At 71.4% G+C, this 55748-nt stretch carries 54 protein-coding genes and 1 tRNA gene (2 of these 55 cut by a window edge); 33 read left to right on the plus strand and 22 right to left on the minus strand.

Annotation, left to right across the window (positions count from 1 at the left end; translation table 11 throughout):
- Positions 1 to 336 carry the 5' portion of an Hsp20 family protein gene (locus tag HYN04_RS00550; RefSeq protein ID WP_110451227.1) on the minus strand. It extends 81 nt beyond the left edge of the window, so 336 of the gene's 417 nt are visible here — the first part of the coding sequence; its start codon is at positions 334 to 336; its stop codon lies beyond the left edge, outside the window.
- A gap of 157 nt (positions 337 to 493) precedes the next feature.
- Between HYN04_RS00550 and HYN04_RS00555 the strand changes: the two genes are divergently transcribed.
- Positions 494 to 2128: a glycosyltransferase family 4 protein gene (locus HYN04_RS00555; RefSeq protein WP_162599495.1), complete on the plus strand. Its 1635-nt coding sequence runs from the start codon at positions 494 to 496 to the stop codon at positions 2126 to 2128.
- Positions 2129 to 2199: 71 nt separating this feature from the next.
- Here HYN04_RS00555 and HYN04_RS00560 read toward each other — a convergent pair.
- Both HYN04_RS00560 and HYN04_RS00565 read right to left on the minus strand, forming a co-directional pair.
- Positions 2200 to 2275: transfer RNA gene (locus HYN04_RS00560), tRNA-Ala, on the minus strand.
- A 124-nt stretch (positions 2276 to 2399) separates the two neighbouring features.
- The gene (locus HYN04_RS00565; RefSeq protein WP_110448950.1) at positions 2400 to 2864 is read right to left on the minus strand and encodes a TIGR02300 family protein; all 465 of its coding nucleotides are present in this window, start codon (positions 2862 to 2864) and stop codon (positions 2400 to 2402) included.
- A 128-nt stretch (positions 2865 to 2992) separates the two neighbouring features.
- On the opposite strand from HYN04_RS00565, the gene aroA reads away from it, so the two are divergent.
- The 10 genes from aroA (at position 2993) to HYN04_RS00615 (ending at position 12809) form a co-directional block, all read left to right on the plus strand.
- Positions 2993 to 4330 (plus strand): 3-phosphoshikimate 1-carboxyvinyltransferase, encoded by a 1338-nt coding sequence (gene aroA / locus HYN04_RS00570; RefSeq protein WP_110448951.1) that lies wholly within the window; start codon positions 2993 to 2995, stop codon positions 4328 to 4330.
- Positions 4327 to 4971: a (d)CMP kinase gene (cmk, locus tag HYN04_RS00575; RefSeq protein ID WP_110448952.1), complete on the plus strand. Its 645-nt coding sequence runs from the start codon at positions 4327 to 4329 to the stop codon at positions 4969 to 4971. Before aroA ends, cmk begins: the two co-directional genes overlap by 4 nt.
- Before the next feature lie 159 nt (positions 4972 to 5130).
- Positions 5131 to 6840, plus strand: a complete 1710-nt coding sequence (gene rpsA / locus HYN04_RS00580) for a 30S ribosomal protein S1 (RefSeq protein ID WP_110448953.1) — start codon at positions 5131 to 5133, stop codon at positions 6838 to 6840.
- A gap of 190 nt (positions 6841 to 7030) precedes the next feature.
- The gene (locus tag HYN04_RS00585) at positions 7031 to 7315 is read left to right on the plus strand and encodes an integration host factor subunit beta (RefSeq protein WP_110451228.1); all 285 of its coding nucleotides are present in this window, start codon (positions 7031 to 7033) and stop codon (positions 7313 to 7315) included.
- 38 nt (positions 7316 to 7353) lie between these two features.
- Positions 7354 to 7776, plus strand: a complete 423-nt coding sequence (gene mscL / locus HYN04_RS00590; RefSeq protein WP_110448954.1) for a large-conductance mechanosensitive channel protein MscL — start codon at positions 7354 to 7356, stop codon at positions 7774 to 7776.
- A 45-nt stretch (positions 7777 to 7821) separates the two neighbouring features.
- Complete coding sequence (locus HYN04_RS00595; protein ID WP_110451229.1) at positions 7822 to 8478, plus strand: phosphoribosylanthranilate isomerase; 657 nt, start codon at positions 7822 to 7824, stop codon at positions 8476 to 8478.
- 1 nt (position 8479) lies between these two features.
- Positions 8480 to 9700, plus strand: a complete 1221-nt coding sequence (gene trpB / locus HYN04_RS00600) for a tryptophan synthase subunit beta (RefSeq protein WP_110448955.1) — start codon at positions 8480 to 8482, stop codon at positions 9698 to 9700.
- Positions 9697 to 10530 carry a tryptophan synthase subunit alpha gene (gene trpA, locus HYN04_RS00605; RefSeq protein ID WP_110448956.1) on the plus strand — a complete coding sequence of 278 codons (834 nt, stop codon included), beginning with the start codon at positions 9697 to 9699 and terminating at the stop codon, positions 10528 to 10530. The genes trpB and trpA overlap by 4 nt, the downstream gene beginning before the upstream one ends.
- A 7-nt stretch (positions 10531 to 10537) precedes the next feature.
- Positions 10538 to 11470: an acetyl-CoA carboxylase, carboxyltransferase subunit beta gene (accD, locus tag HYN04_RS00610; protein ID WP_110448957.1), complete on the plus strand. Its 933-nt coding sequence runs from the start codon at positions 10538 to 10540 to the stop codon at positions 11468 to 11470.
- 19 nt (positions 11471 to 11489) lie between these two features.
- Complete coding sequence (locus tag HYN04_RS00615) at positions 11490 to 12809, plus strand: bifunctional folylpolyglutamate synthase/dihydrofolate synthase (protein WP_110448958.1); 1320 nt, start codon at positions 11490 to 11492, stop codon at positions 12807 to 12809.
- 32 nt (positions 12810 to 12841) lie between these two features.
- Here the strand turns inward: HYN04_RS00615 and HYN04_RS00620 are convergent, their stop codons facing one another.
- The 8 genes from HYN04_RS00620 to HYN04_RS00655 form a co-directional block, all read right to left on the minus strand.
- Complete coding sequence (locus HYN04_RS00620) at positions 12842 to 14884, minus strand: TonB-dependent receptor domain-containing protein (protein ID WP_110448959.1); 2043 nt, start codon at positions 14882 to 14884, stop codon at positions 12842 to 12844.
- A 169-nt stretch (positions 14885 to 15053) separates the two neighbouring features.
- Positions 15054 to 15380 carry a thioredoxin gene (trxA, locus tag HYN04_RS00625; RefSeq protein WP_110448960.1) on the minus strand — a complete coding sequence of 109 codons (327 nt, stop codon included), beginning with the start codon at positions 15378 to 15380 and terminating at the stop codon, positions 15054 to 15056.
- 101 nt (positions 15381 to 15481) lie between these two features.
- Positions 15482 to 18982, minus strand: coding sequence for a double-strand break repair helicase AddA (gene addA, locus HYN04_RS00630; RefSeq protein WP_110448961.1), 3501 nt, complete (start codon positions 18980 to 18982; stop codon positions 15482 to 15484).
- The gene (gene addB / locus HYN04_RS00635) at positions 18979 to 21987 is read right to left on the minus strand and encodes a double-strand break repair protein AddB (RefSeq protein WP_110448962.1); all 3009 of its coding nucleotides are present in this window, start codon (positions 21985 to 21987) and stop codon (positions 18979 to 18981) included. The genes addA and addB overlap by 4 nt, the downstream gene beginning before the upstream one ends.
- Complete coding sequence (locus tag HYN04_RS00640) at positions 21984 to 22697, minus strand: nucleotidyltransferase family protein (protein WP_110448963.1); 714 nt, start codon at positions 22695 to 22697, stop codon at positions 21984 to 21986. Before HYN04_RS00640 ends, addB begins: the two co-directional genes overlap by 4 nt.
- The gene (gene amgK / locus HYN04_RS00645; RefSeq protein ID WP_110448964.1) at positions 22694 to 23785 is read right to left on the minus strand and encodes an N-acetylmuramate/N-acetylglucosamine kinase AmgK; all 1092 of its coding nucleotides are present in this window, start codon (positions 23783 to 23785) and stop codon (positions 22694 to 22696) included. Before amgK ends, HYN04_RS00640 begins: the two co-directional genes overlap by 4 nt.
- Positions 23782 to 24234, minus strand: coding sequence for a tRNA (adenosine(37)-N6)-threonylcarbamoyltransferase complex ATPase subunit type 1 TsaE (gene tsaE / locus HYN04_RS00650; protein WP_199285973.1), 453 nt, complete (start codon positions 24232 to 24234; stop codon positions 23782 to 23784). Before tsaE ends, amgK begins: the two co-directional genes overlap by 4 nt.
- A complete protein-coding gene (locus tag HYN04_RS00655; protein WP_110451231.1) occupies positions 24231 to 25082 on the minus strand; it encodes a GNAT family N-acetyltransferase in 852 nt (283 codons plus the stop codon). The genes tsaE and HYN04_RS00655 overlap by 4 nt, the downstream gene beginning before the upstream one ends.
- A gap of 99 nt (positions 25083 to 25181) precedes the next feature.
- Between HYN04_RS00655 and HYN04_RS00660 the strand changes: the two genes are divergently transcribed.
- From HYN04_RS00660 to HYN04_RS00695, 8 genes are all read left to right on the plus strand, one after another.
- Entirely contained in the window at positions 25182 to 26693 is a 1512-nt protein-coding gene (locus HYN04_RS00660; protein WP_110448965.1) for a CoA-acylating methylmalonate-semialdehyde dehydrogenase, read from the plus strand.
- 19 nt (positions 26694 to 26712) lie between these two features.
- Positions 26713 to 27831 carry a cell division protein ZapE gene (zapE, locus tag HYN04_RS00665; protein WP_110448966.1) on the plus strand — a complete coding sequence of 373 codons (1119 nt, stop codon included), beginning with the start codon at positions 26713 to 26715 and terminating at the stop codon, positions 27829 to 27831.
- Positions 27832 to 27953: 122 nt separating this feature from the next.
- Complete coding sequence (gene sdhC / locus HYN04_RS00670) at positions 27954 to 28352, plus strand: succinate dehydrogenase, cytochrome b556 subunit (protein ID WP_241962645.1); 399 nt, start codon at positions 27954 to 27956, stop codon at positions 28350 to 28352.
- Positions 28352 to 28741: a succinate dehydrogenase, hydrophobic membrane anchor protein gene (sdhD, locus tag HYN04_RS00675; protein ID WP_110448968.1), complete on the plus strand. Its 390-nt coding sequence runs from the start codon at positions 28352 to 28354 to the stop codon at positions 28739 to 28741. Before sdhC ends, sdhD begins: the two co-directional genes overlap by 1 nt.
- 4 nt (positions 28742 to 28745) lie before the next feature.
- Complete coding sequence (gene sdhA / locus HYN04_RS00680) at positions 28746 to 30533, plus strand: succinate dehydrogenase flavoprotein subunit (protein ID WP_110448969.1); 1788 nt, start codon at positions 28746 to 28748, stop codon at positions 30531 to 30533.
- Between the two features lie 39 nt (positions 30534 to 30572).
- Positions 30573 to 31355, plus strand: coding sequence for a succinate dehydrogenase iron-sulfur subunit (locus HYN04_RS00685; RefSeq protein ID WP_110448970.1), 783 nt, complete (start codon positions 30573 to 30575; stop codon positions 31353 to 31355).
- Between the two features lie 70 nt (positions 31356 to 31425).
- Positions 31426 to 32658: an NAD(P)/FAD-dependent oxidoreductase gene (locus HYN04_RS00690; protein ID WP_110448971.1), complete on the plus strand. Its 1233-nt coding sequence runs from the start codon at positions 31426 to 31428 to the stop codon at positions 32656 to 32658.
- 24 nt (positions 32659 to 32682) lie between these two features.
- Entirely contained in the window at positions 32683 to 33003 is a 321-nt protein-coding gene (locus HYN04_RS00695) for a 2Fe-2S iron-sulfur cluster-binding protein (RefSeq protein WP_110448972.1), read from the plus strand.
- A gap of 27 nt (positions 33004 to 33030) precedes the next feature.
- Here the strand turns inward: HYN04_RS00695 and HYN04_RS00700 are convergent, their stop codons facing one another.
- On the minus strand, positions 33031 to 35343 hold the full coding sequence (locus tag HYN04_RS00700) for a sensor histidine kinase (RefSeq protein WP_110448973.1): 2313 nt from the start codon (positions 35341 to 35343) through the stop codon (positions 33031 to 33033).
- Between the two features lie 84 nt (positions 35344 to 35427).
- Here HYN04_RS00700 and HYN04_RS00705 point away from each other — a divergent pair, with 84 nt between their 5' ends.
- Genes HYN04_RS00705 through mmcB form a run of 4 tightly spaced genes read left to right on the plus strand, consistent with a single transcriptional unit; the run spans position 35428 to position 37428 of the window.
- The gene (locus HYN04_RS00705; protein WP_110448974.1) at positions 35428 to 35982 is read left to right on the plus strand and encodes a hypothetical protein; all 555 of its coding nucleotides are present in this window, start codon (positions 35428 to 35430) and stop codon (positions 35980 to 35982) included.
- Entirely contained in the window at positions 35975 to 36382 is a 408-nt protein-coding gene (locus HYN04_RS00710) for a metallopeptidase family protein (protein ID WP_110448975.1), read from the plus strand. Before HYN04_RS00705 ends, HYN04_RS00710 begins: the two co-directional genes overlap by 8 nt.
- 58 nt (positions 36383 to 36440) lie before the next feature.
- Positions 36441 to 36986 carry a lipocalin family protein gene (locus HYN04_RS00715; RefSeq protein ID WP_162599496.1) on the plus strand — a complete coding sequence of 182 codons (546 nt, stop codon included), beginning with the start codon at positions 36441 to 36443 and terminating at the stop codon, positions 36984 to 36986.
- The gene (gene mmcB, locus HYN04_RS00720) at positions 36943 to 37428 is read left to right on the plus strand and encodes a DNA repair putative endonuclease MmcB (protein WP_110448977.1); all 486 of its coding nucleotides are present in this window, start codon (positions 36943 to 36945) and stop codon (positions 37426 to 37428) included. Before HYN04_RS00715 ends, mmcB begins: the two co-directional genes overlap by 44 nt.
- Before the next feature lie 8 nt (positions 37429 to 37436).
- On the opposite strand, the gene HYN04_RS00725 is transcribed toward mmcB, so the two are convergent.
- Positions 37437 to 38024, minus strand: coding sequence for a response regulator (locus HYN04_RS00725; RefSeq protein ID WP_110448978.1), 588 nt, complete (start codon positions 38022 to 38024; stop codon positions 37437 to 37439).
- A gap of 132 nt (positions 38025 to 38156) precedes the next feature.
- Here HYN04_RS00725 and HYN04_RS00730 point away from each other — a divergent pair, with 132 nt between their 5' ends.
- The 3 genes from HYN04_RS00730 (at position 38157) to HYN04_RS00740 (ending at position 40858) form a co-directional block, all read left to right on the plus strand.
- A complete protein-coding gene (locus HYN04_RS00730; protein ID WP_110448979.1) occupies positions 38157 to 38771 on the plus strand; it encodes an SCO family protein in 615 nt (204 codons plus the stop codon).
- A gap of 68 nt (positions 38772 to 38839) precedes the next feature.
- Positions 38840 to 40105 (plus strand): polyhydroxyalkanoate depolymerase, encoded by a 1266-nt coding sequence (locus HYN04_RS00735; RefSeq protein WP_110448980.1) that lies wholly within the window; start codon positions 38840 to 38842, stop codon positions 40103 to 40105.
- A gap of 9 nt (positions 40106 to 40114) precedes the next feature.
- Entirely contained in the window at positions 40115 to 40858 is a 744-nt protein-coding gene (locus HYN04_RS00740) for a M48 family metallopeptidase (protein WP_110448981.1), read from the plus strand.
- On the opposite strand, the gene HYN04_RS00745 is transcribed toward HYN04_RS00740, so the two are convergent.
- Positions 40831 to 42837 (minus strand): transglycosylase domain-containing protein, encoded by a 2007-nt coding sequence (locus HYN04_RS00745; protein WP_110448982.1) that lies wholly within the window; start codon positions 42835 to 42837, stop codon positions 40831 to 40833. The two genes, HYN04_RS00740 and HYN04_RS00745, sit on opposite strands and share 28 nt — an antisense overlap.
- A gap of 144 nt (positions 42838 to 42981) precedes the next feature.
- Between HYN04_RS00745 and HYN04_RS00750 the strand changes: the two genes are divergently transcribed.
- From HYN04_RS00750 to HYN04_RS00780, 7 genes are all read left to right on the plus strand, one after another.
- On the plus strand, positions 42982 to 43269 hold the full coding sequence (locus HYN04_RS00750) for a hotdog family protein (protein ID WP_110448983.1): 288 nt from the start codon (positions 42982 to 42984) through the stop codon (positions 43267 to 43269).
- A gap of 214 nt (positions 43270 to 43483) precedes the next feature.
- Positions 43484 to 44038, plus strand: coding sequence for a F0F1 ATP synthase subunit delta (locus tag HYN04_RS00755; RefSeq protein ID WP_110448984.1), 555 nt, complete (start codon positions 43484 to 43486; stop codon positions 44036 to 44038).
- A gap of 3 nt (positions 44039 to 44041) precedes the next feature.
- Complete coding sequence (gene atpA / locus HYN04_RS00760; protein ID WP_110448985.1) at positions 44042 to 45577, plus strand: F0F1 ATP synthase subunit alpha; 1536 nt, start codon at positions 44042 to 44044, stop codon at positions 45575 to 45577.
- 22 nt (positions 45578 to 45599) lie between these two features.
- A complete protein-coding gene (locus HYN04_RS00765) occupies positions 45600 to 46469 on the plus strand; it encodes a F0F1 ATP synthase subunit gamma (RefSeq protein ID WP_110448986.1) in 870 nt (289 codons plus the stop codon).
- Positions 46470 to 46487: 18 nt separating this feature from the next.
- Positions 46488 to 48086 carry a F0F1 ATP synthase subunit beta gene (gene atpD, locus HYN04_RS00770; RefSeq protein ID WP_110448987.1) on the plus strand — a complete coding sequence of 533 codons (1599 nt, stop codon included), beginning with the start codon at positions 46488 to 46490 and terminating at the stop codon, positions 48084 to 48086.
- 5 nt (positions 48087 to 48091) lie between these two features.
- The gene (locus HYN04_RS00775; protein ID WP_110448988.1) at positions 48092 to 48352 is read left to right on the plus strand and encodes an ATP synthase F1 subunit epsilon; all 261 of its coding nucleotides are present in this window, start codon (positions 48092 to 48094) and stop codon (positions 48350 to 48352) included.
- 84 nt (positions 48353 to 48436) lie between these two features.
- Complete coding sequence (locus HYN04_RS00780; protein ID WP_110448989.1) at positions 48437 to 49039, plus strand: hypothetical protein; 603 nt, start codon at positions 48437 to 48439, stop codon at positions 49037 to 49039.
- On the opposite strand, the gene HYN04_RS00785 is transcribed toward HYN04_RS00780, so the two are convergent.
- From HYN04_RS00785 to rsfS, 8 genes are all read right to left on the minus strand, one after another.
- Positions 49036 to 49818 (minus strand): alpha/beta hydrolase, encoded by a 783-nt coding sequence (locus HYN04_RS00785; protein ID WP_277870395.1) that lies wholly within the window; start codon positions 49816 to 49818, stop codon positions 49036 to 49038. The genes HYN04_RS00780 and HYN04_RS00785 overlap by 4 nt on opposite strands.
- Entirely contained in the window at positions 49815 to 50300 is a 486-nt protein-coding gene (locus HYN04_RS00790) for an RNA pyrophosphohydrolase (protein WP_110448991.1), read from the minus strand. The genes HYN04_RS00785 and HYN04_RS00790 overlap by 4 nt, the downstream gene beginning before the upstream one ends.
- Positions 50300 to 51433, minus strand: coding sequence for a divergent polysaccharide deacetylase family protein (locus tag HYN04_RS00795; protein ID WP_110448992.1), 1134 nt, complete (start codon positions 51431 to 51433; stop codon positions 50300 to 50302). Before HYN04_RS00795 ends, HYN04_RS00790 begins: the two co-directional genes overlap by 1 nt.
- Positions 51434 to 51531: 98 nt before the next feature.
- Positions 51532 to 52947, minus strand: coding sequence for a S41 family peptidase (locus tag HYN04_RS00800; RefSeq protein WP_110448993.1), 1416 nt, complete (start codon positions 52945 to 52947; stop codon positions 51532 to 51534).
- A gap of 83 nt (positions 52948 to 53030) precedes the next feature.
- Positions 53031 to 53708, minus strand: coding sequence for a murein hydrolase activator EnvC family protein (locus HYN04_RS00805; RefSeq protein WP_162599497.1), 678 nt, complete (start codon positions 53706 to 53708; stop codon positions 53031 to 53033).
- Positions 53701 to 54165 (minus strand): 23S rRNA (pseudouridine(1915)-N(3))-methyltransferase RlmH, encoded by a 465-nt coding sequence (gene rlmH / locus HYN04_RS00810; protein ID WP_110448995.1) that lies wholly within the window; start codon positions 54163 to 54165, stop codon positions 53701 to 53703. The genes HYN04_RS00805 and rlmH overlap by 8 nt, the downstream gene beginning before the upstream one ends.
- A complete protein-coding gene (locus tag HYN04_RS00815) occupies positions 54162 to 55556 on the minus strand; it encodes an amidase family protein (protein WP_110448996.1) in 1395 nt (464 codons plus the stop codon). The genes rlmH and HYN04_RS00815 overlap by 4 nt, the downstream gene beginning before the upstream one ends.
- A 70-nt stretch (positions 55557 to 55626) precedes the next feature.
- Positions 55627 to 55748, minus strand: the end of a protein-coding gene (gene rsfS, locus HYN04_RS00820; protein WP_110448997.1) for a ribosome silencing factor. The gene runs 289 nt beyond the window's last position; 122 of the gene's 411 nt are visible here — the last part of the coding sequence; its start codon lies beyond the right edge, outside the window; the stop codon is at positions 55627 to 55629.

Below are 55748 nucleotides of genomic sequence, written 5' to 3' on the forward strand. Positions count from 1 at the left end.
TTCCAGCAGGGCCCGGTCGACCTCGACCCCGTCCGCCAGCACGAAGCTGCGGATGAAGCTGCGCGAGGCGATGCCCCGGTGCAGGTAGGCGTCGCCCTTGCCCCCGTCGTCGCGACGGCCGGCGATGGTCAGCTGGCGGTCCTCGAGGGTGATCTGGAGGGTTTCCGGGGTGAAGCCCGCCACGGCGAGGGTAATCCGGAGGGCGCCTCCCCCGAGGTCCTCGACATTGTAGGGCGGATAGCCCTCCGCCGCCGCCTTGGCGGCGCGCTCGATCTGGCTGCGGGTGTGCTCGAAGCCGAGGAGAAAGGGGCTGTCGAAAAGCAGGGTCCGGGTCATGGGAGTCCTATCGTAAAGCGACTCTGAGGCGGTCCGTCCGGGTTCGGCCCGTCCCGCCTCCGTCCACATGTGGCGCGCCGGGGCCGGGCTTTCAATATCCAGCCGCCGCAGACCGGGCGGACTTGCGCGATGGCGCCTTAAGTCGCACCAAGGCGGCATGACCGGACCCATGAACTTCGCCGTCCACTATGTGGGGGACGGATATTCCACGGACGCCAAGCTGATGGGCCGGCAGGCCGTCGGCAAATCCCTGTTCCAGGCCCTATCCCGGCGCTGGGCGGAGGGCGAGGCCTTCGGGTTCGGCCGGGGCGCCGCCCGGGCCATGATGGACCACCTGTCCCGCGAGGACTTCCGCGGCCGCCTGATCTGGCGCGAGCAGGGATCCACCGTCCCGCCGCCTGGGTATCCCGGGGTGGTCTACCATCCGGGCCCCATTCCCACCGCCATGGCCCACGACCGGAACCGCGAAGGCCCCGGCGCCTACAGCCTGTTCGGCGTCACCCACACCCTGTCCTCCCTGGGGGCCATGGACAGCATCGGGGACCTGGCCGGCGCCCCCTTCCAGCCCTGGGACGCCCTAGTCTGCACCTCCAGCGCCGCCGCCGTGCTGGTGCGGGGCCTTATGGCCGAGCGCCGGGCCTGGCTGGCCGAGCACTACGGCGCCCACCGGTTCAACGAGATCGAGCTCCCGGTCATCCCCCTGGGCGTCGACGTCGCCGCCCAGGCCCGACCACCCGCCGAGATCGCCGCGGCCCGCACGGCCCTGGGGCTGGACCCCGGCGAGGTCGCCTTCCTTTTCGCCGGCCGCCTGTCCTTTCACGCCAAGGCCAACCCTGCGCCCGTCTACATGGCGCTTGAGCGGGCCGCCGCCGGTCGCCGGCTCGTCTGCATCGAGGCGGGGCAGTTCCACAACGAGGCCATCGCCGCCTCCTACCAGGACGCCCAGAGGATCCTGGCCCCCTCCGTGCGCTTCCTCCATGCCGAGGGTGGCGATGCGGCGGCCTACCGCCAGGCCTGGTGCGCCGCCGACGTCTTCGTCTCCATCTCCGACAACATCCAGGAGACCTTCGGGATCACCCCGGTGGAGGCCATGGCCTCAGGCCTGCCGGTCCTGGTCTCCGACTGGAACGGCTACCGCGACACGGTGCGGGACGGCGTGGACGGCTTCCGGGTCCCGGTCACCGCCCCGCCGGACGGGGGCGCCATTGATCTCGCCCTGCGCCATGCCCTGAACCTGGACACCTACGACCGCTACATCGGACAGTTCAGCATGGCGACGGCGGCCGACCTCGGGGTCCTGGCCAGCCGAATGGCGGAGCTGGCCGACAGCGCCGACCTGCGCGCCCGCATGGGCGCCTCGGGGCGGGCCAGGGCCCTTGCCGAGTACGACTGGCCGGTCATCCTGGATCGTTACCAGGCCCTGGCGGGAGAGCTCGACCGCCTCCGCGCCGGCGCCGATAGTCGCCGGATTGACTGGCCCCTGCGGCCCGATCCGGCGCGGCTGTTCGGTCACTTCCCTACCCGCCGGCTGGCACCCGACTGGACGGTCAGCGCCCCGCCCGGCCGGGAGCAGGCCCTGGAGGACCTGTTGCAGCTGCGCATGACCGCCTACGTCCTCGATCCGGTCCGCCTGCCCCCGGAGATGATCCGCGAACTCCATCGCCTGGCCCTGGCCGGTCCCCGGACCCTGGCCGACCTCATGGCGGCGGCCGGCGGCGGCGGGCGTCCGCGGCTGAGGGCTGTGCTCTGGCTGGCCAAGCTGGGCCTCGTGGAGCTGACGCCCCCGGCCTGAGGGCCCGGACCTTCAGAGACTGCGCATCCCGGAAATGGCGAAGGCCCGCCGGGGTGTCCGGCGGGCCTTCATGGTGGAGCTAAGCGGAGTCGAACCGCTGACCTCTTGAATGCCATTCAAGCGCTCTACCAACTGAGCTATAGCCCCGAGGTCTCGGGTCCCGCCCGGGCCCTGGGGGCCCTGCCGGGAAGGCGCGGAACCTAGTCCGGCGGATCGCAGCGATCAAGCCCGCTCTGGGGAAAAATCGCTGCGGCCGGAAGGACGACCCGCGTCAGTCGTCCGGATTGCCCTCGCCGGGCAGGCCGTCGAGGTCGGTGTCGTCGAAGTCGTCCTCCTCGTCCTCCAGGAAGGGCACGTCGCTGTCCTCGTCGTCCAGGTCGTCTTCCTCCTGGAAGGCGGCCAGGTCGTCCTCGGGAGGGGCGATGACTTCGCCGTCCTCGTCATCGACCACCAGGACCGGATCATCCACCGCCGCGTCGAGCTCGGGGGTGACGGCTTCGTCCTCCTCCTCCTCTTCGGCCTCGGCGCCGGTCTCCAGGACCTGGTCCTCGGCCTCGTCCTCGATGTCCCTCCCGGCAGGCGCCGCACGCGCACGGACGCGCCGGGTGCGGACAGCCTCGTCCGGGTCAAAGTCGTGGCTGCACTTGGGGCAGTGCGCCGGCCGGCGGTTCAGGTCGTAGAACTTCGCCTGGCAGCTGGGGCAAATCTGCTTCGCGCCGAGTTCAGGAAGGGCCAATGGGCGGGCCTCTGGTCAGGGTGGGATGGAAAGCGGGCTCCCTTGCCATGCGGCGGCGCCACTGTCAAAAGCAAAGCCCTTCAGGCGCGCCTGCCCCGTTTCACCCCGCCCCGGAGCCCGTCCCAGCCATGTCCTCCACAGGCCAGACGGCCGCCCTGAGCGCCCGGCGGAGCGGACCCCTGCGCGGGCGCGTCCGCGCCCCCGGCGACAAGTCGGTCTCCCACCGCGCCCTGATCTTCGGCGCCCTCGCCCAGGGCGTCACCGAAGTCGAGGGCCTGCTGGAGGGCGAGGACGTCCTGCGTTCGGCGGCGGCCATGCGCGCCTTTGGCGCGGGGGTGGAGGCGCTGGGCGGCGGGCGCTGGCGGGTTACGGGCCGCGGCGGATTCGTCGAGCCGGAGGACGTCATCGACTGCGGGAACGCCGGGACCGGGGTCCGGCTCATCCTCGGCGCTGCCGCCGGGTTTGACCTCGCCGCCACTTTCACGGGCGACGCCTCCCTCCGTGGCCGTCCCATGAACCGGGTCATGAAGCCCCTCGCCGGGATGGGCGCCAGCTTCCTGCACCGCTCGGGCGGCCGCCTGCCCCTGACCCTGCGGGGAGGGAGCCTCCAGGGGATCGTCTATCGCCTGCCGGAACCCTCGGCCCAGGTGAAGTCTGCGGTCCTGCTGGCGGGGCTCAACGCCCGGGGCGACACGGTGGTGATCGAGCCCGAGCCGACCCGTGACCACACCGAGCGCATGCTGCGGGGTTTCGGCGCCCGGGTGGAGGTCGAGGACCTCCCCGAGGGGCGCAGGATCATCCTGGCCGGCGGCCAGGCGCTGTCGGGGACCCGGATCCGGGTGCCGGGGGATCCGTCCTCCGCCGCCTTCCCCCTGGTGGCCGCCCTGGTCACGCCGGGGTCAGAGGTGACGGTGGAGGGCGTCCTGCTCAACCCCCTGCGCACCGGCCTCCTGACCACCCTGCAGGAGATGGGTGCGGACCTCACCCTCTCCGGCGTCCGCGACGAGGGCGGCGAGCCGGTGGGCGACGTGACCGCGCGCTTCTCGGCCCTGCGGGGGGTCGACGTGCCGCCGGAACGCGCGCCTTCCATGATCGACGAGTATCCCGTCCTGGCGGTGGCCGCGGCCTTCGCCGAGGGCGTCACCCGCATGCGCGGCATCGGCGAGATGCGGGTCAAGGAAAGCGATCGGATCGCCCTGATGGCCGCGGGCCTCGCCGCCTGCGGCCTTGCCGTGGAGGAGGAGCCCGAGGGCCTTATCGTCAACGGCGCCGGCGGCAACCGGCCGCCGGTGGGCGGCGCGGCCGTCATCACACGCGGCGACCACCGGATCGCCATGTCGCACCTGGTCCTCGGCCTGGCGGCCGACGTCGAGGTCCGCGTCGACGAGCCCGGCATGATCGCCACCAGCTTCCCCGGCTTCGTCGACATGATGCGTGGCCTGGGCGCCGATATCGGCCCGGCATGACCGCCGGCCTCGTGATCGCCGTCGACGGCCCCGCCGCCTCGGGCAAGGGATCCGTCGCCGCCCGCCTGGGCGCCGCCTACGGCCTGCCCGTCCTCGACACGGGCCTCCTCTACCGGGCGGTGGGCGTCGCCGCCGCGCGCGCCGGGGCCGATCCGGATGACGCCGCGGCCGCCGCCGCGGTCGCCGGGACGCTCGACCTGATGGCCCTGGACGACCCGGCCCTCCGCACCCGCGAGGCCGGTGAGCTGGCCAGCCGGGTGGCGGTGCATCCTGGGGTCCGGGCGGCCCTGAACGCCGCCCAGGTGGATTTCGCCCGCCGGCCCGGCGGGGCGGTCCTGGATGGCCGCGATATCGGCACGGTCATCGCTCCCTGGGCCCCGGCCAAGCTGTTCGTGACCGCCCGGCCCGAGGTGCGCGCCGAGCGCCGCTGGCGCCAGCTCACCGCCCAGGGCGAGGCTGTCCCGCTGGAGGACGTGCTGGAGGATATCCGCCGGCGGGATGCCCGGGACGGCGGCCGCGCCGACGCTCCCCTGGCCCGGGCGGCCGACGCGGTCTTGCTGGACACCTCCGAAATGACTATAGACCTCGCCGCCGATGCGGCCCGCCGCATTGTCGAGGCGGCGCGCGCCGGCCGGACCTGATCCGGGCGGCAAATCCCATCGCGTCTTTCCCTCCCAGGCCGCGGGCAATCCCCGGCGCGGAACCCCGCGCCTTCGGTTTCACCTCCAACCCGACTCCGGGACACCGACCGCCTGACCGGCGACCTGCGTCCGGGTCACACCGACTGATGAAAGAACACCATGGCTGATGATGCTGGCCTGAATCCTTCCCGCGACGACTTCGCGGCCCTCCTGACCGAGTCCCTGGGCGGACGCGACTTCATGGAAGGCCAGGTGGTCAAGGGGAAGGTCGTGGGCCTCGAGAAGGACTTCGCGATCATTGACGTGGGCCTCAAGACCGAGGGCCGCGTCTCCATCAAGGAATTCGGCGCCGGGGAAGAGGGCCAGGCCCCCCTGGCCGTCGGCGACACTGTCGAGGTCTTCCTCGAGCGCGTCGAGAACGCCCTCGGCGAGGCCGTGATCAGCCGCGAGAAGGCCCGCCGCGAAGAGGCCTGGACCCGCCTCGAGGGCGTCCACGCCCGCAACGAGCCCGTCATGGGCGCCATCGTCGGCCGGGTTAAGGGCGGCTTCACCGTCGACCTCGGCGGCGCCTCGGCCTTCCTGCCCGGTTCGCAGGTCGACATCCGCCCCGTGCGTGACGTCGGCCCGCTGATGGGCAAGGAACAGCCCTTCGCCATCCTCAAGATGGACCGCCCGCGCGGCAACATCGTCGTCTCCCGCCGCGCCATCCTCGAGGAAGCCCGCGCCGAGCAGCGCACCGAGCTCGTCGGCCAGCTGCAGGAAGGCGAGATCCGCGAAGGCGTGGTCAAGAACATCACCGACTACGGCGCCTTCGTGGACCTGGGCGGCATCGATGGCCTGCTGCATGTCACCGACATGAGCTGGAAGCGCGTCAACCACCCCAGCCAGGTGCTGGCCGTGGGCGACACGGTCCGGGTCCAGATCGTCAAGATCAACCCCGACACCCAGCGCATCTCCTTGGGCATGAAGCAGCTCCAGTCCGACCCCTGGGACGGCGTCGAGGCCAAGTACCCGGTGGGCGCCCGCTTCACCGGCCGGATCACCAACATCACCGACTACGGCGCCTTCGTGGAGCTGGAAGCCGGCGTCGAGGGCCTGGTCCACGTCTCGGAAATGTCCTGGACCAAGAAGAACGTCCATCCCGGCAAGATCGTCTCCACCTCCCAGGAGGTCGACGTGGTCGTGCTGGACGTCGATCCGTCCAAGCGCCGGGTGTCCCTGGGCCTCAAGCAGGCCATGGACAATCCGTGGGAGGCCTTCGTGGCGGCCCATCCGATCGGCTCCACCGTCGAGGGCGAAGTCAAGAACGCCACCGAGTTCGGCCTGTTCCTCGGCCTGGACAACGACATCGACGGCATGGTGCACCTGTCCGACCTCGACTGGAACGTCTCCGGCGAAGAGGCCATCACGCGCTACCACAAGGGCGAGATGGTCAAGGCGCGGGTCCTGGACGTCGACGTCGAGAAGGAGCGCATCTCCCTGGGCATCAAGCAGCTCTCGGGCGACCCGCTCTCGGGCGACGTCTTCCGCAAGGGCCAGACCGTGACCGTCACCGTCACCGAGGTCACCTCGGGCGGGATCGAGGTCCGCTTCGGCGAGGACGAGGCCCCCATGTCGGCCTTCATCCGCAAGTCCGACCTGTCCCGCGACCGCGCCGACCAGCGCCCCGAGCGCTTCGCCGTGGGTGACCGGGTCGACGCCCAGATCACCCTCGTGGACAAGGCGGCCCGCCGGGTCTCCCTGTCCATCAAGGCCCTGGAGATGGTCGAGGAGAAGGAAGCCATCGAGAAGTTCGGCTCGTCCGACTCCGGCGCCTCCCTGGGCGACATCCTGGGTGCGGCCCTCCGCGAGAAGGCCCAGAAGGAATAGGTCCCCGACCAGGGATCTCCTGCGGCGCGCCTTTGGGCGCGCCGCCCGTCTTCGCGGCGGGCCGGGTCACCGGCCCGCCGTTTTCTTTGCCCGTCGCCGGCGCCCAAGGGCTTGACGCCAAAGGGAATTGCGCTGAAGTGGTCGCCAGCCGGGCAGGACCTGGCGGCCGGAAGCCGGGGTGGCCTGGGGCATGATCAAGTCCGAACTCATCGCCAGGCTGGCGGAAGAAAACCCGCACCTGACCCAGAAGGACATCGAGCGCGTCGTCTCGGTGATCCTCGACCGGATGATCCAGGCCCTCGAGGACGGCGGCCGGGTCGAGCTCCGCGGCTTCGGCGCCTTTTCCGTCCGCTCCCGGGGCGCCCGCTCCGGCCGCAATCCGAGGACCGGCGAGTCCGTTTCCGTCCGGGCCAAGCACGTGCCCTTCTTCAAGAGCGGCAAGGAGCTCCGGGTCCGGCTCAACGCCGACGACTGAGATCGTCGGAACCCAAGCGCATTCCTAGGGGGGAATCCATGTCCATTCTCAGTGAGTTCCGCGAATTCATCGCCCGCGGCAACGTGGTCGATCTGGCGGTCGGCGTCATCATCGGCGGGGCCTTCGGCAAGATCGTCACCGCCCTGGTCGAGGACGTGATCATGCCGCCGATCGGCCTCCTGACCAGCGGGGTCGACTTCTCCCACATGAACCTGGTGCTCAAGGCCGACAATCCGGCCACCAAGGTCGATGAGATGGTCGCCATCCAATACGGCGCCTTCCTGAACACCGTCATCCAGTTCATGATCGTCGCCTGGGTGGTCTTCCTGCTGGTCAAGGGCGTGAACACCCTGCGCCGCGCCCAGGCCGCCGAGGCCGCCGAGTCGGCCCCGCCGCCGGCGCCTTCGGCCGAGGAAACCCTCCTTGCCGAGATCCGCGACCTCCTGAAGTCCGGTCGCTGATCCTCACCCCTTGAAGTCGGCAGGCGCTGGCCCCTAATGGCGGCCATGCGCCTTCCCGCCAAGATCTGCGGCCTGTCCACGCCCGAGGCGGTCGAGGCCGCCGTGCGTGGGGGCGCCGGGTTCCTGGGCTTCAACTTCTTCCCGCCCAGCCCGCGCTGCGTGACGCCCGAGGCCGCGGCCCGTCTCGCGGTCCCCGCCCGGGCCGCGGGGGTGCGGATCTGCGCCATCACCGTGGATGCCGGCGACGAGCTGGTTGACCGGATCGCGGCCATCCTCGACCCGGACTTCATCCAGCTCCATGGCGCCGAGCCGCCGGCGCGGGGGGCCGAGGTCGCCGCTCGCACCGGCGCCGGCCTGATCCGCGCCCTGCCGGTCGGCGGCCCGGAGGATCTGGCGGCCGCCGCGCCCTGGACCGAGCTCGCCGACCACCTCCTGCTCGACGCCCGGCCGCCCCGGGGCGCGGCCTTGACCGGCGGCCTGGGAGTCGCCTTTGACTGGACCCTGACCCAGGGTTTCCGCCCCCCGCGTCCCTGGTTCCTGGCCGGCGGCCTCGACCCCTGGAACATCGCCGAGGCCCTGGAGGTTTCCGGGGCCCCGATGGCCGACGTTTCCTCTGGCGTGGAACGCGGTCCCGGACTAAAGGACCCCTCTCTGATCTCGGCCTTCCTCGACGCTGTCCGCCGAGCCCGACCACAGGCCTGACGTGAACCAGATCGCACCGCTCAACGACTACTCCGCCTATCCCGACGCCTCGGGCCGCTTCGGTGACTACGGGGGCCGCTACGTGCCTGAAACCCTCATGCCCCTGGTGCATGAGCTGGAGGCCGCCTTCCGCGCCGCCATGGCCGACGAGGGCTTCCGCGGCGAGCTGGACGGCTACCTCAAGCACTATGTCGGCCGGCCCAGCCCGCTCTACTTCGCCGAGCGCCTGACCCGGCGGTTCGGCGGCGCCAAGGTCTACCTCAAGCGCGAGGAGTTGAATCACACCGGCGCGCACAAGATCAACAACTGCATGGGCCAGATCCTGCTGGCCATGCGGATGGGCAAGACCCGCATCATCGCCGAGACCGGCGCTGGGCAGCATGGCGTTGCGACGGCCACGGTCTGCGCCCGCTTCGGCCTGCCCTGCGTGGTCTACATGGGCGCCGTGGACGTCGAGCGGCAGAAGCCCAACGTCTTCCGGATGAACCTCCTGGGCGCCCGGGTCGAGCCCGTCACCTCTGGGTCCTCCACCCTCAAGGACGCCATGAACGAGGCCCTGCGCGACTGGGTCACCAACGTCCACGACACCTACTACCTGATCGGGTCGGCGGCGGGCCCGCACCCCTATCCCGAGATGGTCCGCGAGTTCCAGGCGGTGATCGGCCGCGAGACCCGCGAGCAGATCCTCCAGGTCGAAGGCCGCCTGCCGGACGCCGTCGTCGCCTGTGTCGGCGGGGGTTCCAACGCCATCGGCATGTTCCACCCCTTCCTGAACGATGAGGGCGTGCGCCTGATCGGGATCGAGGCCTCGGGCGACGGCATGGAGACCGAGCGCCACGCCGCCGCCATCAATGGCGGCCGCCCCGGCGTCCTGCACGGTAACCGCACCTATCTGATCCAGGACCCGGTCGGCCAGATCACCGAGGCCCACTCCATCTCCGCGGGCCTGGACTATCCCGGCATCGGGCCCGAGCACGCCTTCCTCCACGACGTGGGCCGGGCCGAGTACCTGACCTGCACCGACCGCGAGGCCCTGGACGCCTTCCAGCTCTGCGCCGAGCTGGAGGGGATCATCCCGGCCCTGGAGACTAGCCACGCCCTGGCCCGCCTGCCCGAGATCTGCGCCGAGCTGGGTCCCGAGGGGATCATCGTGGTCAACCTCTCCGGCCGGGGCGACAAGGACGTCAACACCGTCGCCCAGGCCCTGGGGCTTTCGATTTGAGCCGCGCCCGGATCGACGCCCGCTTTGCGCGCCTGCGCGCCGAGGGCCGGGCGGGCTTCGTGACCTACGTCATGGGCGGCGACCCCGACCCGGAGACCGCCCTGGCCATCCTCGAGGGCCTTCCCGCCGCGGGCGCTGACCTCATCGAGGTGGGCTTCCCCTTCTCTGATCCCCTGGCCGAGGGGCCGCCCATCCAGCGCGCCGCCCAACGGGCCCTGGCCCACGGCATGACCCTCCAGAAGACCCTCGACCTGGTGGCCGCCTTCCGCCGCAGGGACCAGGAGACCCCGGTCATCCTGATGGGCTACGCCAATCCCCTCGAGACTCCCGGCTACGCCGCTTTCGCCCGCGCCGCCGCCGAGGCGGGGGTCGACGGCCTGATCGTGGTGGACATCCCGCCTGAGGAAGCCGATCCCCTGGCGGACGCCCTCGACGCTCAGGACCTGTCCCTGATCCGCCTGGCCACCCCCACCACCGACGACCGCCGCCTGCCGGTGGTGGTCCGCCGGACTTCGGGCTTCGTCTACTACGTCTCCGTCGCCGGGGTGACCGGCGTGAAGGAGGCTGACGCCGGCGCCGTGGCCCCCAATGTCGAGCGGGTCCGCGCCGCCTCCGGACTGCCGGTCGCCGTGGGCTTCGGCGTCCGCACCGAGGAGAGGGCCGCCGAGGTCGCCCGCGTCTCCGACGCCGTCGTCGTGGGCTCTGCCCTGGTCGACGAGGTCGCCGACGCCCTGGCCGCAAACGAAGACGTGACCGGCCGGGTGCTTACAAAAGTCGCGGCTCTGGCTAAGTCTGTCCGTTCGGCGAGGACGCCGAGTCGCGGGGCATAGGCGCAGTATGGCTATGGCTGACCACAAGGACGACAAATCCGGGAAGCCAGCCCAGGGCCAGCCTCCCCGGGAGCGCGGCGGCTGGCTGGCCAAGATTGCTCCTGGCGTCCGCAACCTGGTCGCCAAGCGTGAGACCCCCGACAACCTCTGGGTCAAGTGCCCCGACACTGGCGAGATGCTCTATCGCCCCGACCTCGAGGCGGCCCTCTGGGTCACACCGTCGGGCAGCCACATGCGGATCGGCGCTGCCCAGCGCCTGCGCTACACCTTTGACGACGGCCGGTTCGAGCGGATTCCCTCGCCTGTCGTCGTGGACGATCCCCTCAAGTTCCCGGACGATAAGCCCTACGCCGACCGCCTGAAAGCCGCGCGCAAGGCCACCGGCGAGCAGGATTCCATGGCCATCGCCTTCGGGAACATCCGGGGCGAACCGGCGGTGGTCATCGTCCAGGACTTCAACTTCATGGGCGGCTCCCTGGGCATGGGCGCCGGCGAGGCCTTCATCAAGGCCGCCGAGGAGGCCGTCCGCCGCAAGGTCCCCCTGGTCATCTTCACTGCCTCCGGGGGCGCCCGCATGCAGGAGGGGACCCTCTCGCTCATGCAGATGGCGCGGACCACCCTGGCCCTCAACGAGGTCAAGGCGGCGGGCCTGCCCTACATCGTGGTGCTGACCGATCCCACCACCGGCGGGGTTTCGGCCTCCTACGCCATGCTGGGCGACATCCACATCGCCGAGCCCAACGCCATGATCGCCTTCTCCGGCCGCCGGGTCATCGAGCAGACCATCCGCGAGGTCCTGCCGCCAGGCTTCCAGCGCGCCGAGTTCCTGGTCGAGCGCGGGATGGTCGACCTCGTCGCCGCCCGTTCCGAGCTTCCGGACGTCCTCGCCTCGGTGCTGAAGACCCTGATGCTGGGCCGCGCCCGGGCCCGCGCCGCCTGAGCCCCCTCCCGGCGGGACCATGTACGATCCGATCCGGGCGTCAGACGCCGTCATCCAGAAGCTGAGGGCCAACCATCCCTCGCTCATCGACCTGACCACCGGCCGGGTCGAGAGACTGCTTGAGGCCTTGGGGCGTCCCGACCTGCGCCTGCCCCCCGTCATCCACGTGGCCGGGACCAACGGCAAGGGCTCCACCACCGCCTTCCTCAGGGCCATGGCCGAGGCGGCGGGCCTGTCGGTCCACGTCCTCACCTCGCCGCACCTGGTCCGCTTCGCCGAGCGCATCCGCATCGCTGGCCGGCTGATCACCGACGAGGCCCTCGACGCCCTCGCCGACCGGCTGGAGGCGGTCAACGCCGGCCAGCCGATCAGCTTTTTCGAGATCACAACGGTGCTGGCCTTTACGGCCTTCGCTGAGACCCCGGCGGATCTCTGCATCATCGAGGTGGGCCTGGGGGGTCGGTTCGACGCCACCAACATCTTCCCCGCCCCCGCCGTCTCGGTGATCACTCCGGTCGACTACGACCACGTGGAGATGCTGGGTCCGGAACTCTCGAACATCGCCTGGGAGAAGGCCGGGATCATCAAGGCTGGCCGCCCTGTGGTCTCCGCCCGCCAGCGCGAGGAGGCCCTGCCGGTCATCGAGGCCGAAGCCGAGGCCCTGGGCGCGCCCCTGACCCTGGTGGGCCGCGACGCCGACATCTGGCGCGAGCGGGGCCGCCTGATGGTGCAGGCGCAGGACCGGCTGCTGGACCTGCCGGCGCCCTCCCTTCCCGGACCCCACCAGTTCGACAACGCCGGCCTCGCCGCCCTTGCCCTCCTGGCCCTGGACGATCCCCGGATCACCGAGGCGGCCCTGGGCCGCGGTGCGGAGACCGCGACCTGGCCAGGCCGGTTCCAGAGGCTGAAGGACGGCCCCCTGGGCCGGCTGGCCGCTGCACGGGGCTCGGATCTCTGGCTGGACGGCGCCCACAACCCCCATGGCGCGGAGGCCCTGGCCCGGACCTGCGCCGAAATGACGGCCCGGGATCCCCGGCCCCTGGTTCTGGTGGTGGGGCAGTTCGCGCGGAAAGACCCGAGGGGTTTCTTCGCCGCCTTCCGGGACCTGCCCCTGAGGGTCGTGGCGACCACCTTCGAGTCCTCGACGGCGCTGTCGCCGGAGGCCCTGGCCGAGGCGGCGCGGGCCGAGGGGCTTCCGGTCGAGACCGCCCCCGACGTCTCCGCCGCCGTCGCCCTGGCGCTGGAAGCCGCCGGTCCGCCCCCCCGTGTGGTGGTCTGCGGCGGCCTGCACTTCGCCGGCGAGGTCCTGGCGCTCAGCCCCGAGACCTGGCCCGCCTGAGGGCGGCCCGTTCGGCTGCAGGTCCAGCCTCGCTAGAAGACGCCCTTCGCCGTGAACCAGAACTGCCGCCCCTCCTCCCAGCGCCGGTATTCCCGGGCCGAGACAGACCCGGCCCGGGTGGGGGCGTAGACGGTCCGTTCGCTGGTGAACCCTCGGCCCATGGGGTGGAAGACGGTCATCCTCAGCTTCAGGTTCCGGAAGTGGCTGCTTTCGATGGACATCCGGAGTTCCGGGTCGACCGAGAAGGCGCTCACTTCCGGAACGAAATAGTCGAAGTTCTCGCCGCGGCCTTCCACCTGAAGGCTCCACGACAGCCTGTAGGCGGGAAGGTCCTGGCGCAGCTCGACGTCGTAATCCCAGGGGTCGAGGTCCGTGACCCGGCGGGACTGTCCCGTCAGGGGGTCGCTGAACGCGGCGTCGCGCCAGGATCCCCGCGCGTCCAGCCGCAGCCCGGAGGCAAGGGAGGACAGGGAGACCGAGGCGCCGAACTCCGCGCCCCAGACCCGGGCCCGCCCGGCGTTCCCTGACCCGAATCCTCCGCCCGGCAGGATGACGGGCTCCAGCACGTCACCCCGCCATTCGTGGAAAAGCCCGGCGTTCAGGACCAGACCGTCCCGGCCGCGAAGGTCGATATCCAGGCTCGCGCGCGTTTCCAGCTGGGGCCGCAACTCGGCGTTGCCGCCCTGGGTGCGGTCGTCGCCGACCTCCGCCGAGGCGGCGAAGGCGTCGAAGTCCAGCTGGCCCACGGTCCGCTTGAGGCCTGCATCCACGCTGACGCCGGGGCTGGGCCTCCAGGACAGTGACAGCGCCGGCTTGAAGAAGACCAGCTGCTGGCGGTTCTCCGCATCGCCGCTCACGGCGATCTCCGACCATTCCGCGGCGGCCTTCGCATCCAGGGTCAGCTTCGGGTTCAGGTCGTAGGCAAGGGTGTAGAAGGCTTCGGCGCGCCGTTCCTCCACAACCACGTCGGCGGCCGGCAGGAGGATGGGGGCGAGGGTCCCGCTCCCCGCCCGGTTCGCAAGGGAAAGGGCGGAGTCCAGCCGGTTGTAGGCGACTTCTCCGCCGGCTTCCGGGCGCAGCCGTCCCCCGACCGGGGTCACGGTCGCCCTCGCCACCCACTCGACGAAGGTGCGGTCGGCGCCAGCGACGATCTCCGAGGCCAGGGCGCCCGGCGGCGTCTCCGTCCGGCTTCCGCTGGCGGTCTCCTCGTGCCGCCAGCTCCCCAGGCTGAGGATCTTCAGGGACCAGGCGTTCGGCAGCCGACCCGACCACTCGCCGCCCAGTTCGGCGTCCAGGACATCCTCGTCGTAGGCGAGGGCCCTGAACTGGTCCGGCGATCCCGACGGCGGCCGGCCGAGATAGCCGGGAAAGTCGAAACGGGTGCGGGCTTCCTGACCCTCAACCCTGCCGTTGATGACGACCTCGCCGCCAAGGGCCTCGCGACGGATGTCGCCGGCCAATGTCAGTTCCCCGCCCTGGGAAAGCCGCGTCTCGTCCTCATGCAGCCTGAGCGCGCCATCAGGCGCGCTCCGAAGCCGGACGCCCTCCGTGTTGTCGCGGAAGGCCCGGAACTGCGCCCGTCCCGAACCCCGCCAGCCCAGTATGGGCCCGGAGACGCTGGCCTCCATGTAGGGCCTGACGTCGCCACGATGGTTGAGCGAGGCCGAGACGCCCCAGGAGCCGGAAAGGCCAGTCTCCTTGACGATCAGGTCCACGATGACGGACCGACCCGACGCTTCGCTGGTGGTCGGATTGGTGATGAGATCGATCCTCACCACGGCTGAGGCCGGAATCCGCGACAGCGCCTCCCGCGGCCCGCCGGCCTTGGACCCAGGCCTTGAACCGTTGATCAGGACGTTGCCGCCGGTATCGCCGAAGCCGCGGCGCGACTCACCCTTGTCCACGGCGAAGCCGGGAACCCGCGCCACCATGTCAAAAGCCGTGCTGGGGGCGAAGCTGTCGAAGTAGGCGCGGGGATAGCTCGTCACCCGAGCAGGTTCCGCCGCCATCCCGGCGGCGGGAGCGGCGAGAACAAGGGCGACGGCGAACGGGGAAGGCAGGCCGCGAAGGGTCAAGACAGGCTCCGGGCCGGAAGACGCAGGGCGAAAACGGAAGAGGCGGGCCGAAAGACGAAGAGCGAGGCTGGGACAGCGCTTGCCGTCCCAGCCTTGCCTGATCAGGTCGGATGCGCCGGACCTCGCTCGTCGCGCCGGAATGGACCCCGCCGGCGGCGGGACCTGCGGGTTAGCCGACGCCGGACTCGTTCAGCCAGTCGACGATCTTCTGCTTGGGCATGGCGCCGACCTTCATGGCGGTCATCTGGCCGTCCTTGAAGAGCATCATGGTCGGGATGCCGCGTACGCCGTAGCGGCTGGGGGTGTTCGGCGAGTCCTCGATGTTCAGCTTGGCCACGGTGACCTGCTCGCCCAGCTCGGCGGCGATCTGCTCCAGGGCCGGGGCGATCTGCTTGCAGGGGCCGCACCATTCCGCCCAGAAGTCCACCAGCACGGGCTTGCCCGACTTCAGGACGTCGGCTTCGAAGGACTCGTCAGTGACGGCGACAGTACCCATGCGGGGCTCCTCGGTTCTCGGGGTCCGGACCCGGCCGGACGTCAGGTCTTGATATGGCGCACCGGGCGCAGGGATCAACACCCTGATGTGTGGCTCCCGGATCAGGTTTCCCGGTGCAGCCTGTCCAGGGCCTCGCGCAGCAGGTCTTCCGGCGCGGGGGTCAGCAGTGGGCCATCCGTCCAGACCAGGGCGGCGCGCACAGGTCGTCCGGGATAGAGCTCGCCCAGAACCGCCCAGTACATGGACAGCTGGCGCAGGTAGGCCGGATCCGCCGCCACGATGGAGGCGGGCGCGGGACGGTTGGTCTTGAAGTCGGCGAAGAGGACCTCGTCTGGCCGCACCACCAGGCGGTCGATCCTGCCGGAGATGCGGACGCCGGGCGGCAGCAGGCCCGAGCCCCCGACGATGGCCGCCTCCGCCCGCGACCCTGGCCCGAAGAGGAAGCTGAAGTCCGGGTGTTCCAGCACCCCCAGCGCCGCCTTCGCCATCTCTTCCGCCTGCGCGTCGGTCAGGCCGGCCTCCTTCGCCAGCAGCCGCCGCGCCGCGTCCGGTCGAGCTGGCCCAGGCAGGTCCGGAAGGACCTGGAGCAGGCGGTGGATCAGTTCTCCGCGCCGGAACCGGCCCATGCCTGCCGCGCCGGCCAGGGGCGAGACGGCGGCGACCGGGGCGGAGTCGCCCAGGTCCGAGGGCGAGGCCAGGCGGGCCAGGGGCTCGGGCCGGGCCGGCCGGGACAGCCAGGCGGGGGGAGGAGCCCGGGCCGCCTCCGGCGCCGTCGCGGCCTGTCCCAGCACCTCGGGGTCCTCTCCGAACCGCCGGTAGCCGAAGTCTTCCCCGGCGATCCGCCGGAACCGGCCGGCCAGGCGGACGGCGAAGACCGCGTCCATCACACCCCACCAGCCCGGCGGGTTGTCGGAGGACCGGTTGCCCGGCATGGCCCCGCAGACGATCAGCCGGTCCCGGGCCCGGGTCAGGGCCACATAGAGGAGCCGCTGGAGCTCCTGGTCCGCGGCGGCCTTGCGCAGCGCCCGGGCGTCGGTCTGGGCCTGGCAGTCGTCGTTCTTGGCGCCCAGCCAAAGGAAGGTCCCGTCCCCGGCCCGCGCCAGCCCGGCGCCATCGGAGTCGCTGAAGGTGGTGTCGGGCAGGATGATGACCGGGGCCTCAAGCCCCTTGGCCCCGTGGGCCGTCATCACGCGGACCTCGTCGGCGGCCTCGGCCTCCGTCTCCCGCTTGACGTCCACCTTCAGGCTGTCGAGGGCGGCGGCGAAGGCCTCGAGGTCGCGGACGCCGCTCTGCTCGAGCTCAAGGGTCTTCTCAAGGAAGACGCCCAGGGCCTCCTCGGCCTCACGGCCCAGCCGGGTCAGCAGCCTCTGTCGCTGGGTGCGCCCACAGGGCCCCGCGGACTCCAGCCGGCCGACGATGAAGTCGTAAGGCGACTGGCCTGCGGCGGCCAGGACGGGCGCCAGGACCTGGCGCGCCTGCGCCCACTCTGTCCGGCCGGCGTCGGGCGCCCCCGCCTGGGTCCGCGCCATCAGCGCATCCCAGAGGCGGGTCTCCGGGCGCTGGTAGGCGAGCGCGTACAGGCTCTCGTCGCTGACGTCGCAGAATGGGCTGCGAAGCAGGGCGGCCAGGGTCAGGTCATCCCCCGGATAGAGGGCGAAGCGGACCATGGCCCGCAGGTCGTCGAACAGGATGTGCTCGGCCAGCTTCAGCCGGTCGGCGCCGCCGACGGGAACGCCCTGGCGCTTGAGCTCCAGGATGACCTCATCGAACAGTCGTCCGCGACGCCGGACCAGGATCAGGAAATCCCCCCAGCGGGCGGGGCGCTTCCCGCCGGACTTCTTGTCGCCGACGGCCTCGCCCCGGGTGACGATCCCGGCGATCTCGCGTGCGATCCGCCGCGCCAGTTCACGGGACGCCGAGTCCCGGTCGGGCGTATCCGGTGGGGCTTCCCAGGCCTTCCGTTCGGTCTTCTCGGGGGGTTCGACCAGGTCCCACAGGTCGATGCAGCCATCGTCCTCGCGCCGGGCCTCATGGCGGAGGGTTGCGTCCGGGTCCGCCCTTCCGGTCATCAGGCCCTGGCTGAGGTCCGGGTCGGCATAGACGGCGTCGACAAAGCCCAGGACCTGCCGGGTCGACCGCCAGGAAACCGCCAGTTCGATCCGCTCGAAGGCCGCGCCGGCCGCAAGGGCTCGCTGGCTGTGATGTCCGAACTCCAGCTCCAGCCGCTCGGGCGAGGCGCCCTGGAAGGAATAGATCGACTGCTTCTGGTCCCCGACCACGAAGAGGCTGCGGCGTAGCGCGCCTTCCTTCCCGGCCTGTCCGGCGCCGGCGAAGAAATCCTCGGTCAGCTGCCGCAGGATGGACCACTGGGCGGGAGAGGTGTCCTGGGCCTCGTCCACGAGCACATGGGCCAGTCCCTGGTCGAGCTTGAAGAGCACCCAGGCGGCCATCTGGGAGTCTCGAGTCAGGGCCAGGGTCCTGTCGATCAGGTCCCCGAAGTCCAGCTTCCCGGAATGGGCCTTCTCGATGGCGTAGGCGGTGAGCCAGGCCTCGGCGAGCAACAGGATGTCCAGGGTCCGGCGACCCGCCTCCGCCGCCCGTCGCCGCATCTCCAGCCCGACCAGGCGCTCGGCCTCCGCCTGCAGGAGCTCGACGATGTGCGGAAATCTCTTCAGGTTCGGTGAGCTGGCCGGCCAGGTCTTGACGGTCCAGGTCTTGGTGACCAGCAGGCCTCGGACGGCCTCGAAGTCAGGCTTCCCAGCGCAAGCCCGGAGTTTCCCGGCGTCGGCGACTTCGCCCTTGGACGTCTTGGACTGGGACATCGCGTCTGCGATGGCCAGCCAGGTCTCGGGCGAGGGCCCTGCCGACATGTCCTCCAGCTCGGCGCGGGCCGCGTCCGGGTCGAGGGGCTCCGGCGATCCGGCGAGGGTGGTCCAGACGACGGCTTCCAGCCCCCCCGCCGCCCCGGCGCTGTCGATGGCCGCCCTCAGCTCGCCCGCCCGGGCGGTGAAGTCGTCGAACAGGGACTCAAAGGCGTCGAAGGCCATGTCGACTGACAGCCGGGCATAGGCCTCGGCGATGCGGCCCTCACCCTTCAGGACCTGCAGGGCCAGGCCCAGTCGCGCGGACTTCGCCAGCTGGGCGGCGGCCAGGTCGTCGAGCACCTCGAACCCTGGGGAAATCCCCGCCTCCAGGGGAAAACGCCGGAGCAGCTTCTCGCAGAAGGCGTGCAGGGTCTGGATCCGCAGGCCGCCGGGGGTCTCCAGGGCGCGGGCGAACAGGGCCCGGGCGGCGGAGAGCTCCTCGGCCCCGTAGTCCGACGACGCCCGGCCCTCGAGGTCGGCGAGCTGCACCCGCAGTTCGGGATCCTTACGGACCGACCAGTCGCCGAGGAGCTCGAACAGGCGGTTCTGCATCTCGGCGGCGGCGGCCTTGGTGTAGGTGACGCACAGGATCTCGTCCGGCGAGGCGCCGGCCAGCAACAGGCGCGCCACCCGGTCGATCAGGGTCTTGGTCTTGCCGGACCCGGCGTTGGCCGTGACGAAGGCCGAGAGGCGGGGGTTCGCGGCCCGGGCCTGGGGGCTGACAGGGTCGGTCGTCATGTTTCGGCCTCCCCCCCGATCGAGGTCCATTCCCGCACCCGGGCGAGATGGTCGTAGTCGCTGGCGTAGAGCTTCACGCTCGCGGGCGCGGTCCGGGACAGGTAGGTCGTGGCCGGGTCATCGAAGCGGGCGATCACCGCCTTGAGGCCCTCCAGCGCGGCGGCGACTGCGTCCGATGGCGCCTCCTTCTCGCCCAGGGCGCTCTTGATGACGCCCGCCGGTCGCCGGCCTGTCACCTGGACGTAGGCCAGTTCCTCCGGCCGCAGGACGCCGAGGCTTGCGAACCCGCCCGACATCAGGATGGCGCCCGAAAGGGTGAGCTGGGGGGAGAAGCCCGCCGCCACCATCTTGGTCGAGGGCGGGGCGCCCGTCTTGTAGTCGAGGATGCGCCCGACCGCCCCGGGACCGATCTCGATCCGGTCGGCCTTGGCGGTGAAGGTGAAGGCCCCCCCGGGGGACATGAAGCTGTGGGCGCCCTCCTGCTCGACCACGATCCGCCGGCCGTCCGACCGGCGTTCACGCTCGGTCGCGACCATCCAGCTGGCGATCTCCCGGGAGAGGGCCGTTTCCCGGGCGAGCCCCGACGGGTCCATGCCCTGGTCCGCCAGGGCCTTCAGGTAGAGGGCGTCGAGGTGGGCCTCGGCCGTGTCGGGAAGGGCGCCGGGATAGGCCTCCACGAAGGCCTCAAGGGCCGAATGGATGGCCGTGCCCCGCAGGCGGACATCGATGGGGGCGTCCGGCCGGTCCATGGGGTAGAGCCTCAGTATGTCCCTCGCCCAGACGGCGTAGGGGTCCCGCACCAGGGTCTCGATCCGCGTCACTGCGAGCTTGCGGGGACGCGCCGCAAGGGGCGGGCGGGGCGCAGGCCGGGGGGCTGGGGCGAAGGCGCCGGGCGCATCCGCCGCGTCGGCGAGGGTCTCAAGGTCCGGACGGCCCGGCAGGACCAGGCCCGCACCCTTGGCCAGGGTCCGGAGCCGCCAGAGCCAGCGCGATTCCAGGGCCGGGGCGCCTCGCCGACGCCGGGCGTGCAGAAGGAAGACCTCGGGCGCGCAGGCCGACTGGGCGAAATCGTGCGCCGACAGGGCGATCCGGCGTTCGGGCTTCGGAAGCCCCAGCCCCGAGCGCATGGCGCGGGACAGGAAGGGGTCGACGGCCGCCGCCTGGGGCCAGACCCCTTCTTCCAGGCCCGCCAGGACCAGGCGATCGGCGCGCGCCATCCGCGCCTCCATGGCGCCCAGTATGCGCAGTCGGGGGTGGGTGGCCCGGCTCGCGCGGACGCTCTCCCCTGCCATCACCGCCTCCAGCAGTTCGCCGAAGGCCCGGACCGACAGGGCGGGACTGGCGTCGCCCTCCTCGATCAGGGCGCCCAGAAGGCGGGCTGCGGCGTCCCCGTCGGGCCCGGCCCAGAGGTCCCCGGTCCCGCCTTCGGGGCGCCGGCAAAGGGCTTCCAGCAGCTCCACGAGACGCCGGCCCCAGCCAGAGGCGTCGAGGTGTGCGTCGACGTCCGCAACAGGCGCGGGGAAGAGGTCCTGGAGATCCTGGGCCAGGCGGATGGCCTCGGGAACCGGATGCTTCACGCCCTCCGCCCGGGTCCGGATGCGCGCCAGGGTGTCCGGCCGGGGGCCACGCAGGGCGTCCCGCTCCAGGGCGTCGCGGGCGAAGGCGAGGTCGGCCTCCGTCCGTCCCAGCCGGACCCGCGGATGCTTCAACAGCGCCAGGAGGACGGAGGGCTTGGCGGGGTCCGCCAGGGCCTGGGCGGCCTGCAGGGTCAGGACCGCACAGGGGAACCGGGCCAGGGGCTCCCCCGCCGAGGCGTCGGCGACGATCCCCCAGCGGGCCAGGCGTGCGGCGACCCGGCGGGCGAGGTCGGCGTCCGGCGTCACCAGGGCGGCGGTCCGGCCCGGGGTCTCCAGGGTCTCGCGCAGCAGGAGGGCGGCGGACAGGGCGCAGGCCTCGACATCCCGGGCGCCCGCCACGGTCAGGCCGGCGAGCCCCCGCTCGATCCCGTTGACGCCCAGGCCGCCCGTGTCGTCGATGGCGGCGCGCCAGTCCGAGGTCCGGTCCGCGGGCCTCAGGGCCAGGCTGATGACCTTGCGCCGGTCCGCGCCGGCGACCGGGACATCCGGCGTTTCCGGCCAGTCCCGCACGTCGTACGCAGCGACGCCAGCCTGGAGGAGCAGGTCCCGCAGCATGGCCTGGGGATGCTGGTCGTCGATCCCCTCGGGTTCGGCGACCCCGGGTATCGGGTCGCAGTCCAGGCCGGGCAGGACGACGGCGCCCCGGGGCGCCTCGGCGATGACCTTCAGCAGGCGGGCGGTGGCCTTGACCGATCCGGTGGATCCGGCGGCGATCAGGAACCCTTCCGGCGGCGTCTCCGACCACTTTTCCGCCAAGGCGTTGAGCAACTGGACCCTGCGGGCCGATACGTCCTGCAGCCCAAGCTCACGCAGCCGCTGGGGCCACCGGGCGAGGGCGCCCTCCAGGAAGTCGAGGGAGACCTGCCAGTGCGCCGCCATGTCCAGGGTGGCGAGGCCAGCCAGGTTGTCGCCGGTGACCTCCTCGATCTGCAGGCTGTCGAAGAAGCCGCCCAGGGCGTCCGCCAGGCCCAGGGCCTCGGTGGGTCCCGGGCTGCGGCCGAGGGCCGGCGAAAGCTCGCTGACCAGCCGCAGCAGTTCGAACCGGCGGCGGACAGGGGTGATCGCCGGGGGCAGGTCCAGGGCGATGTCGCCGGGCTCGAAGGGCGCCTCGCCCGCCTCCAGGTCGCCCAGCGGGCGGATCCGGGGCGGCAGGAGGGCGGGGGCGTCCCCGGCCCTGCGCAGGAAGGCCTCGGTCAGCAGGCGCACGGCCCGGCGGTTCGGGGTCAGGACCACGGCGTCGGCCAGGGCCTCGGGGCCGCCCTCCCGGGTCAGGTCCAGGAGGCCCGTCGCCAGGTCGTCCAGGAAGGGTCGGTCAGCCGGGATGTTGAACCAGCGCGGGCCGGGCGTTTCGAAGAACCAGCCGCTCATCGGGACAGCAGGGCCTCGGCCTCGTCGCGCGCCGCGGGATCGCCGACGTGCAGCCAGAAGGCGTCCATGACCACGCCCGCCAGCCGCCCCTGCGCCTGCAGCCGCCACCAGACCGGCAGGATGGAAAAGGCCCCTTCGGGCTCGTCATCCAGGACCTCGGGCTTGAGAATCTGGAAGCCGATATTGGCGAGGGGCGCCGGGTTGGCGTCATCCGCCGAGTGGGTCAGCCGGCCCTCGGCGTCCATGAAGAAGCCCCTCGGTCCCTCGAAGCCGATGCCCTGCCCCCGGGGGGTCAGGAGCAGGAGGAGATCCATGCGCTCCGGGTCCCAGGCCGCCTTCATCCGCTCCAGGGGCGGCGTCGCGCCGCCCATCCAGAGGGAGTCGATATTGGCCACGAAGATGGGTTCGCGGCCCAGCAGGGGCAGGGCGTTGCGGATGCCGCCGCCGGAATCCAGCAGGGCCGCGCGCTCGTTGGCGATGACGATCTCCAGGTCGGTCCGCCCGGCGAGGTGGGCCTCCATATGGTCGGCGAAATGGTGGACGTTCACCACCGCCTTGCGCACGCCGGCCTCGACCAGGCGGTCGAGGACCCGGTCGATCAGGGTCCGCCCCGCCACCTCCACCAGGGCCTTGGGCCGGGTGTCGGTAAGGGGCCGCATGCGGGTGCCGAGACCCGCGGCCAGGACCATGGCGCTGGTCGGGCCGGTCATCGGCGGGCGTCCGCGGGGACGCAGGCGTCGAGCCAGGCGCGCAGGTCCGACAGGCCCGGGTCAGCGAGGCAGGCGTCGAGATAGCCCCACATGCGCGGCAGGAAGGCCTCGTACCTTGGCCGGCCGTCGCGGACCACAAGCCGGGCGAAGACCCCGATGATCCGGCAGATGTTCAGGGCGCCCAGGGCGTGGAAGTCGGAAGCGATAGGCAGTTCGTCTGCATAACGGGAGCGTTCGATGTAGCGTCCCAGGAGGGTGTCGGAGAGGGTCCTGGAGACGTCCCGGCGGGCGTCGTGCAGGAGCATGGAGAGGTCCCAGGCGGGATGGGCCAGGACCGCGTCCTGGAAATCCACCATCCCGACCCGGGCGGGGCCCTCCCGGTCCGGCAGCCAGATCAGGTTCTCGACGTGGTAGTCGCGGTGGCAGAAGACCCGGGCCCCCGCCTCGCCCCGTTCCAGGATGGGGCGCCAGAGGCTCGACCAGTCCCGGCGGGCGGCGGCGTCCACGCGGACCCCGGGCCGCAGGGCGGGCAGCCAGTCCGGCAGCAGGTCGGCGGCGGTCTCCAGGGCCAGGGCGTCGTAGGTCAGGAGGGGCCAGTCCAGCCCGGCGTCCGCGCCCAGCCGGCGGGCGACAGGCTGGTCCTGCATGTGGATAAGGGCGTCCAGGGCGGCCTCGTAGAGGGGGCCTTCGTCGGCGCCGCCGGCGATGAGGGTTCCGAAGAGGTCGTCGCCCAGGTCCTCCATCACGGCCAGGCCCTGGCCGGCGTCGAAGGCCTCGACGCGCGGCGCGGACAGGCCGGCCTGGTTCAGCCAGCCGGCGACGGCCACGAAGGCGTCCACCCGCCCAGCCGCCAGCCGCGCCATGGCGTTGTAGCCGAGGGCCCGGCGAGCGCCTTCGTCGGCGTCCGGCGGGCAGGGGGCGGACTCCACCGGCGGCTGGTCCATGAAGATGCGGCGGCCGCCGCCGGCCAGGTACAGGCGCTCGTAGGCGCGGGTGGAGGCGTCGCCCGCCAGCCGCTCGCGCCGCGCGCCGGCCAGGCCGGCCTGGGCCAGGAAGGCGTCCTTCAGGGCGTCCCGTTCCGCCGTCACTCGACCCTCTCCCGCCAGGACCCGTGGCCGGACAGCCGCGCCGTCCGCCCCTCTCCGGAAACGGTCAACTCTAGATCGAGTCGGTCGGCGGGGAGACGCCCCTCAAGCCGCTCGGGCCATTCGATCAGGGCCGCCCCGTGGTCGAGGGCCTCGTCCAGGCCGATCTCCCAGGCCTCCTCGGGGTCTTCCAGCCGGTAGAGGTCGAAGTGGGCGATCTCGAAGTCCGGCCCGGGATAGGTCTGGACCAGGGTGAAGGTGGGGCTGGGCGCCTCCTCGTCCGGGGTGGTCAGGGCGCGAACCAGGGCCCGGGCGAGGCAGGACTTGCCCGCCCCCAGGGCGCCCCTCAGGCAGAGGGCCTCGCCCTTGCGCAGCAAGGGCGCGATCCGGCGGCCGAGGGCTTCTGTGTCAGCCTCAGCGGGCAGGTCGATCCGGGCGGGCAGGCGGCTCAATAGGGACGGTCCGGGTCGCGGGGCAGGACGGTCTCCACATAGGCCTTAACGGCGGCGGTGGCGACGTCGGCGTCAGCTTCCAGTCGGTCCGGCGGGATCAGCGGGCCGACGGTCAGGGTGAACCGCCCTCCGCGCTTGTTCAGGAGTTCGTGGAAGAGGGTGATGTCGCGCAGCTCCTGAGAGACCCGGTCGAAGGCGTGGAACAGGGTCGACCAGGGCCCGGTCATGTGGACCGGCGCCACCGGCGCCTCGTGACGGCGGGCGATGGACAGGGCCGAGCTCATCCAGGGCGGGTCGGAGAGGGCGCCGTCCAGGCCCCGCCGCGCCAGGCGGCCGGCCGGAAAGATGGCCAGGGCCCGCCCGGCTTCCATGGCCTCGCGCGTCATCTGCAGGGTGGTGCGGGTGCGCTCGCGGGTGCGCTTGGCCTCAACCCATTCCACCGGGATGAGGACGTCGGAGAACCCCGGGACCACACGGTGGGCGTCGGCGTTGGCGTAGAAGCACAGGTCCGGCCGGCGCCCGCGCAGGGCGTCCCAGGCGGCGATCCCGTCCGCGATGCCGGTGGGGTGGTTGGAGACAATGACCAGCCGCCCGGCCTCGGGAATCCGCTCCAGGCCGCGGACCTCGACCTTCACCTCCAAGAGGCGGGAAACGTAGTCCAGGGCCTCCCGCCCTCCCATCGGGGCGACGGCGTCGGCCATCTGCCGGGCCCGGCGATAATTGAGCAGCCGGTAGAGCAGGGGGCGGGCCAGGGGCCAGGCCGGGCTGGAGGCCAGCCGCGGCGCCCGCTCGGCGATCAGCACGTCGACGATGTGCTGGCCGGGGCCGGCGGGAACGGGAGCGCTCATGAAGACCAGCATGCCCGCCCAGGGGGTGCGCAAGCAAGGTCTAGGCGCGCCCGCCGCCAGCCCTTATTGGAGGGCCCGCAGGCATACGAGGACGGTCCCATGCGCCAGATCTCCCACTTCATCGACGGCGCCGCGGTCGCCAGCGCCTCCGGCCGCACCGGCGACGTCTTCAACCCGAACACCGGCGAGGTTCAGGCGAAGGTGGGCCTGGGGACCGCCGACGAGCTGGAGCTGGCCGTGCAGTCCGCCCTGCGCGCCCAGCCGGCCTGGGCTGCGGTGAACCCCCAGCGCCGGGCGCGGGTCATGTTCGAGTTCAAGCGCCTGCTCGAGGCCAACATGCAGGCCCTGGCCGAGCTGCTCTCCAGCGAGCACGGCAAGGTCGTCGCCGACTCCAAGGGCGACATCCAGCGGGGCCTGGAGGTGATCGAGTTCGCCTGCGGCGTCCCGCACCTGCTGAAGGGCGAGTACACCGAGGGGGCCGGCCCGGGCATCGACGTCTATTCCATGCGCCAGCCCCTGGGGATCGCCGCCGGCGTCACGCCGTTCAACTTCCCCGCCATGATCCCGATGTGGATGTCCGGCGTGGCCATCGCCGTGGGCAACGCCTTCATCCTCAAGCCCTCCGAGCGTGACCCCAGCGTTCCGGTCCGACTGGCCGAGCTGTTCATGCAGGCCGGGGCCGAACAGGGCCTGGACCTCAAGGGCGTGCTCAACGTCGTCCAGGGCGACAAGGTCATGGTCGACGCCATCCTGGATCATCCCGAGATCGCGGCGGTGAGCTTCGTCGGCTCCTCCGACATCGCCCAGTACGTCTATTCCCGCGGCGCCGCGGCCGGGAAGCGGGTCCAGGCCATGGGCGGCGCCAAGAACCACGGCATCGTCCTGCCCGACGCCGACCTGGACCAGGTGGTGCGCGACATCTCCGGCGCCGCCTTCGGCTCGGCCGGCGAGCGCTGCATGGCCCTGCCGGTGGTGGTCCCCGTGGGCGAGCGCACCGCCGAGGCCCTGCGGGAAAAGCTGGTCGCCGAGATCGCCTCCCTCAAGGTGGGCGTCTCCACCGACGAGGGCGCGCACTACGGCCCGGTGGTCAACGCCGCCCACAGGAAGAAGGTCTCCGACTACATCCAGATGGGCGTGGACGAGGGCGCCGAGCTGGTGGTGGACGGCCGCGACTTCCGCCTCCAGGGGTACGAGAACGGCTTCTTCATCGGCCCGTCCTTCTTCGACCGGGTCGCGCCGGAGATGAAGAGCTACCAGGACGAGATCTTCGGGCCGGTCCTGCAGATGGTGCGGGCCGAAAGCTTCGATGCGGCCCTGGCCCTGCCGTCCCGGCACGCCTACGGCAATGGCACGGCGATCTTCACCCGCAATGGCCGCGCCGCCCGGGAGTTCGCGTCCCGCGTCAACGTCGGCATGGTCGGCATCAATGTGCCCATCCCCGTGCCCCTGGCCTACCACACCTTCGGCGGCTGGAAGCGGTCGGCCTTTGGCGACGCCAACCAGCACGGCATGGACGGGGTGCGCTTCTACACCAAGGTCAAGACGGTGACGGCCCGCTGGCCCGAAGGCGACGTGGGCGATTCCGCCTTCATCATCCCGACCATGCGCTGACGGGACGTCCCGGCGCCTGATGACCTCCGCCCTCGAAAAGGCCTACGCAGACCGGCTCGCGCGGGGCGAGCTGCGTCCCGATCCTGCCCAGGCGGCGGGGCTGGCCAGCCTGGTGCGGCTGGAGGCGGAGCTGGCGGCGGTGCGGCCGGGGCCCCTGGCGGGGCTCCTGCGCCGGCGGGCCGAGTCCCTGCGGGGGGTCTATCTCTGGGGGCCGGTGGGCCGGGGCAAGTCCATGCTGATGGACCTGTTCTTCGAGACCGTTCCCGTCGCCCGCAAGCGCCGCACCCACTTCCACGTCTTCATGCGCGAGGTTCACGCCCTGATCGGCGCCTGGCGCTCGGGCGATGCGGCGGCGCGGCGGGCGCGGTTCGGCCAGGCGCGCGGGGACGATCCGGTGCCCCCGGTGGCCGACCTTGTGGCCCGGGGCGCCAGCCTGATCTGCTTTGACGAGTTCCAGGTCACGGACATCGCCGACGCCATGATCCTGGGCCGGCTCTTCGAGGCCCTGTTCGAGCGGGGCGTGACCCTGGCGGCCACCTCCAACCGCCATCCGGACGAACTCTACCGGGACGGCATCAACCGCCAGCTCTTCCTGCCCTTCATCGCCCTCCTGAAGGCGCGTGTGGAGGTGGTCTCGGTGGCGGGGTCCCACGACTATCGCCTCGACCGGCTGCGGGCGGCGGGGACCTGGTTCTCGCCCATCGACCCGGACAACCGCCGCACCTTCTCCGCCCTCTGGCGCGACATGCTGGGGACCGAGGCCGCCGAGGGGGAATCGATCGAGGTCATGGGTCGCCGGCTCGATTTCCCGGACGCCGCCGGCGGCCTGGTGCGCGCCGGTTTCGCCCGGCTCTGCGATGCGGCCCTGGGCCCCAACGACTACCTGGCCCTGGCGGAGCGATTCCACACGGTCTTCCTGGAGGACCTGCCCCGCCTTACCCCCGACCGGCGCGAGGCGGCGCGACGCTTCGTCACCCTGATCGACGCCCTCTACGAGGCCCGGACCCGGCTGATCGTGCTGGCCGAGGCCGACCCTGTCCGGCTCTATCCCGCCGGCGACGGCGCCTTCGAGTTCGAGCGCACGGCCTCACGCCTGCAGGAGATGCGGTCCGCCGACTGGCTTGCGGACCGGTCCTGAGCTTCCGCTACGGCGCCCTATCAGATTGAAAAGCCTTCGTTGACACCCTGCGCGGTAGGCTTAAATGCAAACAGCCGGCCCGGGGCGCGGGGGCGTCCGCCGGGGTCTGCCAGGACATGCCAATGACTGCACCCGTTCGAGAACGACCCCTGTCGCCACATCTCCAGGTGTGGCGCTGGCACCTGACGATGCTGACCTCCATCCTGCACCGGGCGACCGGCCTGGCCCTCTACGCTGGCGCGATCATCGTCGCCGCCTGGGCCCTGTCGCTGGGCGCGGGGCCGCAGGCCTACCAGGTCTTCGTGGACATCATGGCCTCGCCCCTGGGCAGGCTCGTGCTGGTCGGCCTGACCCTCTCGCTCTTCTACCACCTGGCCAATGGCCTCCGGCACCTGTTCTGGGACGCCGGCCTGGGCCTGTCCCCCATCGCCTCGCACCAGTCGGGGATCATGGCCATGGCCTTCTCCGTGGTGGCGACCATCATCGTGTGGGCCATCGGGCTTGGACCGGGAGGCGTGTGATGACTGACTTCAGGACTCCCCTCTCCCGCGCCCGCGGCAGCGGCGCCGCCGGCCACGGGGCCTCCCACTGGGTGGCCGAGCGTGTCAGCTCCATCGCCCTGGCGCCGCTGACCCTCTGGATGGTCTACGCCGCCCTGGCGGTCTCCAAGAGCGACTACGCCGGCGTCGTCGGCTTCGTGTCCCAACCCGTCAACGCCGTCCTGATCGTCCTGGTCCTGGTGGTGTCGGGCTGGCACATGCACGCCGGCGCCCGGGTGGTGGTCGAGGACTACATGCACAAGATGCTTGGCCGCTCGGCCCTGCTTGTCCTCAACCTCTTTGTCGCCGTCCTCGTCACCGCCCTGGCGGTGTTCTCTGTCCTCAAGGTCGCGCTCGGAGGCGCTCTCTGACGTCATGGCCAGCTACGAATTCACCGATCACAAGTTCGACGTCGTCGTCGTCGGCGCCGGGGGCTCCGGCCTCCGGGCGGCCCTGGGCTGCGCCCAGGCGGGCCTGAAGACGGCCTGCATCTCCAAGGTCTTCCCCACCCGCTCCCACACGGTGGCGGCCCAGGGCGGCATCTCGGCCAGCCTCGGCAACATGGGCGAGGATGACTGGCGCTGGCACATGTACGACACCGTCAAGGGGTCGGACTGGCTGGGCGACCAGGACGCCATCGAATACCTCTGCCGGAACGCCCCGGCGGCGGTGTACGAGCTGGAGCACTGGGGCGTGCCCTTCTCGCGCACCCCGGACGGCAAGATCTACCAGCGCGCCTTCGGCGGCATGACCCGGAACTTCGGCGAGGCCCCGATCCAGCGCACCTGCGCCGCGGCGGACCGCACCGGCCACGCCATGCTGCACACCATGTACGGCCAGTCCCTGGCCCATGACACCCAGTTCTTCATCGAGTACTTCGCCCTCGACCTGATCATGGACGAGGGCGTCTGCCGGGGCGTCACCGCCTGGAAGCTGGATGACGGCACCCTGCACCGCTTCCAGGGCCAGATGGTCATCCTGGCCACGGGAGGCTACGGCCGGGCCTATTTCTCGGCCACCAGCGCCCATACCTGCACCGGCGACGGCGGCGGCATGGCCCTGCGGGCGGGCCTGCCCCTGCAGGACATGGAATTCGTCCAGTTCCACCCCACCGGCATCTACGGCGCCGGCTGCCTCATCACCGAGGGCGCCCGGGGCGAGGGCGGCTACCTGACCAATTCGGAAGGCGAGCGCTTCATGGAGCGCTATGCGCCCACCGTGAAGGACCTGGCGCCCCGCGACATGGTGAGCCGCGCCATGACCATCGAGATCCGCGAAGGCCGCGGCGTGGGCCCGAACAAGGACCACATCCACCTGCACCTCGACCACCTGGACCCCAAGGTCCTGGCCGAGCGCCTGCCGGGCATCTCGGAAAGCGCCCGGATCTTCGCGGGCGTGGACGTGACCAAGCAGCCGATCCCTGTCCTGCCGACCGTCCACTACAACATGGGCGGCATCCCGACGAACTTCTACTCGGAGGTCGTGACCCGGGTGGGCGATGACCCCGACCGCGTCGTTCCCGGCCTGATGTCGGTGGGCGAGGCCGCCTGCGTCTCGGTGCACGGCGCCAACCGGCTGGGCTCCAACAGCCTGATCGACCTGGTGGTGTTCGGGCGCTCCGCGGCCCTGCGCGCCGCCGACATCCTCAAGCCCGGCGCTTCCCAGCCCGAGCTGAAGCCGTCGATGACCGATTCCCACCTGGCCCGCTTCGACCGCCTGCGCCACGCTGACGGCTCCACCCCCACGGCGGCCCTCCGCCTGGAGATGCAGCAGGCCATGCAGGAAGACGCCGCTGTCTTCCGTACCTCGGACAGCCTGTCCTCGGGTGTAAACCGCCTCCAGGCGGTGCAGGACAAGCGCAAGGACATCAAGGTGTCCGACCGCGGCCTGATCTGGAACACCGACCTGGTCGAGACCCTTGAGTTCGAGAACCTGGTGGTTCAGGCCGTGGTCACCGTCGCCGGGGCGGCCAACCGCACCGAGAGCCGGGGCGCCCACGCCCATGAGGATCATCCCGACCGGGATGACGCCAACTGGATGAAGCACACCCTGACCTGGATGGACGACGTGACGGGCAAGGTGGTCATCGATTACCGCCCGGTGCACGACTACACGATGACCAACGACATCGCGCCGATCCCGCCCAAGACGCGGGTCTACTAGGGTCGCGGACGCAGACGGAATCCGAGGAAAGCACGCCAGATGGTCGAACTCGCCCTGCCGAAGAACTCCCGCGTCCAGAAGGGCCGGCATCACCCGGCCCCCGCCGGCGCCAAGAAGGTCAAGACCTTCCGGATCTACCGCTATGACCCGGAAGGGACCGGCAACCCCCGCTGGGACACCTACGAGGTGGACGTGGCGGCCTGCGGCCCCATGGTCCTGGACGTCCTTATCCACATCAAGAACACCATGGACCCGACCCTGACCTTCCGGCGCTCGTGCCGCGAGGGGGTCTGCGGCTCATGCGCCATGAACATCGGCGGCCGCAACACCCTGGCCTGCACCCATGGCCATGAGGAGGTTCCGGGCTCGACCTGCCAGGTCAGCCCCCTGCCGCACATGCCGGTGGTCAAGGACCTGGTCCCCGACCTGACCCACTTCTACGCCCAGTACGCCTCCATCGAGCCCTGGCTGCACACCACCACGCCGGAGCCCCAGACCGAGTGGGTGCAGAGCCCGCAGGACCGCGAAAAGCTGGACGGTCTCTACGAGTGCATCCTGTGCGCCTGCTGCTCGACCTCGTGCCCCAGCTACTGGTGGAACGGCGACCGCTATCTCGGGCCCGCCACCCTGCTGCACGCCTATCGCTGGCTGGTCGACAGCCGGGACGAGGCCACCGGCGAGCGGCTGGACGCGCTTGAGGACCCCTTCAAGCTCTACCGCTGCCACACCATCATGAACTGCGCCCAGGTCTGCCCCAAGGGGCTGAACCCCGCCAAGGCGGTGTCCGAGGTGAAGAAGATGATGGCGGAGCGGCTGGTCTGACGGCGGCGCAGGGCGCATCCGGCGAATCCCGTAAGTTGACGGTCCCGTCACTTTTCTGCATCTGGACCCCATGACCTCGCCAGACGCCCATGTCGTGATCGTCGGGGCCGGCCACGCCGGCGGGACCCTCGCGGCCCTGCTGCGCCAGTACGGTCATGCCGGCGCCATCACCCTGGTCGGCGAGGAGCCCATTCCCCCCTACCAGAGGCCGCCCCTGTCCAAGGCCTGGCTGAAGGGCGAGGCGGACGCCGAGTCCCTGGCCCTCAAGCCCCTGGAATTCTACGCCGAGAACCGGATCGACTTCCGCCCCTCGGTCCGCGGCGCGCGGATCGACCGTGAACGCAAGGTGCTGGTCCTCTCGGACGGGACCGAGCTGGCCTATGACTTCCTGGTCCTGGCCACCGGCGCCCGGCCCATCCGCCTGCCCATCCCCGGTGCGGACCTGGAGGGAATCCTCGAGCTGCGCACCGCCGCAGACGCCGAGGCCCTGAAGGGCGCGCTCGGCCCGGGCCGGACCATGGCCGTCGTCGGCGGCGGCTACATCGGGCTCGAGGCCGCCGCCTCCGCCCGCGCCCTGGGCGCCGGCGCCGTGGTCCTGGAGCGCGAGCCCCGCATCCTCGCCCGGGTGGCCGGCGAGGTGCTCTCCACCTTCTTCCGCACCCTGCACGAGGGGCATGGCGTCCAGTTCCACACCGGCGCCTCGGTGACGGGCTTCCGCGGCGAGGACGGCCGGGTGACCGGCGTCGAACTGGCGGACGGCCGGGTGATCGCCTGCGACCTGGCCCTGGTGGGCGTGGGCGCGGTCCCCAACCAGGAACTGGCCCAGGAAGCCGGCCTCGCCGTCAACCGCGGCGTGGTCGTGGACCTGGAGGCGCGCACCTCGGACCCGGCCATCTTCGCCATCGGCGACGTGACCCTGAGGCCCATGCCCATCTATGGCCGCGACTTCCGGATGGAGAGCGTGCCCAACGCCCTGGAACAGGCCAAGCAGGCGGCCTGCGCCATCACCGGCCGGCCGGCGCCGGCAGGCGAGACGCCCTGGCAGTGGTCTGACCAGTACGACATCAAGCTGCAGATCGCTGGCTACAACTTCGACTCCGACCAGACCCTGGTGCGCGGCGACCCGGCTTCGGGCCGCTTTGCGATCTTCCACCTCAAGGGCGACCAGGTGCAGGCGGTCGAGGCGATCAATTCGCCGCCCGAATTCATGATGGGCCGGCAGCTCATCGGCTCCCGCAGGCCGGTGGACAAGCAGAGACTTGCGGACCCTTCGGTTTCTATGAAAGAGGTCGCTGCGGCGTAAGCCGGCGAGGCGAGGAAAGACCAGATGGCCAAGATCACCTTCATCCAGCACGACGGCAGCGAGCAGTCCTACGACGGCAAGACCGGCCTGTCGGTCATGGAAGTCGCCGTGAAGAACAATGTTCCCGGCATTGACGCCGACTGTGGCGGCGCCTGCGCCTGCGCCACCTGCCACGTCTATGTGGACGCGGCCTGGCTGGACAAGACCGGCGACAAGACGGCCATGGAGGAGTCCATGCTGGACTTCGCCGAAGGCGTCGAGCCGAACAGCCGCCTGGCCTGCCAGATCAAGGTCTCTGACGCCCTTGACGGCCTCGTGGTCCGGCTGCCCGAGAGCCAGCACTAGTCTGGACGGCCCGGGGGCCCCGCGCCCTCAGAACTCCAGTTCGGGATGACCCGCGGCGCCCTCGGCCTTCTCCGGGAGGTGGCAGGTGAAGGTCGCCCCGGACCCTGGCTCACTCTCCAGGGCCACCCAGCCGCCGTGCAGCTCCACAAGGGCCTTCACGAGGGCGAGACCCAGGCCCGGACCGCCCCGCTCGCGCCCGACGAACCTGTCGAAGATGTTGGCCTGCACGTGGAAGGGGATGCCCCGGCCCGTGTCGGTCACCTGGATCTGGACCTCGCCCAGGGTGCGCCGCGCCGTCAGGGTGATCCGGCCGCCCTTCGGGGTCTGGCCCAGGGCGTTGAGGATCAGGTGGTCCAGGACCTGGGACAGGCGCCGGGCGTCGCCCCGCATCAGGCCCAGCCCCTCCGGGCAGGCGGAGGTCAGGCGCAGGTCGCCGGCCTCGGCATCCTCGCTCCAGCGGACGACGGCGGCCTCCAGCAGTCGGGCCACGTTCACGTCCTCAAGGTCCAGGGCCATCTCGCCGGCGTCGATCTGGGCCATGTCCAGCACGTCGTCGATGGAGCGGCCCAGCTGTTCGGCGGCCTGGCGGATGGCGCCGGCGTGGCCGAGGGCGCGGGCGGGCAGCTGGTCGCCCAGGCCCTCCATCAGCTCGGAATAGCCGATGATGGTCGTGAGCGGGGTCCGCAGCTCGTAGGAGACATTGCCGACGAAGTCGCGCTTGAGCCGTTCGGCCTCGGCGAGGGCGGCGCTGCGGTCGGCCAGGGCCCGCTCCAGACGCCGGGCGTCGGTGACGTCCGTGAAGGCGATCAGGGTGGCGCCGTCGGGAAGCGGGCGGGACTGGTGGGCGACGATGCGTCCGTCCGAGGTCCGCACTTCGCCTGAGGCGGGCGCCCGGGCGGCGGGATCGGTGTCGGCGACACGGCCCTTGAGCTCCCGCCAGAAGCCCTGGTCGTGCAGGCGGGGCAGGCAGAGCTCGACCACCCCCTCGAAGTCCTGCATCTCGGTCAGGGCCTGGCGGGGGATGTTCCAGAACCGCTCGAACGCCTCGTTGTGCAGGCGAAGCCGCCCGTCTGCGCCGAACACGGCGACGGCGTCGTTCAGCTTGTCGAGGGTGGCCTGCTGCACCTGGATCAGGCTGTTGTACTGGGCCTTGAGCCGCAGCTCTCCGGTGATGTCCGAGAACAGGAGCACGATCCCGCCCAGGGGATGGGACTGGCGCACCACCCGCAGGGTCCGCCCGTCGGGCAGGCTCCAGAGCTCGTCCGGCGCGGAGTCCAGCTGGGCGTAGCGCTCCAGCTCCGCGGCCTTCCAGCGGGCGTAGTCGGCGGTCTCGGGCAGGCGACGGCGCTGGCGCAGGCGGTCCAGGACCTCGCCGTGGGTGGGCCTTTCCGCCAGCCAGGCGGGCTCCAGGCCGAAGAGCTCGGCGAAGGCGGTGTTGTGGAAGTCCAGCCGGCGCGAGGGCGTGAAGATGGCGACGGCGTCGGCGATGTGGTTCAGGGTCTCGTCATGGGCCTCGACATTGCGGCGCAGGGCCTCCCTCAGCTCCTCGGCCTCGGTGGCGTCCTCGGTCCAGACGCCGACGCCGCCGCCTTCCAGGGGGCGCGCCGTCAGCCTCAGGGCGCGCCGGCGCCCGCCCAGGCTGATCCACCTCAGGGCCTCCCGGTGCTGGGACAGGTTGGCGGCCTCGATGGCCAGGGCGTCCGCCGCGGGATCCAGGCTGAGCCTCCGCTCGTCCGCCGCCGCCACGTCCTCGGCGCCCACGGCCTCCAGCCAGGCGGCGTTGGCCCAGACCAGCCGGCCGTCGGCGCCGGAGATCCAGGCCGGGCCGCTGCGGGCGTTCAGGAAGGCGGCGAACCGGGGCGAGGGGGGCAGGCCCTGGGTCCCGGCCGCAGAAGACAGGCGCAGCCAGGCCAGGGCGCCGGCCGCCCGGCCCTCGACCGTCACCACGCCCGCCGGGCCCCTGACCTCGAACCCGCAGCTCTCGCCCCGCTCGAAGAGGGCCCGCAGGCGCAGGGCGTGATCCGGGTCGGCGCGCATGAGGGCCGCCACCACCGACTGGGGCTCGGCGCCGACGCCCAGGGCGAGGGCGCAGGCGGCAAAGCTCTCGTCGCCCGAGGCCAGGAAGGCGCGGCCATCCTCGACGGCGAGCAGGGCGGATTCGAAGGCCTCGGCCGAGGCCTGGGCGGCCTCCGCGCCGCCGCGCAGGGCGTCGACCTCGGCTTCAAGCTCCGCGACCCGGCGATCGGCGCGCCGGCGGACGCTCAGCGTCCAGACGCCCGAGCACAGCGCCAGGAGGACGGCGCCGGCGGTGGCGGACAGGATCATGCCTTCACCGGTCATGGGCGGGACCGCAGGTTTTCGCCCACATCAGGCGAATCATTCACGCAACATAGGCCCAAGCCTGATTCTGAGCGATAAAGCGCCATGTCCGCCCAGTCCTATCCGGTTGCAAACGACGGCGAGGCCGCCCTCGGGGCCCCCCTGGGCCACGCCCTGAGGGCGCGGGAGGCCGAATCCCTGGCCGGTGAGCCCGTGGTCTTCGCCTCCGAGCGCGTCGGTCCGCCCTGCCCGAGCCGGGAGGCGGCGCTGGAGCTGGCGGCGCGGATGGGGGCCTCCGCCGCCTCGCCGGCGGATCCGGGCGCGGTCCGGATCATCGAGGTCTTTGACGGCGCAAGGCCGCCCGCCCCGGCCCGGCCCCTGACCGAAGGCGGTCGCCGCTGGCCCGAGCCGCCCCCGCCGCCGCGCACGGTCTGGCGGGTCCAGGTCGATTTCTGGCGGCCGGCGTCGCGCACCCCGGCCATCCTCCAGGCCCAGGCCCGGCATGTGCGCAAACGGACCCAGGCCGACGTGTCCGGCGACCATCTGAGCGCCTTCGCCCGCCAGCCCCTGCGGCCGGTACGGCCCCAGCAGCCCCTCGACATCGGCCTGTTCGAGGTCCGGGCCCCCGAGAACCCCGACCGCCTCCTGCCCGATGAGTGAACCCTGGCCTGGTCGCGCGGCGGCCCCGTCCCTCGACGACATCGCCCGACTGGCCGAGGAGGCCTTTGCGGCCCTGCCAGACCTGTTCCGCCGCATGGCGGGCGACATCGTCTTCCGCGTGGACGACTTTCCCGACGAGGAGGTGCTGGCGGCCCTTGAGATCGAGGACCCCTTCGGTCTGACCGGCCTCTACCAGGGTGTGGACCTCGGCCGCCGGTCGGTGATGGACCTGACGGCCGAGCCGGCGCGGGTCTTCCTTTACCGGCGGCCCCTTCTGGACGAGTGGGCCGAGCGCGGCGACGTGACCCTGGCCGAACTCGTGACCCACGTGCTGGTGCACGAGATCGGGCACCACCTGGGCCTGACCGATGAACAGATCGACCGCATCGAGGCGGGTTGAGACGGCGGCGGATTCGGCCGGCTTTTCCCACGCGGCGTTTACGTCTAAACGGCCGGTCATGACCGGTTCTCGCCGCCTCAAGCGCCTGTTTGCGGGCCTCCTGGCCGCCGCCCTTATGGCGCCCGGCGCGGCCCTGGCCGCCGACATCCGCCCCCCGGCCCAGAAGATCGAGGTCGGCCGCATCGCCGGACGCTGGTACGAGGTCGCCCGCCTGCCGAACAAGATCCAGAAGGACTGCCAGGGGGGAACCTCTGACTGGTCCCGGACCTCGACGGGCTATTCGGTGATCCAGACCTGCCACCGGGGCTCGCTGGCCAATACGCCCACCCAGTGGAAGGCCCAGGCCAAGATCATCGACCCCATGACCGACGGCCGCATCCGGCTGACCTATTTCGGGGGCATACTGAACGTCGAGTACTGGGTCCTCGAGAGCCGGGCCGACCAGGGCTGGCTGCTGCTCGGTACGCCAAACGGCCGCTATCTCTGGCTGATGGCCCAGAAGCCCATCCTCAGCACCGCCGCCCGGGCCCAGGCGGTCAGCCGGATCCGTCAGCTGGGCTATGACGTGGCGGCCCTTGAATTCCCCCTCCCAGCCCGACACTGATCCCGCCGCCTCGCGGCCGGAGGTCACCGCCGCGGTGACCCGTGGGGCCGTGCGCGCCTTCCGGGGCCTGGGCTATGTGGCCCTGGCCGAAGTGACCCTGCCCAACGCCCGCCGGGCGGACCTGATGGCCATCTCCCCCCGCGGCGAGCTATTCATCGCCGAGGTGAAGTCCTCGGTCGAGGACTTCCGGGTCGACCGGAAGTGGCGCGACTACCTGGACTTCTGCGACCGCTTCGCCTTCGCGGTGGCGCCCGAGTTTCCGCAGCACGTGCTGCCCGAGGAGCCTGGCCTGCTGGTCTGCGACGGCTTTGGCGGGGCCCTGGTCCGCGAGGCGCCCCTCTCGCCCCTGTCCGGCGGCCGGCGCAAGGCCCTGACCATCGCCTTCGCCCGGCTGGCGGCCCTGCGCGCAGGCGGCGTCCTGGCGGTCGACCTGGAGCTCTGAGCCCGCGGTCATCGGGGCGCGCGCTTGGCGAGGATCCTCTGCAGGGTCCGCCGGTGCATGCCGAGCTTGCGCGAGGTCTCCGAGACGTTGTTGCCGCAGAACTCGAAGACCCGGTGGATGTGTTCCCAGCGCGCCCGGTCGGCGGTCATGGGGCGCAGGATGAGGCCGCCCGGCGGGGTGCGGCCCAGGAGCGCCGCAGCAAGGTCGTCCGGATCCGCCGGCTTGGTCAGGTAGTCGGCCGCCCCCAGCCTGACGGCGGCGACGGCGTTGGCGATGGAGCCGAAGGCGGTCAGCACGACGGCGCGGCCGTCGGGACGGTGCTGCAGGAGGGTCTCGATAAGGCCTAGGCCCGCGCCGTCCGGCAGGCGCATCTCGAGCACGGCGAAGCCCGGCGCGCCGTCCTGCACCGCCGAACGGGCCTCGGCCAGGCTGCGGGCCCAGGTCACCTGGAATCCCCGCGCCTCGAGGGCCCGCGTGGTGCGCGCGGCATGGAGTTCGTCGTCGTCCGCCAGCAGGAGAGGGAGGGCGGCCTCCGGCTCCGCCTGCGGGCCGGGACCGTCGGGGTCTTCTGATTCCCGGGTGTCAGGTGAAGTCATGAACGCCGCTCGAAGTCCCCGGACCGGCCTCGACCTTGGCGCGTCCTCTGAGTCCCGGCAAGCCGGCCCGGCACTGGATGGCGGCGGCGAAATCCGCTAGAGCCGCCGGGCTGAAACCTGGGGATCCTGAGGATGAACCTGAAGCTTGTCCTGCGCCTTGTGCTGGCGGTCCTCGTCATCGGCGGACTCACCTTCCTGGCCGTTCAGATCGGCGCGCGCCGCCCCGCCTCGGCCCCGGCCGTCGCGTCTGGCCCGCAGGCCGGGCCAGGGGGCCCGTTCACCCTGGTGGACTCCGCTGGCAAGCCCTTCACCCAGGACGAACTCAAGGGCCGCTGGAACATCATCTTCTTCGGCTTCACCTTCTGCCCGGACGTCTGCCCGACCACCCTCGACACCCTGGGCCGGACCCTCGACCTCCTGGGGGCGGACCGCGACAAGGTCCGCATCGTCTTCATCTCGGTCGACCCCGAACGGGACACCCCCGCCAAGATGGCCGCCTATCTCGACAATCCGGCCTTCCCCAGGGGCGTGGTGGGGCTGACGGGCACGCCCGAGCAGGTCGCGGCGACGGCCAAGGCCTACAAGGTATATTACGAGAAGCAGGGTGAGGGAGACGCCTACCTGATCAACCACTCCTCGATCAGCTACCTGATGGATCCGTCCGGCCGGTTCGCCCGCGTCCTGCCCTACGGCATGTCGCCCGAGGACCTTGCGACCCAGGTGCGCGACGCCATGAAGCGGGGCTGACGCCGCCCGGGCTGGACATCCGCCGCGTTCCGGCGTGATATGCTGCGCTGCAACATCCACGGCGGGCCATGCTCTATTCCCTCTATGAAGCCGGATACTACGCCGCCGCGCCCTTCCGGGCCGCGGCGCGAGCGACCCGCCAGTACTGGAGCTCGCCGCTCAATCCCGCCCGCGAGACGCCCCTCGGCCGCCGCCTCTTCGCCTCGGCGGACCTGTTCGCCAACCTCACCCGCCGCTACGGCCGGCCGGAATGGGGGATCGACTCCGTCGACATCGGCGGGACCGAGGTCCGGGTCCGGAGGGTCGAGACCTGGTCCAGTCCCTGGGTCAAGCTGACCCACTTTGCGCGGGACCCCCTGGACCTGCGCCGGGCCGGCCGTACGGGGTCGGCGCCCGCCGTGCTGATCGTCGCGCCCCTGTCAGGCCACTACGCGACCCTCCTGAGGGATACGGTCCGCACCTTCCTCCAGGACCACGAGGTCTTCATCACCGAGTGGTCCAACGCCCGGGACGTGCCGGTCCTGGAGGGCCGTTTCGACTTCCACGACTACCTGGACCACATCCGGACCGTGCTGCGCCGGCTGGGCCCGCGCTGCCACGTGGTGGCGGTCTGCCAGCCGGGGCCTGCGGTCCTGGCGGCGGCCTCCCTGATGGCCGAGGATGGCGAGGACGCCCGCCCGGCCTCCATGACCTTCATGGGCTCGCCCCTGGACGCCCGGTTCTCGCCCACGGTGACGAACAAGCTGGCCGAGGAGAGGCCCTTTTCCTGGTTCAAGTCGAACATGATCAGCACCGTCCCCCTGCCCTACGCCGGGGCGGGAAGGCGGGTCTATCCGGGCTTTGTCCAGCTCTACTCGTTCATGTCGATGAACATGGAGCGCCACCAGGACGCCCACCTCCAGTACCTCCAGGACCTGATGAACGGCGACGGCGACTCCGCCGAGAAGCACCTGGAGTTCTACGACGAGTATCTCTCGGTCCTGGACCTCTCCGAGGAGTTCTATCTCCAGACGGTGGACATCGTCTTCCAGCAGCACCTGCTGCCCAAGGGCGAGCTGGTCCACGGCGGCCGGACCGTGCGCCCCGCCGCCATCACCGACATCGGCCTCCTGACCGTCGAGGGCGAGCTGGACGACATTTCCGGCATCGGCCAGACCCAGGCGGCCCACGCTCTTTGCTCGGGCCTGCCGGAGGACCTGCGCGAGGACTATGTCCAGCCCCATGTGGGCCATTACGGGGTCTTCAACGGCCGCCGGTTCCGGGAGGAGATCTATCCGCGGGTGGCGGCCTTCATCGCCCGCCAGGAGGCGCGGATCGCCGCGCCGTCGGCCTGACGGGCGGACATGTTCGGCCTCGGGCGCACCCATGCCGATGGCGACCTGATCGAGGTCGAGGGCCTTCCGGTCCGGCTGAAGGTCAATCCTCGCTCCCGCCGTATCGCCCTGAGGCTGGACCGGAGCCGGCGCGAGGTCGTGGCCTCTGCGCCGGACCGGCGCGGCCTGGCCGAGGCCGCCCGCTTCGCCCGAAGCCGGGCGGACTGGATCCGCAGCCGGCTGTCAGAATCCCCCGCGCCGTGCAGCTTCGCGCCTGGCCTTGACCTCGCCCTCTTCGACCGGCCATGCCGCCTGGAGGCGGGGGAGGGCCGCACCCGCCTGCTCGACGAAACCGGCGGCGTCCTGGTGATCCGCGCAGCGGGCGCGCCGGACGCCTTCGCCCGCTCGGTTGTGCGGGTCCTGAAGCGTGAGGCCCTGGCCGGCTTCCGGGACCTTTCGCGCCGCCACTGCGAGACCCTGGGCGCACCCCTGCCGAAGGTGACCGTCAACGATGCGCGCACCCGCTGGGGCTCCTGCACCCCGGGAAGGGCGGGGGCGCCGCCCTCGGTCCGGTATGTCTGGCGGCTGGCCCTCGCCCCCCTGCCGGTGGCGGACTATGTCGCGGCGCACGAGTGCGCCCACATCCTGCAGCCCAATCACGGGCCGGCCTTCTGGGGCCTTGTTCGCGACCTGGTCGGGGATCCGGCCCCGCACCGGGACTGGCTGAAGCGCGAGGGCCCCAGGCTTCACGCCCTGGGGGCGGCCGAGGGCTGAGCCGGGGCTGCGGCTGCCGGGACCGGGGGCTGGGGCGAAGGCGCGGCGTCCTGCGCGGGACCTGCCGCCGGCGCCCCCTCCGCCCCCTCCGCGGGAGCCTGAAGGAGATCGCCGATCGGGTCCGCCCCGTCTGGCGGCGGCGGCAGGCCGCCCGGGATGGGCTCGGCGCGAAGGCGCGGCAGGGCCCGCGACATGAAGGCCTGCCAGATGGCCGCCGGGGCGCCGCCGCCCGTCACCCGCCGCATGGGGGTGTTGTCGTCCCGTCCCACCCAGACCGCCGCCACGAAGCCGCCCGTGTAGCCGACGAACCAGGCGTCCCGGTAATCGCTGGTGGTGCCGGTCTTGCCGGCAAGGTCGTAGCCGGCGACCCGGGCCCGGGTCCCGGTGCCGGAGACCAGGACCTGGCGCATCATCTGGTTCATCTGGGGCAGGGCGGGCGAGGCGATCACCGGGGTCCGGGGGGGGCGGGCCACCGACCTGTCATAGAGCACCTTGCCCCCGGCTGTGCGGACCCGCTCGATCGCCCAGGCCGGCGAGGCGAAGCCCCCATTGGAGAACGGAGCGTAGGCCTGGGCCATCTCCAGGGGGCTGACCTCCACCGCGCCAAGGGCCATGGAGGGGTCGAGCTGGATGGGCGAGCTGATCCCCAGCCGCCGCGCCGTGGCCGCGACATTGCCGGTCCCGACCTCGTTCGCCAGGCGCGCCGCAACGGTGTTCACGGACTGGGCCAGGGCGGTCTGCAGGGTTATGGGGCCGAGGAACTGGCCGGTGTAATTGCGGGGCTCCCAGGCCCCGATGCGGATCGCCTCGTCGACCACCGGCGTGTCCGGGGTCCGGCCGCGCTCCAGGGCCGTGAGGTAGACAAAGGGCTTGAAGGCCGAGCCGGCCTGGCGCCGCGCCATGGCCGCCCGGTCGAACTGGCTGTCCTCGTAGTCGACCCCGCCGACATAGGCGCGCACCCGTCCTTCGCCGTCGAGAGCCACGAGGGCGGCCTGCTGGACCCCCTGGCCGCCGGCCCCGGCGACCCCGGCCCGGAGGGCCTGCTCGGCGGAGGCCTGGATCGGGAGGTCGAGGGTGGTCTCCACGATGAGGTCCTCGGTGGGCTCGCCCACCAGGCTGCGGACCTGCTCATCCACCCAGTCCGTGAAGTACTGCGCCCTCTGGCTGGCCAGGGTCGGATTGACCCGGACGGGCGTGCGGATCGCCTCGGCCCGCTGTTCAGGCGTGATGGCGCCGGACCGGACCATCTCGTTCAGCACCACCGTCGCCCGGCGCGCCGCGCGGTCGGCAGAGGACACGGGGCTGTAGCGCGAGGGGCCCTTCATCATCCCGGCGAGGAGGGCGCTCTCGCCGATGGTCAGCCGTTCCGCCGGCTTGCCGAAATAGCGTTGGGATGCAGCCTCGATGCCGTAGGCGCCCGCCCCGAAATAGACCCGGTTCAGGTAGAGGGCGAGGATCTCCTTCTTGGTGAACTTGGTCTCGAGCCATACGGCCAGGACCAGCTCCTGCGCCTTGCGCCGGTAGGTCTGGTCCATGGTCAGGAAGAGGTTGCGCGCGAGCTGCTGGGTGATGGTCGAGCCGCCGCGCAGGGGCCCCCCGCCCCGGTGCGTCAGGTTGTAGACCTGGCTCCGGACGATCCCCCAGGGATTGAAGCCATAATGCCAGTAGAACCAGCGGTCCTCGATGGCCACGAAGGCGGCGGGCACGTAGGGCGGAAGCTTCTCCAGGTCTACCGGCGGGGCGTACTGGCTGCCCCGGACCGAGACGAGGCCGCCGGACCGGTCGAGATAGGAGATCGAGGGCTGGCGGCGGACATCGTTCAGGCTGGACGTGTCGGGCAGGTCCGCCGCGAAGACGGCGAGGAAGGCGAGGGCGAAGATTCCCCCCCAGACGCACAGCACCGCACCCCAGTAGAACAGTCCCTGGAGGAAGGACCGCCGCCGCCGCGGCGGCCGGTCCCGGGGGTCGGATCTGGCCATGGACCTTTGAGTCTCCGAAGGGGTCTCGCGCCCCCGCGCCGAACGGGCCGAGGCATACACCCGCGCGCTGACTCGCGCGACAGGATTGCAGCCGAAGCGGAAGGGTCTTCCCTTCGCGACCCGCCCGCGGCATGAGGCCCTCCGATGTCTGAAGATTCCGCTTCCAACACGTCCGTCCCCGCAGATCCCTCCGGCGTCGCCGCCCAGGTCCAGTCCCGGCTGTCGGAACTGGCGGGGGAAGGCGCCCGGCCGGTTTCCCTGTCCCTCGATTTCGGGCCGGCCTGCGGCGAGGCCCGGGAGGGCCGGATGGAGGCCTGGATCGATCGCCAGACGCGGTCCCTGGCCTTCGTGCGGGCGCGGCTTTCGGCGGCAGATGGCCGGATGATCGCCGCCGGCTCCGCCGTCTTCGCCCGACCGGCGGCCGGGGCCTGAGGCGCCCTCCGCCCCCCGCGGCGCGACGGCCGGTGATTCCCCGGCGCGCCTTCGGTTGCGGCGCCGAAGGCTGCATGATATCAGACGCGCGGCTTCGGGCCGGGGGTTCTGGAAAGCATCCTTGGCGTCTGTGCTTTTCCAAGCGCTTTCAAGCCTTTAGCCGTCGGAATTTTCTTCCGGCGTCTGTGACACACGCATCGGGCGGGCGGAGCAAGTGGCGGACGATTCCAGGACTTCAGATGTGGGCGACCGTTACGCCCGGGCCCTTTTCGATCTCGCCAACGAGACCGGGACGATCCGGGCTGTCGCAGGCGATGTCGCCGCCCTCCGCAGGATGCGCGCCGACTCGGCCGACCTGAGGACCCTGCTCGCCTCTCCCGCCTTCACCTCCACAGACAAGGTGAACGCCCTGGGCGCCCTGGCCGCCAAGGCCAAGTTCTCCGAGACGACCCGCAAGTTCCTGGGCCTGCTCGCCGCCAACGGCCGGGCCGCCGCCCTGCCCGACGTCATCACCGCCTTCGAGGCCCTGGACGCCGCCGCCCGCGGCGCGGTCTCCGCCGTGGTCACCACCGCCGCCCCGATGAGCGCCGCCCAGTCCAAGGCCGTGGCCGAGGCCCTGCGGACCGCCCTGGGCAAGGCCCCCGAAATCGAGACCCGCGTCGACCCCGCCCTGCTGGGCGGGATCCGCGTCCGGGTCGGATCCAAACTGTTCGACGCTTCGCTCCGTTCGAAGCTCGATTCCCTCAAGTTCGCCCTGAAGAGAGCGTAAGCCATGGATATCCGCGCCGCCGAAATCTCGGCCATCCTGAAGTCCCAGATCGCCAACTTCGGCCAGGACGCCGACGTCTCCGACGTCGGACAGGTCCTGTCCGTCGGCGACGGCATCGCCCGGGTGTTCGGCCTGGACAATGTCCAGTCCGGCGAGATGGTCGAGTTCCCCAAGGCCGGCGTGAAGGGCATGGCCCTGAACCTCGAGCGCGACAACGTCGGGGTCGTGATCTTCGGCGAGGACCGCGCCATCGCCGAGGGCGACGAAGTCCGCCGCCTCTCCGAGATCGTGGACGTGCCGGTGGGCAAGGGCCTTCTGGGTCGGGTCGTGAACCCGCTGGGCGAGCCCATCGACGGCAAGGGCCCGATCAAGAACGTGGCCGAGCGTCGCCGTGTGGACGTGAAGGCCCCGGGCATCATCCCGCGGAAGTCGGTGCATGAGCCGGTGCAGACCGGCCTGAAGGCCATCGACACCCTGATCCCGATCGGCCGCGGCCAGCGCGAGCTGATCATCGGCGACCGCCAGACCGGCAAGACCGCCGTGGCCGTCGACACCATCCTGAACCAGAAGGCGATGAACGCCGGCGACGACGAGAGCGCCAAGCTCTACTGCATCTACGTCGCCATCGGCCAGAAGCGCTCGACGGTCGCCCAGATCGTCAAGACCCTCGAGGAGCGCGGCGCCCTCGACTACACCATCGTGGTCTCGGCCACCGCCTCCGAGCCGGCCCCCCTGCAGTTCCTGGCTCCCTTCGCGGGCTGCGCCATGGGCGAGTGGTTCCGCGACAACGGCATGCACGCCGTCATCATCTACGACGACCTGTCCAAGCAGGCGGTCGCCTACCGCCAGATGTCCCTGCTGCTGCGCCGCCCGCCGGGCCGTGAAGCCTATCCGGGCGACGTCTTCTACCTGCACTCCCGCCTGCTCGAGCGCGCCGCCAAGCTCAATGACGAGAACGGCAATGGCTCCCTGACCGCCCTGCCGGTCATCGAGACCCAGGCCAACGACGTGTCGGCCTACATCCCGACCAACGTGATCTCGATCACCGACGGCCAGATCTTCCTCGAGACCGACCTCTTCTTCCAGGGCATCCGCCCGGCGGTGAACGTCGGCATCAGCGTCAGCCGCGTGGGCTCCTCGGCCCAGATCAAGGCCATGAAGACCGCCGCCGGCCCGATCAAGGGCGAGCTCGCCCAGTACCGGGAAATGGCCGCCTTCGCGAAGTTCGGCTCTGACCTCGACGCCACGACCCAGCGCCAGCTGGCCCGCGGCGAGCGCCTGACCGAGCTCCTGAAGCAGCCCCAGTACGCCCCCCTCTCCGTCGAGGAGCAGGTCGCTGTCATCTACGCCGGCACCCGCGGCTACCTGGACGGCGTTCCCACCGCCGACGTCGGCCGCTACGAGCAGGAGCTGCTGAAGCACCTGCACGGCAAGCACCAGAAGCTGCTCGACACCATCCGTGAGGGAAAGGCCCTGACCGACAAGGTCGAGGCCGACCTGCGCGGCGTGCTCGACGCCTTCACCTCCACCTTCGCCTGAGGCCGGACCGGAACCGCCTGACATGGCCAGCCTGAAGGAAATGCGCAATCGGATCGGAAGCGTGAAGGCCACGCAGAAGATCACGAAGGCGATGCAGATGGTCGCAGCGGCAAAGCTGCGGCGGGCGCAGGACAACGCCCAGAACGCCCGTCCCTATGCCGACCGCATGGCGTCGGTGATCGCCAACCTGGCCGCCGGCGTGTCCGGCGACGGCGCCCCGAAGCTCCTGGTGGGAACCGGGGCCGAGGCGCGCCAGCTGGTGATCGTCGCCACCTCTGACCGGGGCCTGGCCGGCGGCTTCAACTCGTCCATCGTCCGGATGGCCCGCGAGCGGATCAACCGCCTGCTCGCCGAGGGCCGGGACGTCCGGCTGATCACCATCGGCAAGAAGGCCCGCGAGCAGCTCCGCCGCCAGTATGGCGACCGGATCGTCGAGAGCTACGAGGCCGGCGGCAATCCCTCCCTGGTGACCGCCCAGGACGTGGCCGCCAAGGTCGCGGACCTGTTCGAGGCCGGAGAGATCGACGTCGTCTCCCTGCTCTTCAGCCGGTTCAAGTCGGTGGTCGTCCAGACCCCGACCTTTGTCCAGCTGATCCCCGCCCAGGTGACCGGCGCCGAGCCGGTGGACCTGAAGGGCGCCAGCTACGAGTACGAGCCCGACGCCGAAGGCATCCTCGAGACCCTGCTGCCGCGCAATCTCACCGTCCAGGTCTTCTCGGCCATGCTCGAGAACCAGGCCGGGTTCTACGCCGCCCAGATGGCGGCCATGGACAACGCCACCCGCAACGCCGGCGACATGATCGCCAGCATGACCCTCCAGTACAACCGTTCACGCCAGGCGCAGATCACCAAGGAGCTGATCGAGATCATCTCCGGCGCCGAGGCGCTCTAACCGAGAGAGTCCGAAACCATGGCTACGACCCCCAAGGCCCCCGCGAAGAAGGCCGCCGCGCCCAAGGCCGCGAAGGCTCCGGCTGCGAAGGCTCCCGCCGCCAAGGCCGCTGCGCCCAAGGCGGCGAAGGCCGCCGCCGCGCCCAAGGCCGCCGCCCCCAAGGCCGCCGTCGCCACCGGCCGGATCGTCCAGGTCATCGGCGCCGTCGTCGACGTCGAGTTCGTGGGTCACCTGCCCGCGATCATGAACGCCCTGGAGACCAGCAACACCGACCAGCGGACCGGCAAGCCCTTCCGCCTGGTCCTCGAGGTGGCCCAGCACCTGGGCGAGAACACCGTCCGCACCATCGCCATGGACACCACCGAGGGCCTGACCCGCGGCCAGCCGGTGGTCGACACCGGCGCGGGCATCACCGTCCCGGTAGGCCCGGCCACCCTGGGCCGCATCATGAACGTCATCGGTGAGCCGATCGACGAGGCGGGCCCGATCACCAGCGCCTTCTCCAGCCCCATCCACCGCGAGGCTCCCTCCTTCGCCGACCAGTCGACCTCGGCCGAGGTCCTGGTCACGGGCATCAAGGTCGTCGACCTGCTCTGCCCCTACACCAAGGGCGGGAAGATCGGCCTTTTCGGCGGCGCCGGCGTGGGCAAGACCGTGACCATGCAGGAGTTGATCAACAACATCGCCAAGGCCTACGGCGGCTACTCCGTGCTGGCCGGCGTGGGTGAGCGGACCCGCGAGGGCAACGACCTCTATCACGAGATGATCGAGTCCAACGTGAACGTCGATCCCCGTGAGCATGGCGGCTCGACCGAGGGCTCCAAGTGCACCCTGGTCTACGGCCAGATGAACGAGCCCCCCGGCGCCCGCGCCCGGGTCGCCCTGACGGGCCTGGCCCAGGCCGAGTACTTCCGGGACCAGGAGGGCAAGGACGTCCTTCTGTTCATCGACAACATCTTCCGCTTCACCCAGGCGGGCTCTGAAGTGTCCGCCCTGCTGGGCCGCATCCCGTCGGCCGTGGGCTACCAGCCCACCCTGGCCACCGAGATGGGCAACCTGCAGGAGCGCATCACCTCGACCAACAAGGGCTCGATCACCTCGGTCCAGGCCATCTACGTGCCCGCCGACGACCTGACCGACCCGGCCCCGGCCACCTCCTTCGCCCACCTGGACGCCACCACGGTGCTCAGCCGCGACATCGCCGCCCAGGCCATCTTCCCCGCCGTGGACCCGCTGGACTCCACCTCGCGGATCATGGACCCCCTGGTCATCGGCGAGGAGCACTACACCGTGGCCCGCCGGGTCCAGGAGACCCTTCAGCAGTACAAGGCCCTGAAGGACATCATCGCGATCCTGGGCATGGACGAGCTGTCGGAAGAGGACAAGCTGACGGTCTCCCGCGCCCGGAAGATCCAGAAGTTCCTGTCCCAGCCCTTCCACGTGGCCGAGCAGTTCACCAACATGCCCGGCATCTTCGTGAGCCTGGAAGACACCATCCGCTCGTTCAAGGCGGTGGTGGACGGTGAGTACGACCACCTTCCCGAGGCCGCCTTCTACAATGTCGGCACCATCGAGGACGCGGTGGCCAAGGCCGAGCAGCTCGCGGCGGAAGCCTGATCCTGATGGCCGGCAAGCTGCAATTCTCCCTGGTCTCGCCGGAGCGGGAGCTCTTCTCCGGTGAGGTCGACCAGGTGGACGCGCCGGGCTCCGAAGGCGACTTCGGCGTCCTGCCCGGCCACGCCCCGTTCATGACCGCCCTTCGGGAAGGCCAGCTCCGCTTGTATCGGAGCGGTCAGGTCACCACCTTCGAGGTCCGGGGCGGCTTCGCCGACGTGACCCCGGCGGGCCTCACCGTGCTGGCGGAGTCCGCCGTCGAGGTCTAGCCAGGCGTCACGATCCGGACAAAATGGTTCTCCACCCTCAGGTCCAGGCTTTGGGGGAAAGACAAGAGGATACGAGGAAACAGAATGCGCAGCGCCGTCATCACCCTCGTCGCCGCTTCGGCGATCGCCTTCCCGGCCCTGGCCCAGGATCCGCCTGCGGCCCCCGCGTCTGCAACTCCCGCTGCGCCCGCCGCGGCGCCTGAAACCCTTCCCACCGACGGTGAGATCGGCCAGGTCATCAACGTGATCCGGACGGTCTGCGTTCCCCTGGTGCGCGGCGGCGAACTGCCCAAGCTCGCCACCTCGCAGGCGGGCTTCAAGCGCAACAAGAAGGAGGGCGGCTTCACCCAGACCCTGGTGGCCAAGCCCTATACCCTGACCGTCTATGATCCGGGCTCCAACAAGCAGGTCTGCCGGATCGGCCTGAACTACACCAGTGGCGGCGAGAAGCCGATCCTGCTGGGCCTCGACAAGTTCGCCTACCTGAACCAGCCCCGCCTGCTGCTCCAGCGCGAGAACAACTACGTCCCGCCGACCGACTTCATGCGCGTGACGAGCTCGTGGGAGTACTACACCGACAAGGAGTCCACGGGCCTGGTCTTCGTCCAGCTGAAGAAGCCGGACGGATCCGAGGTCAACCCCAAGTGGGGCATGGGCGAAATCCTCTACTCCGAGCGCCAGTTCTAGGCGGCGCGGCGGTCTTTCGGTTCCGCCAGCCAGTCCAGGACAACCCCGGCCACAGCTTCCCAACCCGGTTCCCCGGGCAGCCAATGGCTCATGCCCGCCATCTCGCGGTAGTCTGCGCCCAGACGCTCGGCCACCTGCCGCACCGTGGCGGGCGGGTGAACCCGGTCGCGTCCCCCGGACACCACCAGGGCGTCGGCGCCCAGCCGGCCCGCCGGGACGTGCGTGGTCATCAGGGGATCCAGCCACCAGGTCAGGGTCTCGAGGACGGCCCGGGCGCTCTCGGGCCGGGCGCGCTGCGCGGCGGCCTCCCGCTCGGCGGGCGAAAGGCGGTCGAGGCTGAAGGCCCTGAGCAGCCGAAGGTTGGGCTCCACCGGCGAGAAGGGCGTCGGCGCCACAAGGGGCAGGGCGGCGGCGGTGACCGCCTCCTCCACGCTCGACCCCAGGACCCCCCAGGGCGCGGAGGGGGCCAGGAGGACCAGGGCCGAGACGGGCGTCCGGCGGGCCGCCATCTGGGCCACCAGTCCGCCCATGGAATGCCCCAGGAGGATGGGGGGCGATCCGTCTTCCGCCGCCAGCCTGCGGCACAGCCCGGCGATGTCTGCGGCGTAGTCGGCCATGGACAGCCCCGCCACGTCCCCGGGCCGGTCCGCCAGGCCATGCCCCCTCAGGTCCGGGGACTCGACCCTCAGGCCCGCCGCCACGAAGGGCGCGCGGAAGCCGTCGAAGACCCAGCCGCCGCAAAAGGCGCCATGAACCATGACGATTCTGGCCGCCCTCACGGGCGGTGGCCCCGGACCTGCTCGGCGAGGGGGGCGAAGGCCTGGGCGACCGTGGCGTAGACCGGCTGCTTGAAGGGGACGATCAGGCCGGGGGCCTCGGCCAGGGGTGCCCAGCGCCAGGCGTCGAACTCCACCGGATGATGCTGGTCGAGGCGGACTTCGGCCTCGTCTCCCTCAAATCGCAGGGCGAACCAGACCTGCTTCTGGCCCTTCCATCCGCGCCGGCCTCTCTTCGCCGCAATCGGATAGTCGTAGGCCAGCCAGCCCGGCGTCCGGTCCAGGATGGTGACGGAGGTGATCCCGGTCTCTTCTTCCAGCTCGCGCAGGGCGGCGGCCTCGAGGTCCTCGTCGTCGTCGACGCCCCCCTGCGGGAACTGCCAGTTGTAGGGCGGCGGGGTCTCGACGCGGCGTCCCATCCAGACCCGGCCCTCCGGCCCGAACAGGACCAGGCCCACATTGGGCCGGTAGTCAGCGAGGTCCATCAGCGGATCCGCGAAAGGGCCGAGGCGGGCGCCAGCTGGTAGCCGCGCCCCTCCACCTGGGCGGCCCAGGAGGCGACCTGACGCAGGCTCAGGGGGTAGGCCTGGGCAATGCCCAGTCCCTGGCCCTTCTGGAGGGCGGAGGCCTCGACCCGGAGAAGGGCCTCGTCGATCGCCGCTGGCGACAGGACGGGGTCCAGCCGGTGATCGGCGGAGGCGCGGAGCTCTGCGCCGCCGGAGCCGGAGGCGATCCCGCTGTCGATGAAGACGACGCCGCGGTTGCGCAGGGCCCCCATGACCGCACCCATGCCCTCCGGGCTCCTCACGAAGCGCTCGCCCATCCGGTTGGTGACGCCGAAATAGCCGCTGGCCCGCCCGAGGATCCACTCCAGGCGCTTGACGGTCTCGGCCGGCTGGGCGCGGGCCCTCAGGGTGTAGGGGCCCGGATCGTTGTCGGGGTAGTCCTCGGGCTCCATCGGGACCTCGAGGAGCACCTCATGGCCCCGCTCCCGCGCCTTGTTGATCCAGTCCTGGAGGTTGGGGGCATAGGGCGAAAAGGCCAGGGTGACCTGCGGCGGCAGGGTCTCGAGGGCCTGCCGGGTAAGGTCGGGATCCAGGCCCAGCCCGCCGATGATGATCGACACCCGCGAACGGCCGCTGGCCTTGAAGGGCCGCATGTAGGCCCGGGCCGGAGACAGGCCGCCCGGGCCAATCACCGGCAGGATGCCATCGGCGGTCCGGCGGCTCACCCCGGCGATCGGAGCGGGGGGCAGGGGCCCTCCGGCGAAGGCCCCGGCCGCGGCCAGGGCGTCGGTGGCCGTGGACAGGGGCGGAGGCTCGGCGGAGCGGGTCAGGCGGTAATCGGGCCGGGCCAGCTCGGTTCCCGCCGCCCGTCCGGCGTTCACCGCCGCGCGCCAGCCCTGTGGGGCGGGGCCGGTGACGGCCGCGCGAACCTGGGGATAGCCGGCCGCCGGATCGCCCAGGACGGAGACCAGGACCGCGGCGCTGGCGAGGAAAAGCACCAGGGCCGCCCCGGCGCCCACCAGGGGCTGGGCCAGGATCGCCCGGAGGCCGCCGGCGTCCGGGCGGATCCGGGAGGCCGCAGGCGCAGATCTTCGGAACGACGGGCGTTTCATGGGACGGTCTCCACGACGGAGCCTTTCGCGCAACCGGTTGCCAAAGGCTTAGTGCCAGTTCGAGCCAAGGGGAACCCGCCGCAGCGGCGCTTCCCGCCTCAGGGCTTGGGCGGAGTCGGGACGGACGGCGTCGCAGGCTTTGCAGGCGAGGCGGCCGAGGGCTTGGCGCCGACAACCTCGGCCATACGGGCCGTCGGCTTGGGCAGCTTCGGCGTCGCCGCGACGGAGCCGTACTTCAGCACGTCCTTGGCCCGGTTCAGCTGGAAGTCGCCGGTGCGGGGGTTGAACTCGGTCGGGGGAGCCTCGGCAGGCTCGTGTGGCTCGACCCTGGACTTTCCGTCGTCGGCCTTGAGGGCGTTGCGGAACGAGGCCTCGGAGAACTGGAAGGCCCGGTTGGCGATGGCCTGGGCCTCCTCCCGGGACTGGGCGACCTCCAGGTCTGGCGAGATGCCGGTCTTCTGGATGGAGCGACCCGAGGGCGTGTAATACCGGGCGGTGGTCAGCTTGATGGCCCCGTCGGCGCCGCCACGGAGCGGGATCAGGGTCTGGACCGATCCCTTGCCGAAGCTGGTCAGGCCCACAAGTTCGGCGCGCTTGCGGTCCTGCAGGGCGCCGGCGACGATCTCGGCGGCCGAGGCCGAACCCGTGTTGATCAGCACCACCATCCGCAGGCCGCCGGTGATGTCGCCGGACCGGGCGTTGTAGCGCTCGATGTCCCGGGGGTTCCGGCCGCGCTGGGAGACGATCTCGCCGGTCTCGAGGAAGAGGTCGGAAATGCCCACGGCCTGGTCCAGCAGGCCGCCGGGATTGTTGCGCAGGTCGAGGATCAGCCCCTTCATGCCGGGGTTCTTGGCCTTCAGGTCCTCGAAGGCCGTCCGGGCCTCCTCGGTGGTCTTCTCGTTGAAGGCCGACACCCGGAGGTATCCGTAATCGCCCTCCATCCGCGCCATGGCCGACCGGGTCTTGATCACCTCGCGGACGATCTTGACGTCGAAGGGATCGGTCTTCTCGCGGGCGATGGACAGGGTGACCGCCTCGCCGGGCGGGCCGCGCATCAGCTTGACCGCCTCGGAGACGGACATGCCGATCACCGACTGGCTGTTGACCGCCGTGATGTAGTCACCCGGCTTGATGCCCGCCTTGAAGGCCGGGGTGCCGTCCATGGGCGAGATGACCTTGACCACCCCTTCCTCGGAGCTGATCTCGAGCCCCAGGCCGCCGTACTCGCCGCGCGTCTGGTCGCGCATGTCGTTGAGGGCTTCGGGGGTAAGGTAGTTGGAGTGGGGGTCCAGGGAGGTCAGCATGCCGTCGAGGGCCGACTCGATCAGCTTCCGGGAATCGACCTCGGAGACGTAGTTCTCCTCGACCGCCTGGACGACGTCGCCGAACAGTTCGAGCACCCGGTAGCTCTCCGCCCCCGACGACCCGGCCGCAAAGGCGCTCTGGTTCAGGTAGGCCGTGGCGGCGGCCCCGAGGATGAAGGCCGAGACGCCGACGAGGAGGTGCTTCTTCATGACCGGGCCCGCTGCGCCGCCCCGGCGCCCGGAGCGGCAGTGACTGGAGGGCGGTCCCGAAGGGACCGCAGAGAAGGACAGCCTTATCCTGTTTCCCGCTTGAATCCAGAGCCTTGCGTTGCGGCTTTTTCGGGGCGCAGCCAGGGGGCGGGATCCATGGGCCGGCCCAGGTCGCGAAGCTCGAGATAGAGCCGGACCGCGGCGCCCCGGTCGGCCGCCTGGCCGATGACCTGTCCCTCACGGACCGCCTCGCCTTCGCGGACCCGGGTCGCGAATTCCCCGGCCAGGACCACCTGCGCCCGGGGGTTGACCTGCAGGATCACGGCCTCTCCCCAGCCTTCCAGCGGACCGGCGTAGAGGACATCTCCTCCTGAAGGCGCCTGCACCCCGCCGCCGGGCGGCGACTGGAAGGTCATGCCCTGGGAGCGCAGGCCGCCCACCTGCCGGACCCCGAACCCCTCCAGGACGGGCCCCGGGGATGGAGGCGTCAGGGCGACCCCGGCCGTACGCCCCCGGGCGAGGCGCTCGGACAGGGCGAAGCCGGCGGCCAGCTCGGCCCGGGCGGCGTCCAGCGCGGCCTGGGGCGGGTCCAGGAGGGGATCGGGCGGGTCCAGGCGCAGGGCGAAGAGGGCGAGGGCCGGGTCGGTCCGCAGGCCTGGCGCGGGTTCGGGCCGGTCCTGCGCCGTGGCGGAGGCGAGAAAGCCGGCCAGCGCCGCGCCGGCCGGAAAGATCATCCAAAGGCGGCGGGCGCGCTCAGTCACGGTGGTAGGGGCTCCCGGCCAGGAGGGTGACGGCGCGATAGACCTGCTCGGCCAGCATGACCCGCGCCAGGGCGTGGGGCCAGGTCTGCGGTCCGAAGGCCAGGGTGTCGTGGGCGCGGGCCCGGAGGGCCGGGTCCAGGCCGTCGGCCCCGCCCACCAGAAAGACCAGGCGGCGCACGCCGTCGTCCCTCAGGCGGCCGATCTCCGCGGCGAAGTCGCGGGAGGTGCGGGCCCGGCCGGTCTCGTCGCAGGCGATGATCCGGCTGTCCGCCAGGTGGCTGGACAGCGCCTCGGCCTCCGCCGCCCGTCCCGGCTTGCGCGCCTCGACCTCGGTCACCTCCACCGGGCCCAGGCCCAGGGCGCGCCCCGCGGCCGACGCCCGCTCGGCGTAGAGACGGACCAGGTCGGCCTCGGGCGAGCGGCCCAGGCGTCCGACGGCGACGATGGCGATCCTCAACCGCCGAACCCCGGCGGTGCGATGAAGCCCCCGATTTCTCGCTCCAGGAGCTCGGCGAAGCGGAGGGTCGTCAGGTCCTGCATCCAGCCGCCGATCACCTGGACGCCCATGGGCAGTCCGGCCCTCGACAGGCCGACCGGCAGGGCCGTGGCCGGCAGGTTGGGCAGGAGAGCGACCGCCGGCCAGCCGAGCTGGGCGTAGTAGGGCGTGTCCGATCCGTTGACCTTCAGGGTCCGCGCGTAGGTCTCCGGCCCATCCTCGTGCGGAAAGGCTGTGACGCCGAAGGTTGGGGTGATCACGACGTCGAACATCTCGAACAGGGCGGCCCAGCGCCGGCGGAAGGCCAGCTGGGCGTCCAGCATGTCCATGTAGGCGTGGGCGTCGGGCGGGCTGGCCCCGGGGGCGCCCCGGCTGATCGCGGTGTTGAGGAGCGGCTGGTAGGCCGCGTGCTGGGCGGCCAGGTCCGGCAGGAGGTCGCTGGACCGGGACACAGCGGCGCCCAGGGCCTCCAGCCGGCTGGCCAGGCCCTCCACGGCGCCGGCGATCTCGTCGTCGGTGGGCGTCAGGGGGTGCTGGGTCAGCACGAGCACGCGATGCGCCGCCAGGGTCTCGCGGCGGGGCGGCGCCAGGGTGAAGGCAAGGCCGCCGGCCTCTTCCGGCTCCGGGCCGGCGAGGACCGAAAGCGCCCGTCGCAGGTCGGCCGTGCACCGGGCCATGGGCCCCACGACCGCCAGGGGGACGGGGACCCCATCCGTCCCCGGCGGGGTGTGGCCACGTGTGGGGACGAGGCCGTAGGTCGGCTTGTGCCCGAAGACCCCGCAGAGGGCCGAGGGCACGCGGATCGACCCGCCGATATCCGACCCGAGCTCCAGGGGGGTCATGCCGGCGGCCAGGGCCGCTGCGGCGCCGCCGGAGGATCCGCCGGGTGAGCGGGACGCATCCCAGGGGTTCCCGGTGCGGCCATAGATCGGGTTCGTGCTCTGCCAGTCGGCCAGCATGGGCGGCACGTTCGTCAGGCCCAGGATGATGGCGCCGGCGGCCTTCAGCCGCGCCACGGCGGTGGCGTCCGTTGGCGCGGTCCAGCCCTGGAAGGCGGGGCTGCCCCAGGTCGAGGGCAGGCCCTCCACCTGGTTAGATTCCTTGACCGTCATGGGCAGGCCGAGGAGGGGCGACCGTTCGCCCCGGGCGAGGCGGGCGTCGGCCTGCCGGGCGGCCTCCCGGGCGCGGTCGAAGTCGCGCACGACCACGGCGTTGATCCCCTGGTCACGGTCCTCGATCCGGGCGATGAGGGCATCGGTGAGCTCCAGGGAGCCGATCCGGCGCGCCGCAAGGGCGTCGACGAGTTCGCCCACCGTGGCGTCCAGAAGTTCAGGTGTCCGGGTTCCGGTCATGACGGCGTTCCTCCCGGGCGGATCGTGCCTGCGGGGTCGGGGCCGTGTCCAGACGGAAGACTCCGTTCGGTCAGACGGCGGTGCGGTGGCCGGAGTCCACCGACCAGATCTTCTCGATGTTGTAGAAGGAACGGACTTCTGGCCGGAAGATGTGGACGATGACGTCGCCGGCGTCGATCAGCACCCAGTCGC

The organism is Phenylobacterium parvum, assembly GCF_003150835.1.
In the GTDB taxonomy this organism is placed as follows: domain Bacteria; phylum Pseudomonadota; class Alphaproteobacteria; order Caulobacterales; family Caulobacteraceae; genus Phenylobacterium; species Phenylobacterium parvum.

Coding starts and splice junctions, on each gene's coding strand:
- HYN04_RS00555 (WP_162599495.1), top strand. CDS start 494: ATGACCGGACCCATGAACTTCGCCGTCCACTATGTGGGGGACGGATAT.
- aroA (WP_110448951.1), top strand. CDS start 2,993: ATGTCCTCCACAGGCCAGACGGCCGCCCTGAGCGCCCGGCGGAGCGGA.
- cmk (WP_110448952.1), top strand. CDS start 4,327: ATGACCGCCGGCCTCGTGATCGCCGTCGACGGCCCCGCCGCCTCGGGC.
- rpsA (WP_110448953.1), top strand. CDS start 5,131: ATGGCTGATGATGCTGGCCTGAATCCTTCCCGCGACGACTTCGCGGCC.
- HYN04_RS00585 (WP_110451228.1), top strand. CDS start 7,031: ATGATCAAGTCCGAACTCATCGCCAGGCTGGCGGAAGAAAACCCGCAC.
- mscL (WP_110448954.1), top strand. CDS start 7,354: ATGTCCATTCTCAGTGAGTTCCGCGAATTCATCGCCCGCGGCAACGTG.
- HYN04_RS00595 (WP_110451229.1), top strand. CDS start 7,822: ATGCGCCTTCCCGCCAAGATCTGCGGCCTGTCCACGCCCGAGGCGGTC.
- accD (WP_110448957.1), top strand. CDS start 10,538: ATGGCTATGGCTGACCACAAGGACGACAAATCCGGGAAGCCAGCCCAG.
- HYN04_RS00615 (WP_110448958.1), top strand. CDS start 11,490: ATGTACGATCCGATCCGGGCGTCAGACGCCGTCATCCAGAAGCTGAGG.
- trxA (WP_110448960.1), bottom strand. CDS start 15,380: ATGGGTACTGTCGCCGTCACTGACGAGTCCTTCGAAGCCGACGTCCTG.
- addA (WP_110448961.1), bottom strand. CDS start 18,982: ATGACGACCGACCCTGTCAGCCCCCAGGCCCGGGCCGCGAACCCCCGC.
- addB (WP_110448962.1), bottom strand. CDS start 21,987: ATGAGCGGCTGGTTCTTCGAAACGCCCGGCCCGCGCTGGTTCAACATC.
- HYN04_RS00640 (WP_110448963.1), bottom strand. CDS start 22,697: ATGACCGGCCCGACCAGCGCCATGGTCCTGGCCGCGGGTCTCGGCACC.
- HYN04_RS00655 (WP_110451231.1), bottom strand. CDS start 25,082: ATGAGCGCTCCCGTTCCCGCCGGCCCCGGCCAGCACATCGTCGACGTG.
- HYN04_RS00660 (WP_110448965.1), top strand. CDS start 25,182: ATGCGCCAGATCTCCCACTTCATCGACGGCGCCGCGGTCGCCAGCGCC.
- zapE (WP_110448966.1), top strand. CDS start 26,713: ATGACCTCCGCCCTCGAAAAGGCCTACGCAGACCGGCTCGCGCGGGGC.
- sdhC (WP_241962645.1), top strand. CDS start 27,954: ATGACTGCACCCGTTCGAGAACGACCCCTGTCGCCACATCTCCAGGTG.
- sdhD (WP_110448968.1), top strand. CDS start 28,352: ATGACTGACTTCAGGACTCCCCTCTCCCGCGCCCGCGGCAGCGGCGCC.
- sdhA (WP_110448969.1), top strand. CDS start 28,746: ATGGCCAGCTACGAATTCACCGATCACAAGTTCGACGTCGTCGTCGTC.
- HYN04_RS00685 (WP_110448970.1), top strand. CDS start 30,573: ATGGTCGAACTCGCCCTGCCGAAGAACTCCCGCGTCCAGAAGGGCCGG.
- HYN04_RS00690 (WP_110448971.1), top strand. CDS start 31,426: ATGACCTCGCCAGACGCCCATGTCGTGATCGTCGGGGCCGGCCACGCC.
- HYN04_RS00695 (WP_110448972.1), top strand. CDS start 32,683: ATGGCCAAGATCACCTTCATCCAGCACGACGGCAGCGAGCAGTCCTAC.
- HYN04_RS00700 (WP_110448973.1), bottom strand. CDS start 35,343: ATGACCGGTGAAGGCATGATCCTGTCCGCCACCGCCGGCGCCGTCCTC.
- HYN04_RS00705 (WP_110448974.1), top strand. CDS start 35,428: ATGTCCGCCCAGTCCTATCCGGTTGCAAACGACGGCGAGGCCGCCCTC.
- HYN04_RS00710 (WP_110448975.1), top strand. CDS start 35,975: ATGAGTGAACCCTGGCCTGGTCGCGCGGCGGCCCCGTCCCTCGACGAC.
- HYN04_RS00715 (WP_162599496.1), top strand. CDS start 36,441: ATGACCGGTTCTCGCCGCCTCAAGCGCCTGTTTGCGGGCCTCCTGGCC.
- mmcB (WP_110448977.1), top strand. CDS start 36,943: ATGACGTGGCGGCCCTTGAATTCCCCCTCCCAGCCCGACACTGATCCC.
- HYN04_RS00725 (WP_110448978.1), bottom strand. CDS start 38,024: ATGACTTCACCTGACACCCGGGAATCAGAAGACCCCGACGGTCCCGGC.
- HYN04_RS00730 (WP_110448979.1), top strand. CDS start 38,157: ATGAACCTGAAGCTTGTCCTGCGCCTTGTGCTGGCGGTCCTCGTCATC.
- HYN04_RS00735 (WP_110448980.1), top strand. CDS start 38,840: ATGCTCTATTCCCTCTATGAAGCCGGATACTACGCCGCCGCGCCCTTC.
- HYN04_RS00740 (WP_110448981.1), top strand. CDS start 40,115: ATGTTCGGCCTCGGGCGCACCCATGCCGATGGCGACCTGATCGAGGTC.
- HYN04_RS00745 (WP_110448982.1), bottom strand. CDS start 42,837: ATGGCCAGATCCGACCCCCGGGACCGGCCGCCGCGGCGGCGGCGGTCC.
- HYN04_RS00750 (WP_110448983.1), top strand. CDS start 42,982: ATGTCTGAAGATTCCGCTTCCAACACGTCCGTCCCCGCAGATCCCTCC.
- atpA (WP_110448985.1), top strand. CDS start 44,042: ATGGATATCCGCGCCGCCGAAATCTCGGCCATCCTGAAGTCCCAGATC.
- HYN04_RS00765 (WP_110448986.1), top strand. CDS start 45,600: ATGGCCAGCCTGAAGGAAATGCGCAATCGGATCGGAAGCGTGAAGGCC.
- atpD (WP_110448987.1), top strand. CDS start 46,488: ATGGCTACGACCCCCAAGGCCCCCGCGAAGAAGGCCGCCGCGCCCAAG.
- HYN04_RS00775 (WP_110448988.1), top strand. CDS start 48,092: ATGGCCGGCAAGCTGCAATTCTCCCTGGTCTCGCCGGAGCGGGAGCTC.
- HYN04_RS00780 (WP_110448989.1), top strand. CDS start 48,437: ATGCGCAGCGCCGTCATCACCCTCGTCGCCGCTTCGGCGATCGCCTTC.
- HYN04_RS00790 (WP_110448991.1), bottom strand. CDS start 50,300: ATGGACCTCGCTGACTACCGGCCCAATGTGGGCCTGGTCCTGTTCGGG.
- HYN04_RS00795 (WP_110448992.1), bottom strand. CDS start 51,433: ATGAAACGCCCGTCGTTCCGAAGATCTGCGCCTGCGGCCTCCCGGATC.
- HYN04_RS00800 (WP_110448993.1), bottom strand. CDS start 52,947: ATGAAGAAGCACCTCCTCGTCGGCGTCTCGGCCTTCATCCTCGGGGCC.
- HYN04_RS00815 (WP_110448996.1), bottom strand. CDS start 55,556: ATGACCGGAACCCGGACACCTGAACTTCTGGACGCCACGGTGGGCGAA.